We start from the raw sequence: 57,671 nt of genomic DNA on the forward strand, positions 1-57,671 counted from the left end.
GCGCTGCCCGGGGCTGCCGCAGTTGAGGCGGCGGCGGTTGGTGCAGCCGCGCGCGGCGGCCGCACCGCACCGCCAGGGGCTGCAACTGAGGCGGGAGCGGTTGGCGCCGCCCCGGGGCGGGCATGCAACTGCTCAATCAGCTGCCCCAGCTGTTGAATTTTGGCATCAAGTTCCTGGTTGCGGGCGGCCGACTCGGCGCGGGACTGGCGAATGGCTTCGTCCAGGGCTTCCTTCTCCCGGGTTTCCAGCGCCAACTGCTCGCGCAGCTGCTGCGCCTCGGAGGTCACGGCTGGGGCCTGGGCCAGTTGGGCCACCAGCTGGCTCATGCTGCGCTCGCGCTGGGCTTCGCGGGCTTCCAGGTCCTGCAGCTTTTGATGCAGCTGGGCCTGGCCATCCAGGCGGGCCTGTTCCAGACGCTCTTTTTCGGCGCTATTGGCTGCTACTTCCGCAGCGGGGTAGCCGCCATACGGCGCGTCGTCGGGGATGTCATCGGCCCCCAGCCAACGCCACATCTTGCGCCACGGGCTGGCCGGGGCGGCCGGATGGCTTGTTTCGGGACCGGTGGCGGCGGGCAGGCTGGCCGTAACGGGCTCCTCGGCCAGCTCCTGGGCCCATTCCGTAATTTCCTCCTCGCTCAGGTCTACTTCGGGCTTGGCCAGCTGCTTGAGGCGGCGCGGGAGCTGGGTGGCGTCGCCCAGGAGCTGGAAGTGGCCGCCGGGCTGCTGAGAGAGCTGCTCTTCGATTTCGGGGCCGAATTCGACCGGGGCTCCAAACACCACCACCCCGGAAACGAACTGCAGATTGGCTTGCTCCGGGCTGAGCTGCGGGGCCAGCCAGGCAGCCAGGGCTTCTTTTTGCTCGCGGAACTGCTCAAACGGATTGTCGGCCTCTCCCGCTCCGCCCAGGGCGTTGCCTTCCAGCTGCCAGGCCCCGTAGCCCAACGCGGGCACGTGCAGCCGGCCCCCGCCCGGCACCAGCACCAGCAGCGTGATGCTGTGGGGCCGCACCACCACGGCATCCAGCACCGAGGCGCCGGCTTCTACGGCAAAGTTGGCCAAAAGCAGCGTTTCCGGACCGTCCTTGTCAGCCTCCAGGGCGGCGCGCACTTGCTCGTAAAGCTGCTGGCGGAGCGGGTTGGCAAAGGGAGCGTAGAGGTGGGCATGCAACATGGAAAGGAAATCGAAAACGCAGGCGGACGCCAGGAATGGGGGTTTACGGGTTTTTTTATTGAAAAAGAGAAACGCTGGCACCAATGCGGTGGACCGGCACTTTTACCGGCCTGGAAGCGAGAGCAAAGCGCCACTGCCTCGGGGGCACTTTAGTCGTCGTATTTTTTGCCTTTTTTCCGTTTATCCTTCCATTTTTTTCCCCGGCCATGGCCGTACTCTCCGTACCGTTTTGCTTGTTCGCGCAGCCAGATTTCTTCCCGGCTTAGTTGTCCGCTTCCACCTCCGTCGTCATTGAGCGGACCGCCCAGGAATACTTCGAGCGCCGACCTGGCTGGTCCCGCCGCCGGGGTATCCCGCGCCCGGGCAGTGGGGCACCCAGCGTGAGCGCACCGTTGGCCCCGGGCCGCACGGCCACCACGCGGCCCCTCAAGTCGCAGGCCTGGCCTTCCAGCAGCTCGGTGCGGGTGCCGTTGGCAGCCACCAGGAAGCCGTCTTTGGTAATCACCGTGCCGGTGGGCAGGCGCGAATCGCGCGTCATGGGCCGCAGCTGGCCATTGCGTAGCACGTGCATCTGCCCGTTGCGCCGATGGAAGCCATCATTATCAGGCTGTTGGGCCACGGCCGGCATACTGAGACCCAGCAGCCCGGCAAAGGCAAGTAGAAAAGTAAAAGGTATTCGCATGGGGGACTGATACGGGAAAGGCAAGCACCGGGCCATTTCCCCAGGAAATGGGCAGCCATACAAAGGTCGGTGCTTTTGCACCCCTTCCATCCTAATGGTCCATTCTTTCACGCTACCACTTTGCAAGGCACTGATTTGCTGTCTTGACAATGGGGTACTGCATCACACCTATAATTGGTCTGCTGTTCGGCACTTTCACTCATTTTTTTGTGCGCTCATCTCTTTACCTATCTCCTTACCAGCGGTTGCCTCTACCCTGTTTAATGTGTCCGGCAAAACACCATTAGCGGAGCCCTAAATCAGGGCCACAATCTGCGTGCTGGCAGCCCGCCCAGGCCCTGCCCGAACAGCCGGCCCCGCCCCGCCGTAAGCCCAGCCTTACCAAGCGTGAACTTATGTCTCTGTTTCTGGCCGACCCCGTTATTCCCTTCGATTGGCAGCGCCTGGTGTGGCCCGGCGAACAAACGCCGTTTTACGCCCTGGAAGTGGTGGTGCGGTGCATTGCGACCTACCTGCTGCTGCTGGCGGCCCTGCGCATCACGGGGCGGCGCAGCGTGAAGCAGCTTTCGCTGTTTGAGCTGAGCATCGTTATCGGCCTGGGCTCCATTGCCGGCGACACCATGTTTTACCCCGAGGTGCCGCTGAGCCACGCCGTTATCGTGTTTGGAACGGTAATGGGCATGTACTGGCTGTTCAACTATTTCACCGAAGTATCGCCCAAATTCAGCGACTGGATGGAGGGCAAGGAAGTGCGGCTGCTGCACGATGGGCAACTGAAATGGGACAATTTCAGTCGGCAGAACCTCACCCACAAAGAGCTGTTTGGGGAGCTGCGGCAGCAGCAGGTAGAACACCTGGGCCAGCTGAAAGCCGTGTACAGCGAAGCCACCGGCGAGTTAAGCCTGTTTTTTTACGACGACGCCGACGTACGCCCCGGCCTGTCCATCATCCCCGAAGTGCTGGCCCGCGCCTCCGAAACCATTGCCACGGCCGGCCCCCACGCCTGCACTACCTGCGGCCAGGTGCAGGAGTTACAGGCCGCTGCCGCCTTCGCCTGCCCCACTTGCCGCCACCAGCGCTGGCTGCCGGCCAGCACGGCGCGGCGCGTTGCGTAGCCAGCCGCGCGCCTACCGCTTAGCCCCGCGCCAGCCAGTAGCCGGCGCTGGCCAGCAATACTCCCACCGCCACGCTGCCGCCTGCATACAGCGCCGCCAGCCCCACGTTGCCTTCGCGCAGCAGGCCCACGTTTTCCAGCGCAAACGCCGAGAACGTGGTAAAGCCGCCGCACACGCCCGTGATGAGCAGCAGCCGCCACGCCGCTCCCAGCTCGTGCCGCTCCAGCACCCCCAGCGCCAGGCCGGCCAGCAGGCAGCCCAGCGCATTCACGGCGCCCGTGCCCACGGGCCAGGCCAGCGGCCAGCGCCCCTGCACATACTGCTGCATGAAATAACGCGCGATAGCGCCCAGGCCGCCCCCCGCACCAATAAGTAGCCAGGAATAATTCATGCCGGCAAACTTACGCGCCGCTGCCCGCGCCCGCCACTGGCTGCAACCCCAGGGCCCGCCGCCGGGTTATACAACCCGCGCCACGCCGTAGTGGCCCGCACTTCCCTCCGCCTCTTCCGCACAACCCATGCAAACCCGTCCGCTCGGCCGCTCTGGCCTTTCTATTTCACCCCTCATGCTGGGCGGCAACGTCTTCGGCTGGACCATCGACGAAGTCACTTCCTTTGCCGTGCTCGATGCTTTTGTGGCCGGCGGCGGCAATGCCATTGATACCGCCGACGGCTACTCGGTGTGGGTGCCCGGCCACGTGGGCGGCGAATCTGAAACCATCATTGGCAAGTGGCTGCAGCGGCGCGGCCGGCGCGATGACGTGGTTATTGCCACCAAAGTGGGCTGGGAGGTGAACGCCGACAACAAAGGCCTGAAAAAAGATTACATCCTGCGTGCCGTGGAAGGCTCGCTCAAGCGCCTGCAAACCGACTACATCGACCTCTACCAATCGCACAAAGACGACCCCAGCACCCCCGTAGAGGAAACGCTGGAAGCCTACGCCCAACTGGTAAAGGCGGGCAAAGTGCGTGTCATTGGCGCCTCCAACTTCACGGCCGAGCGCCTCAGCGAATCCCTGGCCGCCAGCCAGCAGCATGGCTTCCCGCGCTACGAAACCCTGCAAAACCTCTACAATTTGTACGACCGGGAAGATTTCGAGAAGAACCTAGCCCCGCTCCTGCTTCGCGAAAACATTGGCGCCATTCCCTATTGTGGCCTGGCCGCTGGCTTCCTTACCGGCAAGTACCGCACCGAGGCCGACCTACAGAAAAGCCCCCGCGGTAGCGGCGTGGGCCAGAAATACCTCAACGACAAAGGCCTCGCCCTGCTCACCGCCATTGATGCCGTGGCCGACCGCCAGCAGGCCTCGCCCGCCCAGGTGGCCCTGGCCTGGCTCATGCAGGCTCCCGGCATCACGGCGCCCATAGCCAGCGCCACCAGCGTGGCCCAGGTCACGGAACTGCTCAAAGCCACGGAACTGCGGCTAACGCCCGAGGACCTGCAGACACTGGAGCAGGGGTAGCTCCGGTAGCAGGCGAAATGAGTGAGCGCATCAGTCACAAAGAGAGCGTGATGCTGAAAAGAGAACGTCTGAAAAGAACGTCATGCCGAGCGCAGCCGAGGCATCTCGCGTGGGGCAGTAACTCTATCGATTGGATTACTTGAACACGCGAAATGCCTCGGCTGCGCTCGGCAAGACCGTTCTTTCTTTAAAAAAAATTCCTGCGCCGCTACTGCACCGCTACGTCCGCAAACTCGTATTTGCGAGTCACTTCCAGGGGGCGGCCGTCGGCTTCGGCGTAGGGGTACACGAAGTAGTTGAGCGGCGGGCCGGCTTGTTTGGGGGCCAGTTCCACGTCGCGGCCCCGGGTGAATTCCACGCGGTTTTCGTCGTGCGCGCCGAAGAAGTAGTTGCGCTTGTCCGGGTTTTTGGCGGCTTCGGAGGCGTCTACCGGCACCCAGCCGGTTTCGGGCGTGTAAAACTCGGCCCAGCAGTGGTAGCCTTTTACTTCGCCCTTGCCGCGCTCGGGGGGCAGCGGCAGCCCGATGCTGAACCGCGCCGGAATGCCCAGGCTGCGGCAGTAGCCGATGACGATGGCGTGAAAATCGGTGCAGTTGCCGCGGCGGGCGTCGCAGGCGTAGTAAATGTCGCCGCGGCCCCAGCCCTGGCCGGCTTTGTCGTAGGTCACGGTGCTCACCACGTGCTCGTAGATGGCACGGGCCTTTTCCAGGTCGGTTCTGGCGTTGGCCTTGGCCACCACTTCCTGGGCCTGCTGCCGGATGGTGGCGTCGAGCGGCACGAGGCGGTCGGGGGCCAGCCAACGGGCCATGTTGGGGTCGGTTTTTCCTTTCTTGCTGGGGTTGGCGGCGGCCGGGCCGGTGGCGCTCAGGTTGAGGTGCTCGCGGCGCGTGACCTGCGCCGTGAGCTTGAGCACCAGCGGGGCCGTGGGCGCGGTGGCCAGCTGCAGGTGCAGCATCTGGTTGCCGTAGGCGCCCTTCTCGATTTTGTACGGAACGGGCGAGTCAATTTTCAGGTCGCGCACGTCCTGCGAGGCGTCGGAGTGCGGCACGGGCAGCCACACGTCGAGGGATTTGGTGCCGGCGGGTGGGGCGGGCACGGTGGCCGTGGTGATGAGCACGAAGGTGCGACTGCGGGCAGCCACGGGCCGGGGCGCCGGAGCACTAAAGCTGGCCAGCACCGCGCAGGCGCCCAGCAACCCGGCCCAAACGGCCGAGCGGTTCTTCAACAAACTATTCACAACAACAAGGCAACAAGTCGCTGCTGGCGGGCGTCGGCAAAGCTGGTTTGAAGTCCTCAAAACACTCCAAATCAACGACTACGGCAGTACGCCGTGTTCGTTGACGCAACGCCGCAAGGGCGCCCGCCAGTCAGGGCCAACCAGACCCCCAGCAGTACCCAAAGGTACGACCTGCCGCGCGGGGGCTACTTTCGCCGTTCATTCCTTTGGGCTGAAAGTGGCTGATTATCCAGGTTTGGTCTCAAAAACACCAACACAGCCTGCTAATACGCCTGTTTTACTATACGGCCAGCCATTTGCGCGTATAGGCTGTTACCCCCTCTCCTGTTCCCTTTCCCATGGATGCTCCCCTCGAATCTTCTTCTTTAGCCCTGCTGGCGTTGCGCTGCCCGCGCTGCCACGAAGGCAAGCTCTTCAGCCACTCCGCGCTCAACATCACCAAATTTGCCCAAATGCCGGCCCAGTGCCCCGTGTGCGGGCAGTCGTTTGAGCCCGAGCCGGGGTTTTATTTCGGCTCGATGTACATCACCTTCGGTTTCAACGTAGCCACCATGTTTGCCGTGGGCATACCCCTCTACTTCCTGTTTGGCGACCCCGATACGTGGGTTTATGTGGTAACTGTAACCATCGTGTCGCTGCTGCTCATGCCGCTGGTACTGCGCTATTCCCGCGCCATCATGCTCTACCTGTTCGGCGGCGCGCGCTACGATGCTGACTGGCAAAAACACCGCCGACCTATCACTGGCAGCACCGACTTTTAGGGTCGCCAAAAAAGATAAAGCCCCAACCGCTCAATTGAGCAGCCGGGGCTTTTTAACAGACAAGGCACTTATGCAAAACGAAACGGGCCGCAGCGTCCGTAAAGAATTGCAGAACACCAGAAAGCTTGCAGCTTGCAGCTAAATAAATTACCGCAGCGTCTGCGCCCGCCACACGTCGTTGCGCGGGTTGGCGTCGGGCAGCAGCTTGCTAGCGTTGAGGCGCACCAGGGTGAGCGGCGTGGTAGACGGGTAGCGGAAGGTCCAGGTGGCGCCGCGCTGCCAGATTTCTACCGGCAGCTTTACGCGGCTGGTTTTGCCGCTGGTTTCGGTCACCTGAGCCGTGACGGGCATGGCGGCCTGGCCCCGGTTTTCGATGGTGATGAGGGCGCCCTGGGCGGGGTCCTGGTTCACGTAGGCCACGGTGGTCACGGCCTGGTCCAGGGTCCAGTTGTTGTACACCCACTGGCGCCAGAACCAGGTGAGGTCTTCGCCGCTGGCCTCGTGCATGGTCCGGAAAAAGTCCTTGGGCTGCGGGTGCTTGAAGGCCCACCGCTTAATGTAGGTGCGGAACGCGTAGTCGAACCGTTCGGGGCCCAGCACTTCTTCGCGCAGCAAAAACAGGCCGTAGCCCATCTTGCCGTAGGCCGCGAAGCCCAGGTTGCGGGCCTGCGTCACGTCGGGCACGGTGTAGGGCGGGTCCACGGCGGGGTCGGCAATGGCGCGGGCCAGGCCCTGGGCCAGCCGCACGGTATCGTTCAGAAATTTGTACTCGCCGTTGTTGAAGTCGTTGGTCGTTAGAATGTTGATGAAGGTGTTGAAGCCTTCGTCCATCCACGGGTATTTCCGCTCGTTCGAGCCCACAATCATCGGAAACCAGTTGTGGCCGAATTCGTGGTCCGTCACGCCCCACAGGTCTTCCTTGCGGGCTTTGGCGCCACAGAATACGATGCCGGGATACTCCATGCCGCCCACCACGCCGGCCACGTTGGTAGCCACTGGGTAGGTGTATTCGTACCACTGCTTGGAGTTGAATTCGATGCTCTTCTTCACGTATTCCGTGCTGCGGTTCCAGGCCGTGTCCTGCGCCGACTCCGTGGGATACAGCGACATGGCCAGCGACTTGCGGCCGCTGGGCAGGTTCATTTTAGCCGCATCCCAGACGAAAGCTGCCGAGGCCGCCCAGGCCACGTCGCGGGCCTGCTGGCAGCGGAAGTGCCAAGTGAGGCGGCCGTTTTTGCCGGCCGGGCGGGAGCTGGCCTGCGTCACCTCGTCGGCGGAGCGCACCAGCACGGTTTTGTCGGAGCCCGCGGCCTGGGTCAGGCGGCGCTGTTGTGTGGCGGTGAGCACCTCGGCCGGGTTAACCAGCTCGCCCGAGCCGCCCACAATGAAGTTGGCGGGCACGTTGATGGTGTAGTCGTAGTTGCCGTATTCCAGGTAAAACTCGGCCGAGAGGTAGGGCAGCGTATTCCATCCTTCCACGTCGTCGTACACGGCCATGCGCGGGTACCACTGCGCAACTTCGAAGATTTCGCCGTTCTTGGTTTGCAGGCGGCCCAGGCGGTCGGCGCCGTACTCGGGAATGTTGAAGGCGTAGCTGATGCGGATGCCCAGCTTGTCGCCTTTGGGCCGCAGGTCTTCGGGCAGTAGGATTTGCATGCGCGTGTCGTACACGCGGTAGTTGGCTTTTAGCTTCTTGCCGTGGAAGTCGATGGTTACGGTTTGTAGCGAGTCGCCGCCCCGGAAGCCCCGCGCGGCATTGCCGAAGCGCCCGCCGGCCACCGGCGTGGCTGCGGCACCGCGCGAGTCGGCCCGGAACAGGTTCTGGTCGAGCTGCAGCCACACGAAGGGCAGGCGGTCGGGGCTGTTGTTGGTGTAGGTAATGTCGACGGTAGCCGTCACGCGGGCCGTTTTATCGTCCAGGCTGGCGTCTATTTTGTAGTCGGCCGCGTTTTGCCAGTAGGCGGCGCCGGGCTGGCCGCCGGCCGTGCGTGTGGGCGTGGCCAGCTGCTCAATAAACGTTGGGTTGAACAGCGTGCGGGCGTCGTAGGCCGGGCCGGTGCTGGCTGGCAGCTGCGCCAGGGCCGCGCCAGACGTGGCAAGCAGCGCCGCGCTCAGCAGCACACCGGAGAGGAAAGGTATTTTCATGCGAAACAGTGAGTGGGACAAAACCCGGAGGATTAAAAAAAGCCAACTTCTTCGGCCAAAGGTAATAGCCGCATCGGCTCGCTACCCCAGGCAGGTGCGCACCAATTTCATCAGCCCGGTCAGGGCGTCCCAATTCGTTTCCGCAACCTCATCCACTGGCTTGTAGACAGGCCACGGCGGCCACCACCGCGGCAGCGGTTCCGTAAACACTTCGGCCAGGGCGCCGCACAAGGTGCTGCCGGCCCCACCTTTACACCTATGTCTGCTCCCGTTGCTTCCCTCCCCTACCTCGTTTTCGATTTCGACAGCACCTTCACGCAAGTAGAGGGGCTCGATGAGCTGGCCGACATTGCCCTCCAAGGCCAGCCCAACCAGGCCGACGTGGTGGCCCAAATCCGGGCTCTCACCGACCGGGGCATGGCCGGCGAAATCGGCTTTCAGGAATCCCTGAGTAAGCGGCTGGCGCTGCTGGGGGCTAATAAAAAGCACTTGGCGCCGCTGGTGGCCCGCCTACAAACCAAAGTGAGCGAAAGCATCCGCCGCAACGGCGACTTCTTCCGGCGCTTCGCGGATAGGATTTACGTAGTGAGCAGCGGCTTCCGCGAGTTCATTGAGCCCGTGGTGGCCGAGTACGGCATCGCGCCCAGCCACGTGCTGGCCAATACCTTCACGTTCGACGCCGCGGGCAACATCACCGGCTGCGACCCGGCCAACGTGCTGAGCCGCGACGGCGGCAAAATCCGCCAGCTGGTGCTGCTCGATTTGGACGGGCCGGTATACGTGCTCGGCGATGGCTATACCGATTACCAAATTCGCGAGGCGGGGCTGGCCCACCGCTTCTACGCTTATACTGAAAATGTTAGCCGCCCCACTGTGGTGGCCCACGCCGACGAAGTGCTGCCCACCTTCGACGAGTTTTTGTACCAACTAAGACTTCCCATGACTCTTTCGTACCCCAAGAACCGCATTAAGGTGTTGCTGCTCGAAAACCCCGACGCCCGCGCCAAAGAGTTGTTCAGCGCCGAAGGCTACCAAGTAGAAACCGTGCCTGGCGGCCTCGACGAAGACGAGCTGATTCAGCGCATTGAGGGCGTGAGCATCCTCGGCATACGCAGCAAAACGCAGGTGACGGAACGGGTGCTGGAAGCAGCCAACCGGCTGATTTCCATTGGCGCGTTCTGCATCGGCACCAACCAGATTGACCTGGTCGGGGCTATGAAGCGCGGCGTGGCCGTGTTCAACGCGCCCTTCAGCAACACCCGCTCGGTGGTGGAGCTGGCACTGGGCGAAATCATCGTACTGGCCCGGCGCATTCCCGAGAAAAACCCCAAAATGCATGCCGGCGAGTGGGACAAATCGGCCAACGGCGCGTTTGAGATTCGCGGCAAAACCCTCGGCATTGTGGGCTACGGCAACATCGGCTCGCAGCTGAGCGTGGTGGCCGAGGCCGTGGGCATGAAGGTGGTGTACTTCGACATTGCCGAAAAGCTGCAGCTGGGCAACGCCGTGAAGTGCCGCACGCTACCCGAGCTGCTGGCCGTGGCCGACGTGGTGACGCTGCACATCGACGGCCGCGCCGACAACAAAGACTTCATCGGCGCCCAGGAATTTGCCCTCATGAAGCGTGGGGCCCTGTTCCTCAACAACGCCCGCGGCCACGTGGTAGACGTGCCGGCCCTGGCTGCCACGCTGCGTTCCGGCCACCTGGGCGGCGCGGCCATCGATGTGTTTCCCCACGAGCCCAAAACCAACCACGAAAGCTTCGAAAACGAGCTGCGCGGCCTGCCTAATGTACTGCTCACGCCCCACATCGGCGGCAGCACGGCCGAGGCCCAACGCAACATCGCGGAGTTTGTGCCCGAGCGCATCATGGCTTACATCAACACCGGCAACACCCAGCAGTCGGTCAATTTCCCCAACATCCAGCTGCCGGTGCAGCCCGGACATCGCCTCATCCACATCCACGCCAACGTGCCCGGCGTGCTGGCAAAAATCAACAACGTGCTGGCCACCCACCACGTCAACATCCTGGGCCAGTATCTGAAAACCAACGAGCAAATCGGTTACGTGATAACCGACATCGACAAGGAATACGACCAGGAAGTCATAAAAGCCCTGCGCGAGGTGGAGCACACCATCAAGTTCCGGGTGCTGTACTAAGCCCGCCAGACTGGGCCGCACTGGCGGCAGTCTACCGGCAACGCAGTTGCCCAAACTGCCAGCCGCGACCACGAATGCAGTCTCCAGACTGCCGCCACCCGCAAAGCCATTACTTCCCTCCAACCCATACCATGGGCTACCCCATTCGCGACCAGCAGGCCCTCTACTTTCTCACCTTCACCACGGTAGGCTGGGCCGACATCTTCACCCGCCCGCACTACAAAGACATCGTCATCGAAAGCCTGCGCTACTGCCAGGCCCACAAAGGTCTGGAGCTGTTCGCCTATTGCCTCATGACCAACCACCTGCACCTCATTGCCCGCGCCGCCGAAGGCCACGAGCTTTCTCACATCGTGCGGGACTTTAAGAAATTCACAGCTACCCGACTTTTCACCGAAATCACCGCCTCCCCCACCGAAAGCCGCCGCAACTGGCTGCGCTGGCTCCTCACCCAGGAGGGCGAACGCAACCCCAACAACACCAATTTCCAGCTGTGGCAGCAGCGCAGCCACGGCGTGGAGCTGCGCGACCAGGAAATGGTGCGGCAACGACTGGCCTACACGCACGCCAACCCGGTGCGGGCAGGCATCTGCTACCGCACTGAGGACTATGTGTATTCCTCAGCCTCGTTCTATGCCGGAATGGAAGCTGTTTTGCCAGTGTCGCTGCTGTTTTAGGCAGTTTCGTTACGGCAGTCTGGAGACTGCTCTTGTGGCCGTGGCTGGCAGTCTGGGCAACTGCGTTGCCGGTAGACTGCCGCCAGTGCGGCCCAGTGCGGCGGGCTTACAACCTGTCCCGCACCTGGCGCAGCAGGCGCTCTATCTCGTTGCGCACGGGTTGGTCGTCGGCCGGGAAACCGTTGTTGAAGAAGGTCACGGCTACCAAGCGGCCGGATTTGGTGCGCACGTAGCCGGCCAGGTTCACGGTGTTGGTCAGGGTGCCGGTTTTGCCCCAGAACCAGGTGCCGGCGGCGTCCTTGTAGCGCTTGCGCAGGGTGCCCTGGCCACCGCCGGCGGCCAGCACGCTCAGCAGGCGCGGCTCTTCCACTTCCTGGTGCAGCTTGAGCAGCAGGGCCGTGAAGCTGCGCGGCGTGACGAGGTTGAGGCGCGAGAGGCCCGAGCCGTCCACCCAAATGGGCTTGTCGGGCAGGGTGTTGAGGTGCTTGCGGAGCGTGACGCGGATGGCCCGGCTGGTGCTCAACGAATCGCGGCCGAGCGTGGTGCTGCTCATCAACAGCAGCTGCTCGGCCAGAAAATTGTCGCTCACGCGCAGCATGCGGCGGTAGAGCGAGTCGGCAGGCAGGCCGCGCAAGGTGCGCACCTCATCGGTTTTCCGGGGGCGCCACGGCACGCCCACGATGGCCCGGCGCAGGGTATCGCCCAGCATGCGCAGCAGCAGCGTGCGGCTGGTTCGAAACGGCACTTCGTCTATCCACTTCTTGGTGGAAGGCAGGGTGTAGAAGCGGTTCGTGAGCGGGTCGCGGCGCACGTGGGTGTCGGGGTCGATGTCAGGCGACAGAAAGTTGGGCGGGGCCATCTCCGTGAGCGGCGCAAACGAGCTGGGCAGCACCCGCACGCGCTGCGGCAAGAACAGCCCGCGGTTAGCAGAAGCGCCGCCGGCGCGCTGGGCCGGGCGCAGGGGCGCCGCCGCGTAGAAGCGCACCGTGTTGCCGTAAATAGGGAAAGCAGTGCGCTCGGGCTGGAAATAATAGGTGTAGTCGTCCCAACTCCAGCTGGGGCCGTAGATGGGCACGGTGGCAATGTCGCAGTAAGCCAGCATTTTTTCGGGCCGGGTGGCCAGAAACGCGTAGGCGCGGCGGCTGGGCACGTCGCCGTGCAGGAAAGTAGGGTCGCCGGTGCCCTGAAAAAACAGGGTGTCGCCGCGGGAAAAGTAGCGCAGGCTGGGCAGCGAGTCGGGCAGCAGCTTCAAGCCGGCGTAGAAGCTAAACAGCTTCATGGTGCTGGCCGGAGTGAAGTACCGGCCGTCGTTGTAGCCAAACAGGGTTTCGCCGGTGGCAGCGTCGGCCAGGCTGATGCCTACCTGGTGCTGGCGGAGCACCGCCGAGCTGTCCACCAGGTTTTGAAACCAAGGCAATTTTCCAGCAGGAATCTCCACGGCCGGTGGCGTATCCGTGGTTTGGGCACAGGCGGGCAACTGGGTGGTACCCAGCACCAGCAACAACAGAAAATAAACGGGACGTAACACGCGACGAAATTACGCAGCTTCTGAGTCCAACTAGGGAATATGCCTTGAAATTGTTCGAAAGGACGGTCTATCGAGCACTGCGTCTTCGCTTTTCCACTCAATGAATCTGGCTGATTTTCCAGATTTTTCCGCGTTCCAATTTCGGGTGCCGTACTTTTGACTCCCGTCATGCCCGAACGCTCCAATCCCCCCTCCGCGTCGGCAGCGAAATACATTTTCGTTACCGGCGGCGTCACTTCTTCACTCGGCAAAGGAATTATTTCCGCCTCGCTGGCCAAGCTTCTGCAGGCCCGCGGGTTCCGAGTCACCATCCAGAAGTTCGACCCCTACATCAACATCGACCCCGGTACGCTGAACCCGTACGAGCACGGCGAGTGCTACGTGACCGACGACGGGGCCGAAACCGACCTCGACCTCGGCCACTACGAGCGGTTTCTGAACACGCCCACCTCGCAGGCCAACAACGTGACCACGGGCCGCATCTACGACCACGTGATTCGCCGCGAGCGCGAAGGCGCCTTCCTCGGAAAAACGGTGCAGGTGGTGCCCCACATCACCGACGAAATAAAGCGGCGCATGCTGCTGCTGGGCCAGAACGGCCAGTTCGATGTGGTAATCACCGAAATTGGTGGCTGCATCGGCGACATTGAGAGCCTGCCCTTTGTGGAGGCCGTGCGCCAGCTCCGTTGGGAGCTGCCCGATGCCGACTCGCTGGTGATTCACCTCACACTGGTGCCTTATTTGAAGGCGGCCGGCGAACTCAAGACCAAGCCCACGCAGCACTCGGTGCGCGACCTGCGCGAGGCCGGGCTGCAGCCCGACATTCTGGTGTGCCGCACCGAGCACCCCATTCCGCTGGAGATGCGCCGCAAAATCGCGCTGTTCTGCAACGTCAAAATCAATTCCGTTATCGAAAGCCTCGATGCCGACAGCATTTACTCCGTGCCGCTGCTCATGCGCAAGGAGGGGCTCGATGAGCGGGTGATAAAGCGCCTGAAGCTGACTGGCGGCACCGTGCAGCCTGATTTGGAGGCCTGGAAAGACTTCCTGGGCAAGCTGAAAAACCCCACCGAGGAAGTGACCATTGCCCTAGTGGGCAAGTACGTGGAGCTGCCCGACGCCTACAAGTCCATCAACGAGGCCTTTGTGCACGCCGGCGCGCAAAACGAGTGCAAAGTCACGCTGCGCAGCGTGCAGTCCGACAACATCACGCCCGAAAACGTGGCCAGCCTGCTGCACGGCTGCGACGGCGTGCTGGTGGCGCCCGGTTTTGGCGAGCGCGGCTTCGAGGGCAAGATTGCCGCCGTGCGCTACGTGCGGGAAAACAACATCCCGTTCTTCGGCATTTGCCTGGGCATGCAGGTGGCCGTGGTGGAATACGCCCGCAACGTGCTGGGCCTGCTCGATGCCAACTCCACCGAGATGGACGCCCTCACGCCTAACCCCGTGGTGGCCATGATGGAAGAGCAGAAAAACATCACCCTGAAGGGCGGCACCATGCGCCTGGGCGCCTACGGCTGCGACCTGCGCCGCGGCTCGAAAGCCGCCAAAGCCTACGCCAAAAACCACATCAGCGAGCGCCACCGCCACCGCTACGAGTTCAACAACGACTACCTGGCCCGCTTCGAAGAAGGGGGCATGCAGATGACCGGCACCAACCCCGAAACCGGCCTGGTGGAAGTCATTGAGTTGCCCAACCACCCGTGGTTTGTGGCCGGCCAGTTCCACCCCGAGCTGAAAAGCACGGTGGAGCAGCCGCACCCGCTGTTCGTGCGCTTTGTGCGGGCCGCCATTCAACACCGCAAGGGCTAGCATTTGCGCTAAACAGCAAAAGTGCACGTCATGCTGAGCGCAGCCGAAGCATCTCTACCGCGCAAGTAACCTAATTACCATTGCGGTAGGGATGCTTCGGCTGCGCTCAGCATGACGCACACTCTTTGGATTTCAATACGCACAGCACCCCGTACCTTTGCCCTTTCGCAACCTTTACGTACTAATGGATAAAAATTCAGCAACCGGCCTTTTCCTGATTTCGGCCTTGCTTCTCATCTACCTCTTCTTTTTCAGCCCGAAAGCAGAAGACGTGAAAGCTACCGGCAAGACGCCAGCCCCCACCACTGCCGTTGCTCCAACGGGTACGCCCGCTGTCATACCGGCCCTCACCCCCGAAGCTGCCCTCGACACCGCCGTTACCAGCGGCGCGGTGGCTCAGGACGTAGCCCTCTCCAACGAGAACCTCAACATCACCTTTTCGACCCGGGGCGGCCGCGTGACGGCCGTACGCCTGAAGAAATACAAGACCTTCGGCGGCCAGCCGCTGGACTTGTTCGATGCGAAAAGTGCCCGCATGGACACCCAGTTCCGCACCATTGATGGCAAAGTCATCAAGTTTTCGGACCTGGTGTTTCAGTCTGCTACCTCGCAGGCGGCCGGTGGCGCGTCGGTGCTCACCTTCACGGCCCCGGTGGCCGGCGGTAGCGTGGTGCAGACGTATTCGCTGCCCGCCAACAGCTTTGAGCTGAAGTACGACCTGCGCCTGAACGGCCTGGAGCGCACGGTGGCCAAGGAGCCGCTCACCTTCACCTTCGTGGACCGCGTGCGCCAGACCGAGCAGGACCTGGCCCAGAACCGCAACCACACCACCATCAACCACTACCTGGCCGCCGGCGACCAGGGCTCGCTGGCCGAGGCCAGCGAAACCCCCGAGGAGTACAAGGCCACCGGCCCCGTGAAATGGGCCGCGCACAAGCACGACTTCTTTGTGGCCGGCCTCATCGCCGACCAGCAGCCCTTCACGGGCGGCGCGTTCAACTCGACCGTGAATCTGGCCGACTCGACCACCATCAAAACCCTGAGCACCACCCTCACCCTGCCCGTAGACGAGGTGGCGCAGGGCCGGGGCCAGTACCGCTTTTTCTTCGGTCCGAACGCCTTCAACCTGCTGAAGGAAGTAGCGCCCGAGTTCGACCGCAACGTGTACCTGGGCTGGGGCCTGTTCCGCTGGGTAAACCGCTTTGTAGTGCTGCCCGTGTTCCACTTCCTGGAGCAGTACATCAGTTCCTACGGCGTTATCATTCTGCTGCTGGTGGTGCTCATTAAGCTGGTAACGTGGCCCCTGACCTACAAAACCTACGAGAGCCAGGCCCGCATGAAAGTGCTGAAGCCGGAGATTGACGAGCTCAAGGAAAAGTACGGCGACGACGCCACCAAGGTGCAGCAGGAGACCATGAAGCTCTACTCCACCTTCGGGGTGAGCCCGCTGAGCGGCTGCGTACCCACGCTGCTCACGCTGCCCATCCTGTTTGCCATGTTCCAGTTTTTCCCCAACGCCATCGAGCTGCGGCAGCAGAGCTTCCTGTGGGCCAAGGACCTGAGCAGCTACGACGTGTTTGCCAAGCTGCCCTTCTACGTGAAATGGTACGGCGACCACATCAGCATGTTTACGCTGCTGATGACGGCCTCTACCCTGCTCATGACCTGGCAGAGCAACCAGACCAACACGGCCATGCAGGGCCCGATGAAGACGTATAGCTACCTGATGCCCATCATCTTCCTGTTCGTACTGAACAGCTTTGCGGCGGGCCTTACCTGGTACTACTTCGTGTCGAACGTGGTGACGTTTGCCCAGCAGGCCATCACCAAGTTCTTCGTGGACGACACCAAAATCCGCGCGCAGCTCGACGCCAACAAAATCAAAAACAAGGACAAGAAGCCCGGCGGCCTGCAGAACCGCATTGCCGAAGCCATGAAGGCCGCGCAGGAGCGCGAGGCCCAGGCCAAGAAAAAACAGTCGTAGCGTTGGCAGCGCCGCTGTTGTGCCCGGGCTTTGCCTGGCACGATGGTGTTGCAAACTACACGGCACCGGCAGAACGAAACCCTAGCACGGTTTTCGTTCTGCCGGTTTTTTGTTGCCCTACTTGTACGCTACTTTGCACCTCACTCCTGCTCCACTTTTCCGCTCATGCGCTTCTTCACCACCCTGCTCCTGCTGATTGCCTTTGGATTTACGCTGCCTACCTGCGCTCAGAAGGAAATGCCGGCCACGCAGCAAACCAAGGCCAAAGAGCCCAGCAAGAAAATCAGGGCCGCCGAGGCCCGCGCCAAAGAGCTTGAGGCCAGGAAAGTGTCTGGCCCGGTGCTCACCTTTGAGCGCACGGCCTGCTTCGGGAAGTGCCCCACCTATGTCATGCAGGTGTATGCCGACGGCCGCGTGGTGTACGAAGGCCGCCGCTACGTGCCCCTCATGGGCCTGCAGGAGCTGAAGCTGCCTGCCGCCACCGTTGCCGAGATGCTGCGCAAGGCCAGGGAGGCCAATTTTGAGCAATTTCAGGAGCGGTACGCCCAGAACACTTCCGATTTGCCCAGCACTGTGGTGGGCATTCGCCAGGCCAACGGCCAGCTCAAAATTGTGACCGTGGAAGAAGGCGCGCCCGCCAATGTCAACACCTTCTTCGCCTACCTCGGCACCCAGCTCGACCAGCTGCGCAACTGGGTGGATTAGAGAGGTAGGCGTGAAATAATAGAAATTTGCCTGCACAGGCCCTTATCGTGCGGCCGGGGCAGCGCGGGCAGCGGCTTAAACACCACCCGAAACGCCTGGAGAGCAGCCGGGTGGTAGATGGTTCGGTGGGTTTCCTGGGGCATGGGCTGGTGGTGCCAGGTAATGGTTTTCGGGGTATGGCGGGCCAGTGCCTGAGTAAATCGGCCAATCGGCGCCTCAATTCCCCCGTTGCTGCTGGTGGCCAGGTACAGCACCTTGGGCGCGCGGCCAGCGCCCTGAAGCAGGCTGCTGGCCTGGCTGGCCAGTAACTCATTGTTCCACCACAGGCTGGGGTCAAATGCCAGGTAGGTGTCGAACAAAGTGGGTTCCAGCAGCAGGGTTTCGACCACAAACAAGCCGGCCAAAGACTCCCCCACGATGGCTGTTTCGGCAGTGGTGCGGTAGCGTTGCTTTACCTCTGGCATCAGTTCCTCCCGGATGAAGCGCCGGTAAGCCGCAGAGCCGCCTACTCGGGGTGCAATCTTTTTGTCCTTTTCGTTAGTGGTCGGACCCGTCAGGTCACGCCGCCGCTCGGTGTTTTCGATACCGACCAGGATGAACGGCCGCATGGCACCGTTGCCCACCAGCACTTGCACTAAGCCGGCCACGTGCAGAAAATCTTCCTTTATCCCGCCGTCCGGCATATAAAGTACCGGCACGCGCATCGTTGCCGATTCGGCGTAGCCGTCAGGCAGGTACACGTTGAGCCGCCGGGTTTCGCCCAGGGCTTTGGATTGGATGGTAAAAGTCTGCCCAATAACCAATGTCTCGGCTACCGGGACTGGTGCAGGGGCTTGTTGGCCCTTCACTCCTCCCGCTACGAGCGAGGCAGCAAATAGCAACAGCATGAAAGGGCGCAGGCGGGACATGGGCGGGGCGGAATTTTGCGAGTGGCTCGTGTTACGCTATACGGCTGGCGCGCGTCTGTGACGCGTTGCCCACTGGGTTCGAGCCTCTGGCTCGGGTTGGATATCACAAGGGCCCCAGCACAAGTCGTTCACCAGCAAGCCGCAGGCTCGAGGCCAGGCGGCAGCGCGTCGCAGACGCGCGCCAGCGCAACAAATCATTCAGTCTTTGCGCACCCGCTCCAGCAGCAGCTGGTTCATAGGGTTGGGCGCCAGGCCACGCACGTTGTTCTGGGTCAGGCGCACCACTTCGTCATAATACAGGCTGATAACCGGGCTTTCCTCCACCACAATGCGGTCCATGGCCTGGTAAAGGGCCGTGCGTCGGGCCACGTCCTGCGTGCGGCGGGCTTCGTCGTAGAGCTTGTCGTAGGCCGCGCTTTTGAAGTGGGTTTTATCGGGGCCGGCGGGGCTAAAGTTGGGACTGTAGAACAGAGCCAGGTAGTTTTCGGCGTCGGGGTAGTCGCCCAGCCAGCTTTTGGCAAAAAACGCCACCCGGCCATTATCCACCAGGTCCTGCTGCGCGGCCGATTGGTTGATGTCAATCTGCACCCGCACGCCCACATCGGCCCACTGTTTCTGGAGGTACTCCCCTATTTCCTTGCGTTCGAGCACCGTGCTCAGGCGCAGCTTCAGCGGGCGCTGGGGGCTGTAGCCGGCTGCGCGCAGCAACTGACGGGCCTTCTGCGGCTGGTAGGTGTAGCCGGGCACCTCCTTTTCGGAGAACGACGGCAGCGCCGTGGGCACGAAGCCGGAAGTGCCGGGGTTGCCCACGCCGTTGAGCAGGTACTTCAGCATTTCGGGCTTGTTGAGCGCGTAGTTCAAGGCCTGGCGCACGCGCTTATCGCGCAGGGCCCGGCCCTGTTCGGCCTGCTCCCCAATCAGGTTGGCCGAATCGAGCTGGAAGCCCAGGTACTCCGTGTTCAGGTACGGCGCTTTCTGCACTGTGAACTTGCCCTTAAAGTCGTCCCGAATGGTGCCATCGGGGTGCATGATGAGGTCGCGCGAACCGGCCCGGATGCCGGACAGGAAATCGAGTTTGCCCTGCATAAAGGTCAGGAATTCGGTTTTGCGGTCGGGCAGGAAGCTCACAGCCACGGCATCCAGGTACGGCAGGGCGCGGCCCTTTTCGTCGCGCCGCCAGTAGTGGGGGTTGCGCTCAAAGAGCAACACGTTGCCATCGTCCCAGAGCTTGTATTGGAACGGCCCTGTGCCCACCGGGTGCTCGCGGAAGTCCTTGCCGTATTTCTCCACGGCCTCGTGCGGCACCACATAGGCATACGGCATGGTAAGAATGCCCAGAAACGGAATAAACGGCTCCTTGAGGTGAATGCGGAACGTGGAATCGTTGGCTGCCACGAAGGCCGTGTCGCTGATGCTGCCATCGGGTTTCTCTAGCACTTTGCCCCGGAAAATCCAGCCGCCGGAGCTGGCCGTAGCCGCGTCGAGGATGCGCTTGAAGCTGTACACGAAGTCGGCGGCGGTCACTTCGCGGCCCTGGCCGCTGGCAAACGCCTCGCTGTTATGGAACCGCACGCCGCGTCGCAGCACGAAGGTGTAGCCCCGCCCATCGGGCGAAATGCTGTAGCGCCGGGCCAGCGCGGGCACCGGCAGCAGGGCCGAATCCAGTTCCATCAAACCGTTGTAGAGCTGGCCTACGGCCCAGGAGTTGGCTTGGTTGCGGGCAAAAGCCGGGTCAAGCGAGGTGAGGGCTTCGGGCTGGTTGTAGCGGAACACGCGGCGCTCGTCGGCGGCTGGGCGCGCCGCGTCCTGGCAGCTCGCCAGCGTCAACAGGCCCAGCCAGAATCCAAACGGTTTAGCCAATAAGCTAGCCCAACGTGCCAAAAAAGGGGCCATGCGAACAGGGAAAGAATGTATCTTTGTGCAATGCTACGGCAAAAGTCGTTAGTTTTTGGTTGTCAGTTGTTCGTTGTCAGTTGTTAGTCCATCGAGCGTCAAACCTCGTTTACTGATAACTGGCAACGAACAACTGACAACCAAAGCCTGGCAACGAACAACTGACAACTAGAGACTCATGGGAAAAATCATCGCGGTAGCCAATCAAAAAGGCGGGGTGGGCAAAACCACTACCTCCATCAACCTCGCGGCTTCCCTGGCCGCGCTGGACTACCGGACCCTGCTCGTCGACGCCGACCCCCAGGCCAACGCCACTTCCGGCGTGGGCTACGACCCCAAGGACATCCAGAACAGCATTTACGAGTGCATGGTGGACGGCATCAACGCCCAGGACATCATCCTGCCCACCAACATCCTGCCCCACCTCGACCTCATGCCTTCCCACATCGACCTGGTGGGCGCCGAGGTGGAGATGATAAACCTGCCCAACCGCGAGGAAAAAATGAAGGAGGCCCTGCGCCCCCTCGCCGAGCAGTACGACTTCATCATCATCGACTGCTCGCCCTCGCTGGGCCTCATCACCGTGAATGCCCTCACGGCGGCGCACTCTGTCATCATCCCGGTGCAGTGCGAGTACTTCGCGTTGGAGGGTTTGGGCAAGCTCCTGAATACCATCAAAATCATTCAGAGCCGCCTCAACACCGAGCTTGAAATTGAAGGCATCCTGCTCACGATGTACGACGTGCGCCTGCGCCTGAGCAACCAGGTGGTGGAGGAAGTCCGCATGCACTTCCAGCAGCTGGCCTTCGACACCATCATCCCCCGGAACGTGAAGCTGAGCGAGTCGCCCAGCTTCGGCATCCCCGTCATCCTGCACGACGCCGAGAGCAAAGGCTCCATCAGCTACCTCAACCTGGCCCGCGAAATCGTGGAGAAAAACAGCGTGGAAGCAACTGAAGAAACGGCCGAGGACGAGCGGATTTAATAGCGGTTATCCGCTAGCTGCTCTTTCGGAGTTGTACTCCGAAAGCCCGCACGTTGGGGACTTCCAGTCCCCACGCCTTACCAATAAAGCGAGTAGCGCTGAGTGAAACTCAGCCACGGGGCCAATTCCCGGAGTACAACTCCGAAATAGCAACAGAAAAACGCCGGAGCCCCCTCCCCGCTTCATCAAACAGTAAAGCCCCGTTGGGGCGGCATTCGTTGAACGAGTGTCGCCCCAACGGGGCTTTATCGTTAATAGTCACCTGACTACTACCAACATGCCGCCCCGCTGGGGCTAGGTTGAACAGCTTGTTCATCAGGCTCCCCATCTCCCCAAGGAGAGGGAGCCGGGGGGTGAGGTGCCCCCCCCCCAAACTTTCCGGCTTGCCCTTCGGCCAACAATCCGTAATTTTGACATCCGTTGCCGCATGCCTTTTATGGGCCCGGCCGATGAACTATGGCTTTAGAGAGAAACGAAGAGAAACTGCAAGCCGCCTTAGCCGCCGCTGCGTCGGTGAAACGCAAGAGTGGCCTGGGCCGGGGCCTCAACGCCCTGATTGAAGGCAGCTACGATAAAAAAGGCGAGCGGCCCGGGTCCAGCGAGCGGCTCGTGTCGCACCCCGTCAACTCGGTGGGCTTTATTGCGGTCGAGCACATTGATGCCAACCCCTACCAGCCCCGCACCCACTTTGATAAGGAAGCCCTGCAGGAACTGGCCAACAGCATCAAGATTCAGGGCATCATTCAGCCCGTGACGCTGCGCCAGCTCGGCACCAATTCCTACCAGCTGATTTCGGGCGAGCGGCGTCTGCAGGCCTCCAAGCTGGCTGGCCTGGAAACCATTCCGGCCTACATCCGCAAGGCCGACGACCAGCAAATGCTGGAAATGGCCCTGATTGAGAACATTCAGCGCGAAAACCTGAATGCCATCGAAATTGCCCTCAGCTACCAGCGCCTGCTGAGCGAGTGCAACCTGCGCCAGGAAGAGCTGGGCGACCGGGTGGGCAAAAACCGCAGCACCGTCACCAACTACCTGCGCCTGCTCAAGCTGCCGCCCGATGTGCAGATTGGTCTGCGCGACGCCGAAATCAGCATGGGCCACGCCCGCGCCCTCATCGGCATCGACGACCCCAAGGCGCAGGTGGAGCTTTTCCGCAAGATTGTGGCCGAGGAACTGTCGGTGCGCCGGGTAGAGGAGCTGGTGCGCGGCGGCTACGGCCGGCCAACGGCCAACAGCGGCGCGGAAGATAACGGCACGCCCGCCGCCCCCGCCCAGCCCGTGGTGCCCGCCGCCGAGTTGCGCCGCACCGAGCGCCACCTCACCGACCGGTTTGGCTCGCGCGTGCAGGTGCGTCCCGGCCCCAAAGGCAGCGGCGAAATCAAAATTGCCTTCGACTCGGTGGAAGACATGCAGCGCATCCTGCACATCCTGCACCCCTCCTGATAATTGCCGCCAGGCGGCTCATACGGCGGAGTTTGCGGAAACTTTTGGTGCGCTATCAGGCGCTGACAATGCTTCCGCAAGCTCCGTACGGTATTCTTTCAAGATGCATCTGCTGGCTAACGCGCTAAATAGTGGCATTCTCCGTTAGCAGGTTTGACATGAAAAATTTGCATCCTCACATCGCGGCCCTTGTGGTTTTGCTTGGCTTGCTGTTCACGGGCTTGTCGGGGCGCGCCCAGGTTTTGGGGACGCCATTTCCCGGCACGCCAGCTCCCACCACCATCCAGCCCGACACCGCCGAAACCCGCGAAGCGGTGGTGACGCCCGAAGCCAAGCGGCTAAAAGCCGCCGCCGATTCGGCCAAGCGTACGGAGCGCATGTTCCGGGCTTTCGGCTACGAAGGCATTCGCCTGACGCGGCCGGGCAAAGCGGCCCTGCTCTCTGCCGTGCTGCCCGGCGCGGGCCAGATTTACAACCGCCGCTGGTGGAAGCTGCCACTGGTGTACGGAGCGTTGGGCGGGGTGATTTATGGCGAAGCCTTTTACCAAAGTCGCTACCGGCAGTACGCTGACGCCAGCAACCTGCTCAAACGCGAAGCATCCATACCCGGTGGCCTACGTCCGCAAGCATCCTCTCTGCCTTTGCCCGTGCAGCAGGAGCGCAGCATTGATGCAATCGACAACGGCGTGGTGTTTTACCGCGGCTACCGCGACATTTTTTACCTCTACATCGGCATTGCCTACAGCCTGCAAATAGTGGATGCGCTGGTGGATGCCCACCTGAAAAACTTTGACGTGAGCGAGGACCTGAGCCTGCATTGGGAGCCCACGCTGCTGGCGGTGCCCGGCCAGGCCTCGGCGCTGCCCACCGCGCCCGGTGTCATGTTTGCACTCCGGGTAAAATAGCTGGCTAGGACGTTCCGAGTCCGGAAAGCGCGGCAGCTGAATCCACGCCCTCACTTTTGCCGAATATCCACTGTTAGCAAACCGCATACTTACTTCTCTGCATGAAAATTCTACTCATTGGCTACGGAAAAATGGGCCAGACCATTGCAGCCCTGGCTGCCCAACACGGGCACGAAATCGCCGGCATTGTGGACCTGCACGCCACCCAGCTCAACATCACTGACTTTACGCCGACTACCGTAGACGTGGCCATCGAATTCACGCACCCCGACTCAGCCTTGGCCAATATCACGGCGTGCCTGCGGCAGGGCATTCCGGTGGTGTGCGGCTCCACCGGCTGGCTGCACCACTTCGACGAAGCCCAGGCCCTCGCCCAGGAGTTGGGCGGCGGCTTGTTTTATGCTTCCAACTACAGCGTGGGCGTGAACCTGTTCTTCCACTTCAACGAGTACATGGCGGCCAAAATGCACCAGTTTGGCGGCTACGACGTGGCCGTGCGCGAAATTCACCACACCCACAAAATCGACCAGCCCAGCGGCACCGCCCTTACCACGGCCGAAGGCATTATCCGCCACTTCCCCGGCAAAACCAGCTGGCGCAACGAGCCCGCCGAAGCCGCCTCGGAACTGGCCATCATCAGCGAGCGCAGCGGCGAAGTGGTGGGCACGCACATCGTGCGCTACACCTCGCCCGTGGATACGCTGGAGCTGAAGCACGAGGCCCACAGCCGCGAAGGCTTTGCGCTGGGCGCCCTACTGGCCGCCAAGTGGCTGCCGGGTCGGGTGGGCGTGTTTGGAATGAAAGAGCTGCTGGATTTGTAATTGCCCGACCCATTGCCGCAGCCGGTATGCCCGCTGGGTTTCTGCTGCGTTTCTTTGCCCGATATTTATTGCCAAGCCAAGCTTGCTTCCCCCATGTCCCTGCTGAAAACCAACCGCCCCGCCGCTCCCCAAGCGCCCAAAACAAAAACCCGCGAGTGGGCCGATTCGCTGATTTTTGCCATTGTGGCGGCCACGCTCATTCGCTGGGCCACTTTTGAGGCCTACACCATTCCCTCGCCCAGCATGGAAAACTCCCTGCTGGTGGGCGACTACCTGTTTGTGAGCAAGCTGCACTACGGCCCCATCACGCCTCAAACGCCGCTGCAAGTCCCGCTCACGCACCAAACGGTGTGGGGCACGGCCCTCAAAAGCTACTCCGAGCTCATTCAGCTGCCCACCTACCGCCTGCCGGGCTTCTCCGAAATCAAGCGCAACGACGTGGTGGTGTTTCACGTGCCGCACGAGTCTCAGTACCCCGCCGACCTGCGCACCAACTACATCAAGCGCTGCGTGGCCGTGGCCGGCGACACCCTCGAAATCCGCGAAGGCAAAGTGTACCTCAACGGCAAGCCCGGCGAAACCCCTCCCGGCCTCGAAACCACCTACTTCATGCAGGTAGACAACCCCAACGACGAGGTGGTGGCCGCCCTGCGCGCCCAGGGCGTGGTAGACTACGACCAGCCCGGCGGCAGCCCCCAGGCCGTGCCCGGCCCCGACGGCAAGCTCGGCTACGCCATCAGCGGCACAGTGGCCGCGGCCGACTACTTCCGCAAGCAGCCCTACGTGAAGAGTATGACGGTGCTTCAGCCGCCCGTGCTGCTGTTTCCCGACGTGGCCGACTTCCGCAACTCTGGTGCCATGAGCGCCACCCCGCGCGGGTGGTCGCTGGACAACTACGGCCCGCTGCCCATCCCGAAAAAAGGCCAGACCATTGCCCTCACACCGGGCAATGCCGCCATCTACTTCAAAATTGTGGCCCGCTACGAGCGTAACCAGGGCATAACCTGGAAGGATGGCATGATTTACCAGAACGGGAAGATGCTCACCAGCTACACCATCAAGCAGAACTACTACATGATGATGGGCGACAACCGCCACAACTCGGAAGACTCGCGCTTCTGGGGCTTCGTACCCGAAGACCACGTGGTGGGCAAGGCGGTGCTCATTTGGCTATCAGTTGACCCAAACGCCGGCTTCTGGAACAAAATCCGGTGGAGCCGCCTGTTCAACATCATTCACTAAATCGCTGATTGCCGTTGATTCAATTGATTTCGTTGATTTTTTCAGTCATTAAATTGAACTGTTTAAATCAACGAAATCAATTGAATCAACGGTAATCAGCGATTTACCAGACTATGGGGTCTATGCCTTTGCTCTCCAGCCAGGCATTGGTTTTGCTGAAGGGTTTGCTACCGAAAAAGCCTTTATCAGCGGCAAAGGGCGAAGGATGCACGGATTTGATGATTAAGTGCTTGCGCTCGTCAATCAACTCTGATTTTTTGCCGGCGTAGGCGCCCCACAGAATGAACACCACGTGCTCCCGGCTTTCGGAAACCTTCCGGATAACGGCGTCGGTAAATTCCTCCCACCCTTTTTTCTGGTGCGAGGCGGGCTCGGAGGCGCGCACCGTGAGCGTGGCGTTGAGCAGTAGCACGCCCTGCTGGACCCAGCGGTCGAGGTTGCCGTTGGGGGCGGGCGGCGTGCCGGGCATGTCGGCCTGCAGCTCTTTGAATATGTTTTGCAGCGAGGGCGGCGTGCGCTGCCCCTCCTGCACCGAAAACGAGAGGCCGTGGGCCTGGTTGCGCCCGTGGTAAGGGTCTTGGCCCAGAATGACAACTTTCACGTTGTCGAACGGTGTGGCGTCGAAGGCATGAAAAATATGGGCACCGGCGGGGTAAACGGTGGCCGTGGCGTATTCGCCTTTCACAAAAGCAATTAGCTTCTGGAAATAGGGCTTTTCAAATTCATTGGCCAGCACGGGCCGCCAGCTCTCGGCTATCTTTACCATCGAAAAAAAATAAGAAAATAAGCGGGCAATTTGCGGCATTAACCCGTAACTTTTGCGTAAAACCAATTCCGGCGGGCCACTGTTACGTCCGCAGCTACCTCTAAGCGACGATACTTATGCCTACCACCACTACGCAAGGCGTCACGGTTTCGGTTACGACCAACTACCTGCCCGACTACTCCAGCCCCGGCCAGGAGCATTTTGTGTTTGCCTATAAAATTGATATTCGCAACAACAGCGAGTTCACTGTGAAGCTGCTGCGCCGCCACTGGCACATTCACGACGCCAACGGCGTAGTGCGCGAAGTGGAGGGCGAAGGCGTGGTGGGCCGCCAACCCGTGCTGGAGCCCGGCGAGGCCCACCAGTACGTGAGCGGCTGTAACCTGAAATCGGGCGTGGGCAAAATGCGCGGCACTTACCTCATGGAGCGGCTGGCCAACGGCCAGAATTTCTCGGTAGAGATTCCCGAGTTCACCCTCATGGTGCCGTACCGCCTGAACTAAGAAGTAGTTGTCAGTTGCTCGTTGCCGGTTGTTAGTTTGTAGCGCAGTTGTCAGTTTGCCCAATTTCTGACAACCGACAACCAGCAACTTCCAACTGATTTGTTTCAACTTCTCGCCTACCTCCGCTTCTGGTTTCGCTCGGGCAATGCCCACGGGCTGCACTCGCCCTTCGTTTTTGGTCTCTACACGTCCGTGGTTCGGCACACAGGCCGGTACGGCGCCTACGAGGCCCTGGAGGCCCGGCGGCAGGAGCTACTGGCCAGCCCCGCCAGTATCAGCGTAACGGACTTCGGCGCGGGCTCTCACACAGGCGCGGGTGCTCAGCGGGGCGTCTCCGCCATTGCCCGCACCGCCGCCAAGCCGCCGCACTTGGCGCAACTGCTTTTTCGACTGGTCAATTATTTCCGGCCGGCCACCATCCTGGAGCTGGGCACCTCGCTGGGCCTGACTACCGCGTACCTGGCGGCAGCCGACTCGCGCAGCCGTGTGGTCACACTCGAAGGCTGCCCCAACGTGGCGGCCGTGGCCCACGAAACGTTTTCCGCGTTGCACTTGGGCAACGTGGAGGTGGTTGAGGGCAACATCGATGATACGCTGGCCCCTACCCTCTCGGCCCTGGCAGCGCCACTGGACTTCGCGTTCTTCGATGGCAACCACCGCTACGAGCCCACGCTACGCTACTTCGAGTTGTGCCTAGCGCATCGCACCGACGCCTCTGTATTCGTCTTCGACGACATCCATTGGTCTGCTGACATGGAGCGGGCCTGGGAAGTCATCAAATCCCACCCCGACGTCACGATTACCGTGGACCTCTTTTACGTTGGCTTGGTTTTCTTCCGCACGGGCCAACCCAAGCAGCACTTTTTGCTGCGGGTATGAGTGTAGCATCTGCTACAGCCCTCAGGCAGCTGGTTTAGCTCCACATCGCCCCGTTACTGAATGGCCTGGCGCACCCGTGTCAGCTTCACGAGCAGCGCTTCGAGTTGCTCGAGGGGCAGCATGTTGGCGCCGTCTGATAGGGCCGTGGCGGGCGTGGGGTGGGTTTCGATGAACAAGCCGTCGGCTCCCACGGCGATGGCCGCCTTGGCAATGGTTTCGATGAGGGCCGGCTGGCCGCCGGTCACGCCGCTGCTTTGGTTGGGGCGTTGCAGGGAGTGCGTCACGTCCATCACCACGGGCACCTGGAACTCGCGCATGGTGGGCAGGTTGCGGAAGTCCACCACCAAATCGGAATAGCCGAAGGAGTTGCCTCGCTCGGTGAGGATGACGTGCTGGTTGCCCGACTGCCGAATCTTGTCCACAGCCCATTGCATGGCTTCCCCGTTCAGGAACTGGCCTTTTTTCACGTTTACCACCTTGCCGGTTTGGGCAGCGGCGATAAGCAGGTCGGTCTGGCGGCACAGGAAAGCCGGGATTTGCAGCACGTCCACGTACTCCGCGGCCAGCGCGGCCTCGCTTGATTCGTGGATGTCCGTGACAGTGGGCACGCCAATTTCCCGCCCTACTTTTTGCAGGATGCGCAGCGCCGTTTCGTCGCCGATGCCCGTGAAGGAATCGAGCCGCGACCGGTTGGCTTTGCGGTAAGACCCTTTGAAGATGAAGGGAATCTGCAGTTTATCCGTCATGTGCTTGATGCGTTCGGCAATGCGCATAGCCATGTCTTCGCCTTCGATGACGCAGGGCCCGGCCATGAGGAAAAACTGGCCGGAAGTGGTGTGGCGGAAATGCGGAAGGGTGTTGGCGAGAGCTTGAAGCATGGGCAAATTATTTCTTTTTCAAACAGATAAACAGCTCCCGCCCCTGCCGGGGCTTAAGCGAATTAGTCGCGGTTTCGAAGTGCCGGAAGTTGAAATACGGCGCGAAGTAGGCGCGGTATTCCGCTTTGCTTCCCCCAAAGGGTGGCTCCTGCACCGGGCCAAAATCGGTATCGAAGAGCAGCCCCATGAGGGTGCCGCCGGGCCGCAGCAGCGCCGCGCACTGCTTGGCGTAGGCGGGACGCAAGACGGGGTTGAGTGCACAAAAAAACGTCTGCTCCACAATCAAATCGTAGGGCTGTTCGTTAGGCAGGGCAAAGAAATCGGCCAGCAAAAGATGCTCCTTGGGAAACGTTGGCGCGCGCGCGGCCAGGTCGGCCAGGGGTTCCGGGGCCAGGTCGGCCACAAAAACATGTTCAAACCCCATCTGATGCAAGTACTCGGCCTCGTAGGCCCGGCCGGCCCCCGGAATAAGGATGCGGGGCTGCTGGCTAACATCCAATTGGTCGAAATAGGCACGCAGCGGCGGGGTAATGCCGTGGGCGTCCCAACCGTCGCGCCCCGCCACATAACGCTCTCGCCAGTAGGCTGCATCGAAGTCTGAAAAAAACGATTTCATTTCCTATCAGTAGACATAAAACTTGCCAGGGCGCGGAAGTCACCTATTTTTACGCCCAAAGGTAAGCGCCGTAATGCGGCAGGCACCCTACATTCTTTACGCTTTTTCTTGTTTAACAATCCCCGCATGGACCCAAACGAAAATCCCGAACCCCGCTCCAACAACAGCAAAGTCCTTCTGTGGGTAGCCCTCGTCGCCGTATTGCTTGGCATCAACGGCGTCCTGTTTTACCTCAACCAGCAGAAAGGCCAGAAGAACGAGGAACTGACCACCGAAGTAAAAGCCAAGGACAGCAAGCTACAAGAGCAAATCAAGCAATACGAAGCATTGAAGGCTGATTTTGAGCGCCAAAGCCAGGAATTGCAAGGCCTGGGCCTGAGCAACGACTCGCTGGTAGCCAAGATTGCGACCGTCAATGCCGACCTGCTCAAGCTACGCTCGTTTAAGGCGGGCAGCTTCTCCATTGCCCAGCAAAACCTCTTTAAGCAGCGCGCCGTGAACTTAGAGGGCCAGCTTCGTAAAAAGGACAACGACATTGCCCAGCTTAAGAAGGACAACGAGACGCTTTACACCGAAACCACCACCCTTAAGGAGCGCCAAAACAAGCTGACCGATACCATCAGCACCATTGCCCGCACCAACCAGGAGCTTTCCGAAAAGGTAACCGTGGCCTCGCGTCTGCAGTCCGAGAATATCAAGGTGGCCGTTATCAATTCCAACAACAAGGAGAAAGACGACGACAAAGACGAGTTTAAGGCCCGGCGCGTGGAGAAAGTACGCGTGAGCTTCAACCTGGCCCGCAACGACGTGTCGCCAAAGGAAACCAAAGCCATTTACATGCGCATCCTGGAGCCCGACGGCGCCGCGCTCTACAACCTGAGCACGGGCGGCGGCACCTTCACCGTGGACGGCCAGGAGGCTTTCTACACCCAGAAGCAGGACGTGGTGTACGACAACTCCAAGCAGAATCTGGACTTCGTGTACGCCAAAGGCGCCGAATACAAGAAAGGCCTGCACACCGTGGAACTGTACGAAAGCGGCCAGCTGATGGGCAAAACCACTTTCACCCTGAAGTAACAAAGGGTTTGCAACGGTTCGCAGCACACTGCGCCGTTGCGGATTTCAGCCCCCCAGAAAAAGAGCCCGCTTCATCACGAAGCGGGCTCTTTTTGCTGGGGGCTGCTGCGTATTGTGGCTATTCGGTAGCCACGCTGGTCTCGTACTTGTCGAGCTTGGCCAGCACCGCTGCAATATTCTCGGTAAAAAGCGTGATGACGGCACCTTCCGGGGCGGTTTCCAGGGCGTAGTCGATGGCGTCCATTTCCTTTTCGATGTAGGTAATGGGCAAGTCTGGTTTGTCGAGGCGCAGGCCGCGCACCATCAGTGCCTTGATTTCCTCGGCGGTTTTGCCGCGCAGGTCGCTGTCCTGCCGTAGCACCACTTCATCAAATATTCGCCCGGCAATGCGGGAGAAGCCCAACGTATCCTCGTCGCGGCGGTCGCCCAGGCCCGATACCACCCCAATTTTACGGGTAGCCGGCGTGGCGTCCATAAACGCCCCAAATTTCAAAATACCGGCCGTGTTGTGGGCATAGTCCACGATGACTTCGTATTTCGGAAACCTGTACACATTCATACGGCCCGGGGTTTTCGCCCCCGACGGCACAAACGTGCGCAGCGCTGTCTTGATATCGTCGCGGTCGAAACCGGCCAGATAGCCAGCCAGCGCGGCTGCCAGGCTGTTCTCAATGTTGAAGCCGGCCCGGCCGCCAAACGTAATCGGAAATTCGGCGGCCCGGTCGATGCGCAGCTTGTAGCTGTTTTTGTAGATGGTGATGTAGCCCTCCTCGTACACGGCGGCCACGCCGCCGCCCTCCACGTGCTCAATGATGCGCGGGTTGTTCTCGTCCATGCTGAAGAGCGCCACGCGGCAGTCCACGGTGCGGGCCATGGCGTACACCAGGTCGTCGTCGGCGTTGAGCACGGCCCAGCCGTTTTTGCGCACCGTGCGGGGCAGCACGCCTTTCACGGCCGCCATTTCTTCTACGGTGTTGATGTCGCGCATGCCCAGGTGGTCGGCCGCCACGTTGGTCACCACCGCAATGTCGCAGTTGTGGAAGCCCAAGCCAGAGCGCAGCATGCCGCCCCGGGCGGTTTCGAGCACGGCGAAGTTCACGGTGGGGTCCTTGAGTACAAACTCGGCACTTTGGCCGCCGGTGCAGTCACCGGTTTGCAGCTGCACGCCCTGAATGTAGATACCGTCGGTGGTGGTGAAGCCTACTTTGTAGCCTTTGCTGGCCACCAGGTGCGCAATGAGGCGCGTGGTGGTGGTTTTGCCGTTGGTGCCGGTGATGGCAATGATGGGAATGCGGGCGGGCTTGCCGGGAGGAAACAGCATGTCGACCACCGGCGCGGCCACGTTGCGCGGCAGGCCCTCGGCGGGCGCAATGTGCATGCGGAAGCCCGGCGCGGCGTTCACCTCAATCACGGCGCCGCGGCTCTCGTTGAGCGGCACGGCAATGTCCGTAGCCATCAGGTCGATTCCGCAGATATCGAGGCCCACAATGCCGGCTACCCGCTCGGCCAGCAGCACGTTGTAGGGGTGCATCAGGTCGGTTACGTCGGCAGCCGTGCCGCCGGTGCTGATGTTGGCCGTGCTTTTCAGGTACAGCGTTTCGTCGGCGGGCAGCACCGATTCCAGCGTGAGGTCTTTGTTGGCGAGGATGTCCAGCGTGTGCTTGTCGGCTTTGATGGCGGTCAGCACTTTTTCGTGGCCCACGCCACGACGCGGGTCTTTGTTTACTGCATCAATCAGCTGCTGGATGGTGCGGCTGCCGTCGCCGGTCACGGCGGCCGGCGTGCGCTTGGCGGCGGCAATGAGCTTGCCGTTCACCACCAGCAGCCGGAAGTCAAATCCTTCAATAAACTGCTCCACAATCACGGCCCGTGAGTAAACCTGCGCGGCTTTCAGGCCCTCGGCCGCATCATTCCAGTTCATGATGCGGATGGTGGCGCCCTTGCCGTGGTTGCCGTTGAGCGGCTTGGTCACGATGGGAAAACCCAGCTCGTCGATGGCGTCGCGCAGGGCATCTTCCGAGTACACGGTAGTGCCGCGCGGCACGGGCACGCCCGCGTCTTTAAGCATGTCTTTGGTGCGGTTTTTATTGCCGGCCACTTCCACGCCGGCGTGCGACGTGTTACTGGTAGTGGTGGCCCAGATGCGCTTCTGGTTCACGCCATAACCCAGCTGAATAATGTTACTGTGCTTGAGCGCGATGTAGGGAATGTTGCGCGAAGCCGCTTCGGCCACAATGCTGTAGGTGCTGGGGCCGATAAATTCATCCTCACGGATTTCGTGCAGCTCATCAATGATGGGCTTGAGGTCAACCTTCTCCCCTTTGCAGCAGGTTTCTACAACTTCCAAGGCCGTTTCAAGGGCCCGGCGCCCGGCCCGCTCCTCCTGGTACGTAAACACCACATACTCCACGCCTTCTTCCTGCGCAGGGTACGACTTGCCCCAGTACACGGGCATGCCGGCCAGGCGCTGCAGCTCCAGGGCAATGTGGTAGATGACGTGGCCCAGCGGCTCGCCGTCGTTCAACTGGTCCAAATCCAGCGGGGGGCGCTTGGCTGCCTGCTTGCCGCCGCTCATGCCGCCGGGCTGCGGCTGCCCGATGTTGGGAAACAGCTGCATCAGCCGCCCGCCCAACTCCGGTACCGTATTTGACCATTTCCCCGCGAACTCCTCCAAATCAACTTTAGCAACAATGAGCTTGGTATGCTTTACAGACCAATAGCTGGGGCCGCGCATGGTGCGCAGGTCAATAATCTTCATATATGGAAGGAAAAAGAACGTTTAGAATCCCCTACGTAAGAGGATATGGCTTGGCTGCTAAATTTAGGCACAAGCCAGCTAAAACCCGCGAATCATTGCTTGAGCTTAAAAAAAAAGCCCCGTTTGCCAATCGGCAAACGGGGCTTTTTCAAAACTAATCAGAGGTGACGGGCGGATTCGAACCGCCGTAGGAGGTTTTGCAGACCTCTACCTAGCCACTCGGTCACGTCACCAGTAGTGGTCTTTTGGGAGCGCAAAGGTAAGCAGCCGGTTTGGGGTAGGCAAGGCAACAGCACAAAAAAAGCCCCGGCGTTGCGGCCGGGGCTCTTCTCTACTCACAACCAGGCACTAGGCTTTGGTTTCCTCGTCCTTTTTGTCGGCGTCGTCGCCGGCAACCAGGCCTTTGGCTTTCTCAACCAGGTCGCCGGCTACTTCCGAAGCTTTGGTGAAAGCTTCCGAGTGGGTCACGGCATCCACAGCGTCGGAGGCAGCGTGCTTCACTTTGTCGAAGGTCTCGTTGTGCGAAACGGCTTCGGCAGCGTCAGCGGCCACTTCTTTCACTTTGTCGAGAGCGGCAGCAGCGGCACCGGTGATGCCAGCGAGCAAACCACCTTCTGCCTCAGCAGGGGGAGCGGCTTTCTTGGCAGCAGGAGCCTCAGCAGCAGGAGCAGTACCCTCGATGGTGGCAGCAGCCTGAGCGGCAGCCTCTGGGGTAGCCGCGCCGTCGGCCAGGGCCTGAGCGTTGTCGGGACCAGCAGCGGGAACCTTGGCAGCTTTCTTAGCAGCTACCGACGTTTGGTCGGCTACAGCGGGCTCGGTGGCGGGCTTGGTAGCGGCAGCAGCTTTCAGCTTCTGCTCACCAGCCTTGCGCTCGTTGCCCATCATCTGGTCGCGCAGGGCGCTCAGCGCGTCAAGGTCGCCCAAAGTCGACTTCTCTTCGGTCTTCTTCAGGTCGCTGATTTTGCCTTCACCCTGCGTTTCACCGCTCTTGGTGTTGGTCTTCTTCTTGAACTTGGCATTGCGGCTGTCGTCCTCAGCAGCGGCTTCTTTGTTGAAGATGGCCGTGTGCGAGAGTACAATGCGACGGTCGTCCTTCGAGAATTCCGTTACGCGGAAGTCCAGCGCTTCGCCGTTCTCGGCGTTGCTGCCGTCCTCTTTCACCAGAGACTTGGGGTATGCGAAGCCCTCGATGCCGTAAGGCAATTCGAGTACTGCGCCACGCTCCGACTTCTCGGTAATGGTAGCACGGTGTACCGAGCCGGGGGTGAACACCGACTGGAACGTATCCCAGGGGTTTTCTTCCAGCTGCTTGTGGCCCAGGGCCAGGCGACGGGCGCCCAGGTCCAGCTCCAACACTACCACGTCCAGCTTGTCGCCCACCTTCACCATTTCCGATGGGTGCTTGATTTTCTTGGTCCACGACAGGTCCGAAACGTGCACGAGGCCGTCCACACCTTCTTCCAGCTCAACGAACAGGCCGAAGTTGGTCAGGTTGCGCACGAGGCCGCTGTGCTTGCTGCCCACGGCGTACTTGTCGCCGAAGTCGCCACGCGTCCAGGGGTCTTCGGTCAGTTGCTTGATGCCGAGGCTCATCTTGCGGTCTTCGCGGTCGAGCGTCAGAATCTGCGCTTCTACCGTGTCGCCCTGCTTGATGAAGTCCTGCGGGTTGCGCAGGTGCTGGCTCCAGCTCATTTCCGACACGTGGATGAGGCCTTCCACACCGGGTACCACTTCCATGAAAGCGCCGTAGTCGGCCACGTTCACGATGCGGCCCGATACTTTGGAGCCGGGCTGCAGGTCGGCGGGCAGCGAATCCCATGGGTGGGGAGTGAGCTGCTTCAGGCCGAGGCTGATACGCTTCTTGGCTTCGTCGAAGTCCAGTACCACGATGTTCAGCTTCTGGTCCAACTGGAGTACTTCGCTCGGGTGAGCGATGCGGCCCCACGAGATGTCCGTGATGTGCAGCAGACCGTCGACACCGCCGAGGTCGATAAACACACCAAAGTTGGTCATGTTCTTGATGTTGCCTTCCAGAATCTGGCCTTTCTCAAGGTTGTTCAGGATAGCCTCACGCTGCTTCTCGAGGTCTTTCTCGATGAGTACTTTGTGCGAAACCACGACGTTGTCGAAAGCGGAGTTGATTTTCACAACTTTCACTTCCATGCGACGGCCAACATAAATGTCGAAGTCGCGGATAGGCTTCACGTCGATTTGCGAGCCGGGCAGGAAGGCTTCTACGCCGTCGAGCTCCATGATGAGGCCGCCTTTGGTGCGACGCTTCACTACGCCTTCGAGGATGGTGTCCAACTCGAGGGCATCGTAAATAGCCTTCCAAGCCTGCTTGATTTTAGCTTTCTTACGGCTCAGGATGAGCTGGCCGTTGGCATCTTCCTGGTCTTCGATGAATACCTCTACCGTGTCGCCGATTTTCAAATCGGGCAGGTCGCGGAATTCAGTAATCGACACCAGACCATCGGATTTGAAGCCGATGTTCAGGATTACGTCGCGGTCGGTGATGCCAACTACGGTACCCGTCACTACTTCTTCCTCCTGAACAGTGGTCAGCGTGTCGCCGTACATCTGCTCCATTTCGGCGCGCTGGTCGGCCGAATAGTTACCGCCGAAGCCGGTGGCTCCTACGTTGTCCCAATCAAAATCGTCAATCAAATCTGCCATAAATAGCTGTTGGGCACCTCTTGGATAAACGTAGCGGCCGATGCCCGGGCCCTTACGCGGTTCTTATTGAACACCTTGCCGTTGTGCAGCAAAGCCCGCCACCCTGGCAGGGCCGCAAAGGTACGGGATTTGGGGCGGTTTTGCTAACGCCGTAATGTTATACTATCGACGGTTGAGCTTTGAGAATTATGAGGTCCTGTCCTTTCTAGAACCAGGAGCTTGGTTGGAATTGAAGCACTGTCTTCTAACCAAATAGCTTGACTTGCGCCTCCAAAACTTCCACCCTCACCACCAGTTACCGCAAATTCCCACTGGACGAAATGATTTTCGATACTGCTATCGCCCTCAAATGTGATGACCAGCGCTTGGCCAGGTAGAAGCGTGGTTGGATGCACATCCATCAGTCGGTCTAACAATCCATGTGGTTGGTAACCCCAGTTTCTTTCAATCCAGACCTGCTTCAATTTTCCTGTAGTTCTCGCAACGCTGAAACCACGTTTACTAGGCGTTAACTCAGCAATCAGCGTCTCACGCCTTTGCGCCTCTGCAATTGAGGTGGAGGACTGAGGCGAACCTGGGTCATAGCTGACATCCATTGCGAGCGAGAGTAATACAAAGCCCATTGCTCCCAGTAGCAGGACCATTGCAATAATCTTTTTCAATGTGGGTACGGTTTATCGACCTTGGTTATTGCTGCAATCTATGTCTGGAAGCCATAATCTTAACACTACGGTGCGCAACTTGATGCAACAGCAGAGAGTAAGCCAATGAGTTAATTCACGAAAAACTCCTCTACTCATGGCCTATATCAAAGCGGGCAACGACACGGCCGGGCATCCGGTGCAAATTTTCTACGAAGACTGGGGCCAGGGCAACCCGGTGGTGCTCATCCACGGCTGGCCGCTGGACCACACCATGTGGGAGCATCAGGCCATAGCACTGGCCAAGGGCGGCTTGCGCGTTATTGCCTACGACCGCCGCGGTTTCGGCCGCTCCTCGCGCCCCTGGACGGGCTACGACTACGACACCATGGCCGCCGACCTCAACGCTTTGCTCGAAGAGCTGGACCTAAATAATGTGACGCTGGTAGGCTTCTCGATGGGCGGCGGCGAAATAGCCCGCTACCTGGGCACCTACGGCGACGCCCGCATTGCCCGCGTGGCGTTTGTAAGTGCCGTGACGCCGTTTATGCTGAAAACAGACAACAACCCCGAAGGTGTGCCCCAGTCGGTATTCGACGGCATGCAGGACGGCCTGAAGAAGGACCGGTTCGACTTTCTGCAGACCTTCGCCAAGAGCTTCTACGGCGTGGGCATGATAAGCCACCCCGTGAGCCAGGCCGTGCTGGACTGGAACTTCACCGTAACGTCATTGGCGGCACCGAATGCCACCAGTGACTGTGTAAAGGCCTTTAGCGCCACCGATTTCCGGGCCGACCTGCAGGGCATTCAGGTGCCCACGCTGGTAATTCACGGCGACGCCGACGCGACAGTGCCATTTGAGGCCAGCGGCGAGCGCACGGCTAAGATGATTCCGCAGGCCGAGCTGAAGGTGTACAAAGGCGCACCCCACGGCCTGTTCTTCACCGACAAAGACCAACTGACGACCGACTTGCTGGCTTTCGCCGGGAGGTAGCTGCGGCAGTTGTAACAAAGCGCCCCGATGAGAAGCAATTCCCGTCGGGGCGCTTCTTTGTGGGGCCGTGTGCGAGCTGCCATGCTGCCGACACCCGAAATCCGGCGTTAGCTTTGGCGTCTTGCCTATTGGCGTCGACCCATCAGCTACTCCATGAGCCTTGCTTCCACCCTGGCCAAGCTCTCCTTTTGCCGCCAGATTGCTCGTACGCCGGGCACTTTCCTGCAATTGGTGCTGCAAACCAAAGCGGCCGGCCAGCGTGGCCCCGCCCCCACTTCCGCGCAGAAAGCAGCGGCTACCCAGTACCGGCTGGCTTTGCCCAATGCGCCGCTTGCTACTGCGCTGCGAACCCACGCCGGCGACCTGAGCATTCTCTACGAGGTATTCTGGCAGCGGTCCTACGATTTGCCGGCGCTGCGCAACGGCCAGTTTCGCACGGTGGTGGACGTGGGCGCAAACGTGGGCTTGGCGGCCTTGTTTTTTCTGCAGCGGTTTCCGGTTACCCGGCTTATTTGCGTGGAGCCCGAAGCGGCCAATTTCCAGCTGCTGCAAGCCAACCTGCGCGGCACCCCGGCCGTGACGGTACAGGCAGCCCTCTCCCCCACCGATGGCACCCTGCGCATTGACGCGAGCCCGCAGGGGTACAACGCCAACATCAGCACCGGGGCGGGCACCACGGAAGTAGCGGCCATTTCGATGCGTACGCTACTGCAAACGCAGCAATTGACGTGGGTTGACTTGTTGAAAATCGACATCGAGGACTACGAGCAACAGGTGTTTGCGGGCCCCACCGACTGGTTGGCGCAGGTGGGGACGCTGCTGATTGAAATCCATTCCAAAGCCAGCCAGGTGGCGGTGCGGCGGGCGGTGCTGGCGCAGGGTTTTACGTGGGAGCAAGCCGCAGGCCGACACCCCGACACTGGGTTGTTTGTTGCGCGCAACCCGCGGCTTTCGCCGGCTTAGCACGACTGCTTTTGATGTATACCCGCAGGTCTTTTACGACAAAGACCTCAGCCGAACCCGTAATGGCTCGACTGAGGTCTTCGTTACTCCGATTGGAGACTGACTCGGCTAGGCCGCGCGGCCCATCTGGCGGAGGAAGCCTACGTGCGAGGCGATGGCCGAGCGGGTGCGGGCGTAGTTGTTGTACTTCACGTCGAACTCATCGCACACTTGCTGCACGATTTTGCTGATGGCGGGGTAATGCACGTGCGAGATTTTGGGGAACAGGTGGTGCTCAATCTGAAAATTGAGCCCGCCTACCAACCAGCTGATTACCTTGTTGTCGGTGGCGAAGTTAGCCGTGGTACGTACCTGGTGGATGGCCCACTCGTCTTCCAGCTTGCCGGTGGTTTCGTGGGGAACGGGGAAGGCGGCGTCTTCCACGGTGTGGGCCAGCTGGAACACCATGCTCAGCACAAATCCGGCTACGGCCATGCTCAGAAAGAAGCCCACCAGCCAGGGCAGGAAGCCGACCATGTAGATGGGTAGCGCTACGAAAAGCAACAGATTCAGAACTTTAAAACCCCAGAAGCTGACGTGCTCGCCCGCGTTCATGGGCTTGAGGCCAATGGCCCCGATTTGACGCGTGAAGTACTTCTGGTAGTCCATGGCGAACACCCAGGAGATGTAGAGCAGGCAGTAGAGCGCCCAGAAGTAGAAGTGCTGGTAGCGGTGCAGCGCGTGCTTGGGCTGGTCGGGGGTCATGCGCATCCAGGGCTTCACGTCGATATCGTCGTCGTGGCCCTCAATGTTGGTGTAGGTGTGGTGGATGAGGTTGTGCTTGGAGTTCCACATGTAGGGACTGCCGCCCATCACGCCCAAGGTGTAAGCGGCCACTTTGTTCATCCAAGGAAAGCGGGAGAAACTGCCGTGGGAGCCGTCGTGCATCACGTTGAAGCCCGTAGCGGCAATTACGCAGCCAAGCAAGGTGCATTCGAGCAGGGCCCAGCCCACAGCGGGCGTAAAGAACACAAGGTGCACGTACAGCGCCACCAGCGTACTCACCAGCAACACGCCCTTAAACAGAAGGCTGCCATCGCCCGTCATCGGCCGGCCGGTCTCCTCGAAGTACTGATTAATACGTGTTCTAAGCTCGGTATGAAAGGAACGCGTTGCTGCGAATTTGGGCAAGGCCATGAGTGGGATTTTTGAAACGGGCTGCAAAGTTACCCCGCCCCAACCCCCCATGGTTCAACTTAGTTTAAATAAGCGTGCCAGTTGTGGTCGATGGTACCGGCCGAGAGCTTCAGGAAGCCGGCCAGCGTGGGTTTCTTCGGCGGCTGCCGGATGGTGAGGCCGGCCTCGTTGGGCGTGTGGTGGCCCTTGGCGTGGTTGCAGCGAGCGCAGGCCGTGAGCAGGTTAGTCCAGCTCGACTCGCCGCCGCGGGAGCGCGGCACCACGTGGTCGAGGGTCAGGTTTTTGGTTGAGCCGCAGTACTGGCACTCGAAATGGTCGCGCTTGAAAATATTGTGGCGGCTGAGGGCAATGCCCTTGTAGGGCACGCGCACGTAGCGCTGCAGCCGGATGATGCTCGGCTTGGGGTAGGCGTGGGAAATGGTGCGCAGCACGCCCTGCTCCGACTTGGCTACCATTTCCGCTTTGTCGAGAAAAAGGAGCACAAACGCCTTCTGCACGCTACACAGGGTGATGGCGGTATAGTCGCCATTCAGCACTAATACTTTTTGGTCCATACACGCTTGGGGCTCGGATAACCCGCCGAAAGCTAGCGGTTTCCAAGCGTATAAACAAGCGCTCTGGGGTTAAGTTCACACGGTACGGGCACGGTAAAGAACGGTCATAATCCTGATTTCACTGCCCTCCTACTCAGGCAGCAGACGCTTGAGCAGGCGCAGCTTGTGCGAGTAGCGCTGCCGGTCGCGGTTGTAGATGCCGTTGTGGTCGAGCGGGTCGAGGCGCACTTCGCCGTGGGCATGTAGGATTTGGCCCTCGCCCATCACCATGCCCACGTGCACGATGCGGCCTTCGGCGTTGTCGAAGAAGGCGAGGTCGCCGGGTTGGGCCTGCGTCACGAAATGCACGGGGCGGCCGTGGTCAATCTGCTGGCGGGCATCGCGCGGGAGCTGGATGCCCACCAGGCCGTAAAGCTGCTGGCACAGGCCGGAGCAGTCGAGGCCGAACACGCTTTTGCCGCCCCACACGTAGGGCGCTTTCAGGTACATGAGGGCCATTTTGCGCAGCAGGGCGGCCTGGCGCGCCACGTCGGGGGCGGCGGCGGGGTTGGTGGCCGTGCCGTTGAAAAAGTAGCTGCGCTCGCCCACGCGCACGTTCATGCCGTCGAAAAACGGCAGGCGGCAGCCCAGTGTGAGGGGAATTTTGGTGGTGGCGTCGCTCACGGCCTGCACCACATCGAGGGCGCGGGGGTGGTCTTGGGCGCACCAGGCGGCATAGTACTCGGTTGTGACGGGCGTGTGCTGCTTTGTATCAATCCAGCCCACGTAGTCGTCGGCAGCCAGCTGCACCTGGAGCCAGCTTTCCTGGGTCACCAGAATCTGGTAGCACTCGCCAAACAGGAGTTGGGTAACGAGCTCGGCCCGGTCGTTAGGCTCGGCGCGGACGGGGACAGCGCTCAGGGCGCAAATACCGGGATTCAAAATAATGTGGAAATGTAAGGGATATGGGAATGTGGAAGATGTGAGAATTCTGCCTAACTCAAACTTCCACAGAGTACAAAGATGCTACTGTTGCTTTGAATGAGGCTTCCTTAAAGTACGAATGCAGAAGTAAGCGTATGCTCTGGTCTGACTGCCCCAGGCGTCTGACCGGTTGTCGTCAGACCGAAATTGCTGGTGCTTCAACCGGTCGGACCGCCTGGGGCGGTCAGACCAGTAGGCCCGAATCGAATACGGTTACTGCTGGGCCAGTACGAAAGAGCCTTATTCCACTTTTCCCACATTCTCACATCTATCGCATCCTCACATTTAAATTACATCCGTTCCATGTCGCGCTTTTGGGCTTTCTCTTTGAGGTCGTTGCGTTTATCGAATAGCTTTTTGCCCTGGGCGAGGGCAATTTCGATTTTGGCGAAGCCGCGGTCCGTCACGAACAGGCGCAGCGGGATGATGGTGAGGCCCTGGTCCACGGCTTTGCCGGCCAGCTGCTTCAGCTCGCGCTTGTTGAGCAGGAGCTTGCGCTCGCGCATGGCGTCGTGGTTGTTGTATGTACCTAAGGAATAGGGGGCAATGCGGATGGAGTGAATCCAAAGGCTGCCGTCGGTGTGGAACAGGCAGTAGCCATCGGTCAGGTTCACGTTGCCTTCGCGGATGCTTTTAATTTCGGTGCCTTGCAGCATCACGCCCGCGTCGTACTTGGCCAGGAAGGTGTATTCGTGGCTGGCGCGGCGGTTTTTGATGTTGATGATGACAGGTTTATCGTCTTTGGCCATGCTTACTTGGTTGTCGGTGGCTCGCTACCCGTAGTGGGGCCAGCGGCAGGAGGTTGTGGTAGGGCAGCTTCGGCTTGCAGCGCGGCAAAGCGGGCCGCCAGCCGGGCCCGCGACACGATGCGCTGCCCGGTGTGGCCGGTGGCCACGAGGCGCGGCCCCACCCGGGCTTCTACGGCGCAACGCAAATTTGCGCCATCGAGGGCGTCAAAGGTAGCCGTCAGGACGAGGGTTTCACCGGCAAAGGCAGGCGCGTGGTGCCGAATGGCCAGCGCCGTGCCGATGCCCTCTTCCTCGGCCTCTTTCATTTCCAACACAAAGAGGCGGGCGGCCCATTCCATCTCGCGGCCCAGGGCAAAGGTGCTGAGCACGGCGTGCACAAGCCCGCCGGCTTCGGGCCCAAATCCGGCAAAGTCCTTGGGCTGCACCGTGTAGCGGTGTGTTTTGGTGGCGCCGGGCAGGAAAGGGTTGGTCATTTTTTTTGCAGCAAGCTGTCAGCTAGGTCAGTTTCAGGCGCGGGTCGGGGCTGGTGAGCTGGGTGGCAAAGTCGCCGGCTTCGAACTGGAAATGCGCGGTCATGGCCACCATGGCGGCGTTATCGGTGCAAAAAGCAAAATCCGGAATGAACACCTCCCAGCCCTGGGCTACGGCCTCGGCCTGCAGGGCGGTGCGCAGGCCGGAGTTGGCGGCCACGCCGCCGGCCAGGGCCACTTGCGTGAGGCCCGTGTCGGCGGCAGCGCGGCGGAGCTGGCGCAGCAGCGTGGCCACGATGGTGTGCTGAATGCTGGCGCAGAGGTCGGCCAGGTTTTCGGCCACGAAATCGGGGTTGGCCGCGGTTTCCTTTTTCAGGAAATAGAGCACCGACGTTTTGAGGCCGCTGAAGGAGAAATCGTAGCCCGGCATGGCACCCACGGGGAAGGCAAAGCGGGCGGGGTTGCCGGCGCGGGCCAGCTTGTCGAGGTGGGGGCCGCCGGGGTACGGCAGGCCCAGCAGCTTGGCGGTTTTGTCGAAGGCCTCGCCGGCCGCGTCGTCGATGGTCTGGCCCAGAATTTCCATTTCCAGCGCCGACTTTACCACCACCAGCTGGGTGTGGCCGCCGCTCACCGTGAGGCAGAGAAAGGGGAAACCGGGCTTGGGGTCGCGCAGAAAATGCGCCAAAATGTGGGCGCGCATGTGGTTCACGGCCAGCAGCGGCTTGCCGAGCGCCAGCGCTAGGGTCTTGGCAAACATGCCGCCTACTAATAAGGAGCCGAGCAGGCCGGGGCCCTGGGTCACGGCCACGGCGTCGAGGTCGGCGGTGGTGAGGCCGGCTTCCCGGAGCGCGGCCGTGACCACGGGCAGCAGGTGCTGCTGGTGGGCGCGGGAGGCCAGTTCGGGCACCACGCCGCCGTATTGCTCGTGTACTTTTTGGGTGGCCACCACGTTGCTCAGCAGCTGGCCGCCGGCCAGCACGGCCGCGCCGGTGTCGTCGCAGGAAGATTCGATGGCCAGAATAATGGGGTGAGCGGGCATTGGGTGTGATGCTTTATCTTAATAAGGAGCGCAAAAAAAGATTTCGGCGGGCCGATTTTTGCTGATGCAAAGGTAAACCCGGGCGTCGGGAGCTGGTCGAAGGAGTTGAACCCGCGCTGCCCGGCAGCCGTTGCCTTGGCTTGATGGTTGGGTGCAGGGCCATGCGCGTGCTGCAAACGGCTAAAAAACCGCAACTTTGCGGATTGCCTTGCGTTTTCCGCCTAATTCTCCCCTACCCCGGTGCGTCGTTTCTTCTCCGTTCTGCTAAAAGTGCTCCTCGGTCTCGGGCTGGTGGTGGTGTTGGCGGTGGTGGGGGCCTTGGTGGCCTTGCGGGTGCCCAGCGTGCAAACCAAGCTGGCCCGGCAGGCGGCCGAAGTGCTGACACGGAAGCTGGGCCAGACCGTCACGATTGGGCGGGTGAACATCAGGCCCTTTTCCAGCGTGCTGCTGGAGGGCGTGCGCGTGCTGGACCGCCGCGGCGGCGAGCTGTTCAGCATTGGCCGGGCCGACGCGGATATTTCGCTGTTTTCGATTTTTGACCCGCGGCACCTGCACATTGCCACCCTCACGCTGAACGAGCCGCGGTTTGTGCTCAAAAACCTGCCCGGCCAGCCCGACACCACCACGTTTAACCAGTTTACGGCGGCGGTGAAGCGGCTGATGGGGCCTTCGGACACGACCAAATCGGCTCCTTTTGACTTCAAAATCGCCAATGTGGCCCTGCGCAACGGGCACTTTGCCATTGAGAAAGCCGACCAGCCCCGTGCCAAAACCTACGGCCAAAGCATTGACTACGCCCACATGGTGGTGGACAGCATTTACGCCGATGTCTCCAATATTCGGCTGGGCGATACGCTGGCTCTGCGCATCCAGGACTTGCACGCGGTGGAAACGCCCTCGCAAACGCGGCTGCGGGAAATCACGGCCGACATGAAGTACGGGCCGCATTTCTGGGAATTTAAGGACCTGAGCTTGCGCGTGGGCCGCAGCCAAATCAAAGACTACCTGCGTTTTGAGTTCCGCGTGTTCAGCAACTTCACGGACTACAACGACTCGATGAAGACCATCACGCGGCTGCGTGGCTCCCGGGTTTTTACTGATGACATTGCCAAATTTGCCCCGCAGCTGGCCACCCTGCACGAGTCGATAGTGATTTCGGGCGAGGCCTCGGGCTACGTGCGCGACTTCAAGGTAAACAACCTGGACCTGCGCTACGGCAAGGGCACCCACCTGGTGGCCCGGCGCGCCCACGCCGACAACCTGCCCAACTACAAGGAGAGCTTTATTGACCTGCGCCTGCTGCCTTCGGTGGTGCTGGCCAGCGACCTGAAAAAGTGGCTGCCCGCGTCGGCCAACAAGATTGTGCAGCGCCTGGGCCGGGTGAAGCTGGAAGGCCAGGTGCTGGGCTTCTACAACGACTTTGTGGCCAACGCCTCCTTCAATACCGCCCTGGGTTACGTGGCTACCGACGTGAACCTCAAGACCAAAACCGACCTCTTGCACGCCGTGTATGCGGGCACGGTGCGTACCAGGGCCTTTGAGCTGGGCAAGTTTCTGGGAGATGAAAGCGTGGTGCGCGACATTACGATGAACGGCCGCGTGGCGGGCGTGGGCTTCGTGCCGCCCTATGCCCGGGGGGCGGCCACGGTGCTGGTGCCCAGCGTGTGGCTGAAGGGCTACCGCTACCGCAACGTGGCGTTCAACGGCGAGTTCTACAAGCAGGTGTTTGAAGGGCGGATAAGCATCAACGACCCAGCCGTGCAGCTGGTGGCCAATGGCCGCGTGGACCTAGACCGGGCGCATCAGGACATCAACATCAAGACCCGGATAGCGCGGGCCGACCTGCGCACGCTGGGCCTGCTGGACCAGCGGCTCACTGTGGCCACCACCGCCGAAGTTCAGTTTAAAGGCGTGCAGCTCGACTCGCTTATCGGCCACGCTTACCTGCGCAACTCCACTTTTACACTGGATGGCCGCAAGCTGCGGCTCGACACGCTGGACGTGGTGAGCACCCGCAACAGCCGCAACCAGCGCACCGTGACCGTGCGCTCCGAAGCCGTGGATGCCCGCGTGGCTGGCGCCTTCAACACCTCGGACGTGGTGCGCGACGTGCAGACGCTGCTCACCGAGTACCGCCTCAACTTCGAAAGCAACGACGCCGCTACGGCCAACTACTACCTCCGCAAGCGACAGCGCGCCCTGCCCGTTTACCAGATAGAGTTTGCGGTGAACCTGAAACGGCCCAACCCGGCGCTGGCGCTCTTTGTGCCGGAGCTGCGCGTGGCCAACGGCAGCCGCTTCGATGGCTCGTTCCGCAACGGCGAAACCTCCATTTTCCAGATGGGCGGGCACCTCGATAGCCTGCGCTACGGCCCGGTGCAAACGGTGAACACCGACTTTGACTTTCTGACGTCGAAGCTGCCCTATAAGCCCGACATTCTGGCCCAGGCCAGCGTGACGAGCGCAAGCCAGGTGCTGCCCACGCTGGGCCGCACCGAAAAGTTCTTTATGGAGGGCGTGTGGGACCAGGAGCGCATCAACTTCTCCACGTCGCTGGCCCAGACGGGCACCACCAACAAGGCCACCATCAACGGGTCGCTGGCCTTTTTGCCGCGGGCGGTGGAGGTGGTGTTCCGCCAGTCGGGCCTGCACCTGCTGGATAAGGACTGGACCATTGCCGCCGATAACTCCATTCGGATTTCCGACTACGGCCGCGAGTTTGACATTCAAAACCTGACCTTCAGCAACGGGGTGCAGTTTGTGGGGGCCCAGGGCTTTATTTCGCCCAATGCCAACAAGCCGCCGCTGCAGCTGCAGGTGAAAGACTTTGAGCTGGCCACGCTCAACGCCCTCACCGGGCAGCGCCTCAGTGGCCGCGTGAATGCCCTGGGCACGGTGACCGGCGTGTACGGCCCGCTGGCTATCAACAGCACGCTGGGCGTTGACTCGCTCACCTACGACGGCACGCTCATTGGGCAGGTGGCCGGTAGCGGCAACTGGGACAACGCCGCCGGCAAACTGCGCCTGAACATGGACGTGGCCCGCGCCGGCCAGTCGGTGCTCACGGTGCTCGGCGACATCGCCCCGAATGACCCCACCAACCAGTTCAACCTCACGGGCACGCTCAACGATGCGCCCGTGGTGCTGGCCCAGCCTTTTCTGGGGTCGCTGTTTAAGAACCTGGGCGGCACGGGCCGGGGCGAGCTGCGCCTCACGGGCAGGTTTGACGCGCCCAACCTGCTGGGGCGCGTGGATGTGAGCAATGGACGGCTCACCTTCGGATATCTGGGCACTACCTACACTTTTTCGGACCGCATCACCTTCACCAACAAGTCCATAGAGTTCCGCAACATTCAGCTGCGCGACGTGCTGGGCAACGTCGGCACCGTGGACGGCATTGTGCGGCACCGCGGCTTCAAGGACATGAGCCTGGACATTGCGGCCAGCTTCCGTAAGATGCAGGTGCTCAATACCACGCGTAAGGACAACGAGCTGTACTTCGGCACGGCCTATGCCACGGGCACGGCCAGCGTTTCGGGCCCCACCAACGACCTGGATATCACGGTGCGGGCCACCAGCGAGTCGGGCACGCGCATATCGCTGCCCCTCGACAACGCGGCACGGGCCCAGAAAGCGGGCTACATCAAGTTTGTGAACAACAACCCGCTGGGCGACACGGTCATCACCAAAAAGGCCAATACGGTGGCCGTGCAGGAAAAAATCGACCTGTCGGGCCTGCGGCTCAACATGAACCTGACCATTACGCCGGACGCCTACCTGGAAATATTGCTGGACGAAAGCACCGGCGACGTGATTCGGGGAGCCGGCGCCGGTCAGTTGCGCATGGCCATCGACACGCGGGGCGAATTCAACATGTTCGGGCAGGTGGAGATTGTGCGCGGGGCGTACAACTTCACGCTGCAGGGTCTGATTAACAAGGAGTTTGTGGTACGGCCGGGCGGCGTTATTTCCTGGAACGGCGACCCGCTGGCCGGCGAAATGAACGTGACGGCTACCTACACCCAGCGCACGTCGCTGGCGCCGGTGCTGGGCGTGGGCCTGGCGAGCAGTGCGGCGGTGGTGCCCGTGACGGCGGTGATGAACCTGACCGGCCCCCTGTTGCTGCCAGCCATTCGGCTGGGACTGGAGTTCAACGACGCGCCGGGCACCCTGCAGGCGTTGCTCGCCAACTTCATTTCCTCGATTCGCAACGACGAGCAGGAGCTGAACCGCCAGGTATTCAGCCTGCTGGTGTTCAAGCAGCTTTCGCCGCTGGGGTCGTTCGGCAACACCATTTCCATTCAGGGCCAGAACAACACGGTACAGAACAGCCTGGGCCAGATTCTGAGCACGCAGCTGGGCCTGCTCACCTCGCAGATTGACCAGAACCTGGAAATCGACTTCAACATCAACGGTCTGTCCGCCGAGCAGCTCCAGGCCCTGCAGGTGCGGCTGAGCTACTCCTTCCTGAACGGACGCCTGCGCGTGACCCGCGAGGGCGGTTTCACCAGCAACCCCAACGTGGTAAACAGCCCCGGGCTGCCCGGCACCGGCAACCAGGCCGGCCAGGCCTCTCTGCTCGGCGACCTGAGCCTGGAATACTACCTGCGCCCCGACGGCAAGTTCCGCACCAAGCTGCGCTACGAAACCACGCCCCGCGACCTGGAAACCGTGAACCAGCCCCGCGCGGGCCTCTCGCTGCTGCACACCGAACAGTTCGACTCCTTCAGCGAATTATTCTCCCGCAAGAATCCCAAGAAAAAGGAGCGCAACACGCAAAAGGCCCGCGAAGGCCGGGAAGTGCTGACCGTGGACGAGGACCCGCGCACGAATCTGTAAGGCTGTGAAAGGTGATGGCCAATGCCCCTCCTTGGCAAAGGAAGGGTGTATTTTCGCAGTAAAAACGGGGACGGGTGGGTGCGTTATAAAACGGACCCACAACTGGTGGTGAACGGCGGCATATTCCGTATTCGGCCATCGTGCAACGATTGCAACCACCCCAGCCAACCCTGCGGTTTGGCATCTCCTCCCCAGCTAAGGCAGGGCATTGTCGTTCTACTAGCCTCGTTTGCTACCTTTGCCCGATATGGCTACCCCCACTACCCCTGGTTCCCGCAAGAAAAAGCTCGGCTCTTACCCCACGTTGCTGGTGGTATTCAGCATCACGCTGTCGCTGGTGGTCATTGGGCTATTTGGCTTGCTCCTGATTCATGCCCAGAAGCTGTCGGAGGTGGTGCGCGAGAACCTGGAGGTGCAGGTGTACCTCGACCGGGAGCTGCCCGAAACGGAATTGCTGCGCCTGCAGCAGGACCTGGGCCAGCAGCCGTTTGTGGCCGAACGCAACGGCAAGCCCCAAATTCGGTTTGTGAGCAAGGAGGAAGGCGCCCGCCAGCTGCTGCAAAGCACCGGCGAAGACTTCCGCCAGTTCCTGGGCGACAACCCCCTGCGCGACGCCTACGTGCTCAAAATCAAGCCCGAATACACCGACACCCTGCACCTGCGCCAGCTGGAGCAAAGCATTGGCAGCCAGCGCGGCGTGTTCGAGGTGCAGTACCCGCAAGACCTGTTCACGAGCATCAACAACAACCTCACGCGGGTGAGCCTGGTGCTGCTGGGCTTTGCAGCGGTACTGGTATTGGTGGTGGTCATTCTGATAAACAATACCATCAAGCTGGCGCTGTTTTCGCAGCGTTTCCTTATCCGGTCCATGCAACTGGTGGGCGCCACGCGGTTCTTTATTCAGCAGCCGTTTTTGCGGCGGGCCACGTGGCAGGGGCTGGCCAGCGGCTTGCTGGCGGCCCTGCTGCTGGTGGCGCTGCTGCAATACGCTTACCTGGAAGTGGAACCCCTGCGGCTCCTGCGCGACGATTTCCGCCTGGCTCTGCTCCTTCTTGGGGTGGTGGGCCTGGGCGTGGTCATCGGCTTTTTCAGCTCGGCCCGCGCCGTGCAAAAGTACCTCAAGATGTCGCTCGACGACCTGTATTAAATAGTGGTGAATGATTAGCGGTTAGTGGTTAATCCACTTTCCACCCAACAATCGACAGCCACTAACCACTGACCATTAATCACTAATCATTACTATGACTCCTGCCCCGCGCTTCGCTTTTGGTCCTCGCAACTACCGCCTGATGTGGATTGGCCTGGCCCTGCTGGCCGCTGGCTTCATCACGATGATGTTTGGCGACAAGGAAAACTACGGCGAAGACTTTGTGGGCATCACGCTGGGGCCGTTGCTGCTGGTGGCGGGTTTCTGCGTGGAGTTTGCCGCTATTATGGTGCGCGACAAGAGCCTAGTGGTAGCTCCCGCTGCGCCAGTGGCTCCCCTGAGCACCCCGGTTGCGACTACTGCACCCGTTGCAGCTCCGGTAGCCGCTCCGGCCTACAAGCGCCTTTAACCAGTGGTTGGCAGTTGGTGATGAGTGGCATAGCCCCACCACCAACCATTAAACCACTACCCACTTACCGTTACGAATGACTTATTGGGACGCGTTTCTCCTCGCCGTTGTTGAGGGTATTACTGAGTTTTTGCCCGTTTCCAGCACCGGGCACATGATTATTGCCTCGGCCATGTTGGGCATTCCAGCCACGCCGTTTACCAAGCTGTATTTAGTGGTCATTCAGCTCGGGGCTATCCTGTCGGTGTTTGCGGTGTACTGGCGCCGCTTTTTTCAAAGCATCGATTTCTACCTTAAACTGCTGGTGGCCTTTCTGCCGGTGGTGGTGGTGGGCCTGCTGCTGAAAAAGCATATTGATGCGCTGCTCGAATCGGTGGCAGTGGTGGCGTTCATGCTGCTGTTTGGCGGGGTGGTGCTGGTATTTATCGACCGGTGGTTTCCGCAGGAAGACCCCAACGAAGGCGGCCGCCCCGTGACGAATCCGGGCTGGCGGCAGGCGTTTGTTATCGGCGTGTTTCAGTGCCTGGCCGTGGTGCCGGGCGTGAGCCGCTCGGCCGCCACCATCATTGGCGGCCTCACCCAGAAGCTCACACGCCGCGCTGCGGCCGAGTTTGCCTTTTTTCTGGCCATGCCCACCATGGCCGCCGCTGCGGCCAAAGACCTGTACGATTTCTACAAGGAGAGCAGCACCGGCCTATCCATGGAAGAAGTGAAGCAGCTGCTGTTTGGCAATGCGGTGGCCTTTGTGGTGGCGTTGCTGGCCATTCGGCTGTTCGTGGGGTTCGTCACGAAATACGGCTTCCGGGCCTTTGGCATCTACCGCATTGTAGTGGGTGGCCTGTTGCTGCTTATGTTGGGGTTGGGAATTAATTTACAGTTGGTATGAGCGAGAAAACCCTAGCCGATTACGACTTTGAAGCTGGCGAAGTCCTGTTGCTGGACAAGCCCCTCACCTGGACGTCGTTCGACGTGGTGCGCAAGGTGAAGAATGCGCTGCGCATCAAGAAAATAGGCCACGCCGGCACCCTCGACCCCCTGGCCACCGGCCTGCTTATTCTCTGCACGGGCAAGAAAACCAAGGAAATTGACCTGATTCAGGCCCAGGAAAAAGAGTACACCGGCACCTTCCGCCTGGGCGAAACCACGCCCAGCTTCGACCTGGAAACCGCCGTGGACATGGCCCGCCCCTACGCCCACCTCACCAACGACGAGATTCTGGCCGCCACGCTGCCCTTCGTGGGCGTTATTCAGCAAACGCCGCCTCTGTTTTCGGCCGTGAAAATTGACGGCAAGCGCGCCTACGAGCTGGCCCGCACCGGTCAGGAGGCCGAAATCAAGGCCAAGACCGTGGAGATAAAAACGTTTGAGCTGACGCGCATCGCGCTGCCCGAAATCGACTTCCGGGTGGTGTGCTCCAAGGGCACGTACATCCGCAGCCTGGCGCGCGACCTGGGCCTGGCCCTGGGCTGCGGCGCCCATCTTACGCGCCTGGTGCGCACCCGCATTGGCGCGTATCGGGTGGAAGACGCATTTTCGCTGGAAGCCATTGAGGCCATGCGCCCGCCACGGGCCGAAGGCGAAGCCCGCTCCCGCATCGAGCGGCCCCGCACGGCGCCCAACCGGGCCGGCCTGCAGTACTACGCCGCCCTGCAAGCCGATGCCCTGGCCGCCCAGCACAACCAGGAAGCCAACGCGGGCGAGGCCCCTGCACCGCCCGCCACCTCCCCCGACTAGCGCGGCCAGCGCACCGTTCACCGCTACCTTCGCGGCGTTTCCACTTATTTCATCCGCAATTTCCGGCGCCCCATGCACGTCATCCGCGACCCGGCCCAGTTTCCGTTTCTTGGCAATGCCGTGGTCACCAGCGGCACGTTTGATGGCGTGCACGTGGGGCACCAGCGTATTTTGGGCCGGTTGCGCGAGGTGGCCCGGGCCAGCGGCGGGCCGTCGGTGGTCATCACCTACTGGCCGCACCCGCGGCTGGTGCTGGGGCCGCCCCCTTCGCACCCGGAACTGCTGGAGCTGCAGCTGCTCAACACCCTGGACGAGCGGATTGAGCGCCTCGCCGGCTTCGGGGTCGACTACCTGCTGATAGTGCCCTTCACCCGGGAGTTTGCGCAGTGGACCTCGGAGGAGTACATCCAGAACCTGCTGCTGAAAACGGTGGGCGCCAAGCAATTGGTTATCGGCTACGACCACCGCTTTGGCAAAAACCGCGAAGGCGGCTTCGACTACCTCACCCAGCACGCTGCGCGCTATGGCCTGGCGGTGGAAGAAATTAAGCGCGAAGACGTAGATGCCGTGGGCGTGAGCAGCACCCGCATCCGGCAGGCGCTGCGCCAGGGCGACATTGCCACCGCCAACCGCTACCTCGGCTACCACTACCCACTCACGGGCCTGGTGGTGCACGGCCAGAAACTGGGGCGCACCATAGGCTACCCCACCGCCAACCTGGCCACCACCGAGCCGCTGAAGCTGGTGCCCGCCCAGGGCATTTACGCGGTGTGGGCCACTACGGCGGCGGGCACCCGGCACCCGGCCATGCTCAGCATCGGCGTGCGGCCCACCATTGGCCAGGACCTGGCCCAGACCGTGGAGGTGAACCTGCTGGATTTCGACGGGGATTTGTATGACCAGCTGCTCACGCTGGAATTTGTGGCGTGGCTGCGGAGCGAAGAAAAATACAACGGCCTGGACGCGCTAACGGCACAATTATCGTTAGACGCACAGGCCACGCGGCTGGCATTGGCCTAGCCTTGCGTCTTACTTTTCACTATTTTGTTTGATATGAGATACTTACGCTTATTGTTGGTAGGCTGCGGCTGGATGCTGACCATGGGTACTGCGCAGGCGCAGGGCAAGATCAGCGGCGTGGTGCAGGACTCGGCCACGCACGAGCCGCTGGCTTTTGCCAGCGTTTTTCTGGCCAATACCACCCTGGGCGTGACCACCACCGAGCAGGGCAGGTTTGAGTTTGCCAAGGTGCCAGCCGGCACCTACGACGTGGTAGGCTCCTACGTGGGCTACAGCCTGTCCAAAAAGTCGGTGACCATGACCGCTGCACCCCAGCAGGTAACGCTGGAGCTGGCCTCGACGGGCAACCAGCTGGGCGAGGTGGTGGTGAAACCTGAGCCCAACAAGCCAGATGAGCTGCGGCAGTTCACCACCCTGTTTTTGGGCGGCACCAGCTTTTCGGAGCAATGCTACATCAGCAACCCCGACCAGGTGCGCATCTTTCTTGACGAGGAAACCGGGGAGCTAACGGCGCGCGCCAAGGAGTTTCTGCAAATTGACAACGAGGCCCTGGGCTACCGCCTGAAATATTACGGCCTGGAATTCGGCTACGACAAAGCGGACGGCACGATGTCGTATTACGGCGAGCCGGTGTTTGAGGAAATGACCCCGCGCGACGAGCGCCAGCAGCAGCAGTGGGCCGCCAACCGCGCCACGGCCTACCGGGGCTCCTTTATGCACTTCCTGCGCAGCGTGTACAACGACCGCCTCGAGGCCGAGGGCTTTCTGGCCCAGCAGATTCGGATGGCGCCCAACCCCCACTTTCGGCGCATAGAAAACAAACGCCGCGCCCTGCAGCGACGCCCCGCCGGCAACCTAACCCGCGCCGAAAAAGACTCCCTGGCCCGGTGGCAGAGCGTGACGCCCACGCTGGCCACGCTCTACCCCGCGCCCCGGCCCATCGACAGCCTGCGGCGGGTGTCCCTCAACGGGGAGCACACCTTTCTGCGCTTCACCGGCGAGCTGCAGGTGGCCTATTTTGGCGAGGCACCGGATGCGCGCTACACCCGCCGCATGCTCCCGCTGGGGGCCACCCGCAAGCCCTACCCCGCCAAGCGGCAGGTGTCGCGCCTGCGCCTGGAAGACGGCGAAGCCGAAATCCAGGCCAACGGTTCGCTTATGAACCCGCTGGAAGTAGTAAATGGCGAATACTGGGGCTTTGAACGAATTGGCGAGTTTTTGCCGGTGGATTACGTCCTGCCGGCGGCTTCTGCAAAACCATAAGTCTCCAGCGCCCAATAGCCAGCCAGCGGGGCTCGCGCACAGGTTTTACGGCCTGCGTGCGAGCCCCGTTGGCTGACTACCGGATGGCTTTGATGCCTCTTAATCGCCAGTCAATAGGTTCATTTGCGGGCTATGTTCCGAACCGGCTACCGCAGGTTCGAAAAAATGGGTGAATTTTTACCCGTGAATTACCTGCCGCCGCCTCCGGTGCCCGGCCCCACCCCATCCCACCCATGATAAACAAAACCGTATCCAACGTGCAGGAAGCCCTTCAGGGCATGGCCGATGGCATGACTTTGATGCTCGGCGGCTTCGGCCTGTGCGGCATTCCCGAAAACTCGATTCAGGAGCTGCTTCGCCTGGGCAGCAAAAACCTCACCTGCATCTCGAACAACGCCGGCGTCGATGATTTTGGCATCGGCCTGCTGCTGCAAACCAAGCAGGTGAAGAAGATGATTTCGAGCTACGTGGGCGAAAACGCCGAGTTTGAGCGCCAGCTGCTGAGTGGCGAGCTGGAAGTGGAGCTGATTCCGCAGGGCACGCTGGCGGAGCGCTGCCGGGCAGGGGGCGCGGGCATTCCGGCCTTCTTCACCCCCGCCGGCTACGGCACCGAAGTGGGCGAAGGCAAGGAAAGCCGCGAGTTCAACGGCAAAATGTACTTGCTCGAAACCGGCCTCGTAGCCGATTTTGCTTTCGTGAAAGCCTGGAAAGGCGACACCGCCGGCAACTTGATTTACAAGGGCACGGCGCGCAACTTCAACCCTATGATGGCCACGGCCGGCAAAATCACAGTGGCCGAAGTGGAAGAGCTGGTGCCAGCCGGCGAGCTCGACCCCAACGAAATCCACACGCCGGGCATCTTCGTGCAGCGCATCTACCAGGGCCAGCACTACGAGAAGCGCATCGAGCAGCGCACCGTGCGGCAAGGGTAAAGCAGCTTGCCGCATAAGACCTTCATAGTAAGCTATTAAAGCAACAGGTGGCAACAAAGCACGTTTTATAGCATTCCGTCTATGCTGTTCTCGTAGCTTAACGAAATTTGTTGGGAATTTGGACGAGCTTTGCCAAAGCTGCAGGCGCTCAAACTCCTACCCAACTTTGGGAAGCAGTCCTTGCCGTTCACGCTTGCATTTGGCACTCACCTTTTCTTCGCCGTCATGAATAAAAGACTATCTACCAATTCGTTATCCATTACCATCGGCGCCGTTTTACTGTGCAGCTCCTGCTCAAAGAAAGCACAGGACGCGCCCGCTCCCACCGTCGAAACACCGGTTGGGCCATCCATCACCGGCCTTGTTCAGCCAGCTGATGCTTTGATGAGCGTTTCACTAACTGATGACAAGAGCCATCAGGATATTGCCAGTGCTACGCTCGACAGCAAAGGAGCTTATAGCTTCAATACCGTACCAGCCGGTACATATAGTTTGTACTATGTTCAAAAGCGAGGATATGTGCGGCCACGGCAGCAGAGCGTGACCGTGACAGCTGGCAAAACTACCGTAGTTCCTACCGTTACAGCAGTACGGTCCACGGCTTCGTTCACCGCCAACGGCATTGCGTTTAGCCCCACGCTAGTGGACCTCATGATTGGCCCTGACAAATTCTCCATTGTTCTAACGGATGAAACCACTTATGGCCTTTCACTAACCATGCCTTACAGCGTGAGAGTAGGTACTTATCCGTTAAATACCGCATCAACCTATGCTGTTTTTAATGAACTGGGCTTAGGCGCTTTCGATTCCCGCCTTACCCCATCCACTGCTCCAGCGGGTGGCACGCTTACCATTACCGCGGTAGAGAATACGGCGCCCTTCCCAAGCTCTGTTTCCGGCACGTTCAGCTTTACTGGCACAAACGCAACTTCTGGGGCGCAAAAAATCATCAGTGGCACCTTCGCAAATGCGTACTTTTAGCAGGCTAGTCTCCGCAGGTCGCCTGGCCCGCACGAGGAGGGTAGCAGGAGCCTGGCCCACGCTTTACCTGCGGTAGAAGCCCTTTTTACTTGAGCCGCCATTCTGAACAGCTTCAATTGAAAAGGCTGCGCTTCTAAAACCCAGCGATGAAAAAAACGTCTCCCGCGCTTCTGCTGCTGCTGCTGCTAAGCGGCTACAGCGCGGCAGCCCAGGTGGCGGCCCCGTCCCGGCGGGTGCCCGCCGCCCGAGCCGCCGCGCCCACCAAGGCCCCGGCTGCCGCTCCCGCCACCGTAGACCCAGTCAGCGCCCAGCGCATTGATGAGTTGCTGACCCGGTACACGGCCGATGTGGGCGCACGCGGCGCATACGGCCCATTGTCGAAGCCGACAGCCGCTGGCTCAATCCGGCGCTACGACAAGCACGTGCCCGGCGCTATTGCACTGGTGCTGCGCGATGGCAAGGTGGTGTACCGCAAATCCTTCGGCGTTGATGACATGTTTGCCCAAACGCCGCTCCGCACCGATGCCATTTTTCGCATTGCCTCCCAGACCAAGGCCATCACCAGCATTGGGCTGATGCTGCTTTACGACGAGGGCAAATTCCAGCTCGATGAACCGATTTCAAAGTATTTGCCGGCCTTTAGCAACCCCAAAGTGCTGGCTACTTTCAACGAAAAAGACTCAACTTACACCACGGTGCCGGCCAGGGGGGAAGTCACTATCCGGCAGCTATTCACCCACACCTCGGGCATCAGCTACCCGGTGATTGGCAGCAAGGAGGCGCGGGCCATTTATGCCAAAGCGGGCATTCCGAGCGGCATTGGCACGCCCGCGGGCTCGCTGGCAAAGTCCATGGACGCGCTGGGGGCGCTGCCGCTCATGCACCAGCCGGGCGAGCGGTTCAGCTACGGGCTGAGCGTGGACGTGCTGGGCCGGCTGATTGAGGTGCTCTCGGGCCAGCCGCTGGACCAGTACCTGCGCACCCGCCTGTTTGCGCCGCTGGGCATGGAAGACACCTGGTTTTACCTGCCCGCCGACAAGCATGCGCGGCTGGCAGAGCTCTGGACCGAGGACGCCAATAAGCAAACGGTGCCCATGGCGCCCCAGGGCCGCATGTTTCCGAACTACCCCAAGGCGTTGGGCGGCACCTACTTTTCGGGCGGCGCGGGCCTGTCGTCCACCATCGACGACTACGCCCACTTCCTGCAAATGCTGCTCGACAATGGCCGCTACAACGGCCGCCAGCTGCTGAAACCCGCCACTGTGGCCCTGATAACGCAAAACCAGATGGGTGAGGTGAGCCAGGGCGGCAACAAGTTCGGCCTGGGCTTCAGCATCGTAAGCGCCCAAAACGCGACCCGGCAGCCCACCGGCCCCTCCGAAGGCTCCTATGAATGGGGCGGCATTTTCGGCACCACGTACTGGGTAGACCCCAAAACCAAGTTAGTGGCGTTGATTTACACCCAGAAATACCCCAACAGCACGAGCAGTGACCTGGCCAGCAAATTCAAAACGGCCGTTTACCAGACGTTTGTATCAGAACGGAACAAATAGCCTGCTCTTCCATATGCCGTCATGCTGAGCGGAGCCGAAGCATCTCGCTTGCAATCACTAATCAATTTTATTCTCTCGATTGATTTACTATTGCACGCGAGATGCTTCGGTTCCGCTCAGCATGACTTTCCTGTATTTTTTAAATTAATCGAAAAATCAAATCATGCTCGACAAACACGGCATCGCCAAACGCATAGCCCAGGAAGTAAAAGATGGTTCCTACGTCAACCTCGGCATCGGCATTCCCACGCTGGTGGCCAACTACATCCCGGCCGGCATCAACGTGGAGCTGCAGTCCGAGAACGGCCTGCTGGGCATGGGCCCCTTCCCCACCGAAGACCAGGTAGACCCCGACCTCATCAACGCCGGCAAACAAACCGTGACCACGCTGCCCGGCTCCAGCCTCTTCAGCTCCGCCGATTCGTTTGGCATGATACGCGGCGAACACGTGGACCT

Annotated in this window: 48 protein-coding genes, 1 tRNA gene and 1 pseudogene (1 of these 50 running past the window's edge); 29 read left to right on the forward strand and 21 right to left on the reverse strand. The window is 60.8% G+C overall.

Annotated elements, in window-relative coordinates; translation table 11 throughout:
- A partial coding sequence (locus tag BEN48_RS14830) for a hypothetical protein (protein WP_206599871.1) occupies window positions 1-1,169 on the reverse strand: 1,169 nt, incomplete at its 3' end.
- 262 nt (window positions 1,170-1,431) lie between these two features.
- Window positions 1,432-1,851 carry a DUF6799 domain-containing protein gene (locus tag BEN48_RS14840; protein WP_125932673.1) on the reverse strand — a complete coding sequence of 140 codons (420 nt, stop codon included), beginning with the start codon at window positions 1,849-1,851 and terminating at the stop codon, window positions 1,432-1,434.
- A gap of 395 nt (window positions 1,852-2,246) precedes the next feature.
- On the opposite strand from BEN48_RS14840, the gene BEN48_RS14845 reads away from it, so the two are divergent.
- Complete coding sequence (locus BEN48_RS14845; RefSeq protein ID WP_070735683.1) at window positions 2,247-2,966, forward strand: DUF421 domain-containing protein; 720 nt, start codon at window positions 2,247-2,249, stop codon at window positions 2,964-2,966.
- A gap of 19 nt (window positions 2,967-2,985) precedes the next feature.
- Here BEN48_RS14845 and crcB read toward each other — a convergent pair whose 3' ends face one another.
- Window positions 2,986-3,357, reverse strand: a complete 372-nt coding sequence (gene crcB, locus BEN48_RS14850; RefSeq protein ID WP_070735684.1) for a fluoride efflux transporter CrcB — start codon at window positions 3,355-3,357, stop codon at window positions 2,986-2,988.
- Between the two features lie 127 nt (window positions 3,358-3,484).
- On the opposite strand from crcB, the gene BEN48_RS14855 reads away from it, so the two are divergent.
- The gene (locus tag BEN48_RS14855) at window positions 3,485-4,429 is read left to right on the forward strand and encodes an aldo/keto reductase (RefSeq protein ID WP_070735685.1); all 945 of its coding nucleotides are present in this window, start codon (window positions 3,485-3,487) and stop codon (window positions 4,427-4,429) included.
- A 208-nt stretch (window positions 4,430-4,637) separates the two neighbouring features.
- Here BEN48_RS14855 and BEN48_RS14860 read toward each other — a convergent pair whose 3' ends face one another.
- Window positions 4,638-5,666 (reverse strand): transglutaminase-like domain-containing protein, encoded by a 1,029-nt coding sequence (locus tag BEN48_RS14860; protein WP_241502287.1) that lies wholly within the window; start codon window positions 5,664-5,666, stop codon window positions 4,638-4,640.
- Between the two features lie 338 nt (window positions 5,667-6,004).
- On the opposite strand from BEN48_RS14860, the gene BEN48_RS14865 reads away from it, so the two are divergent.
- Window positions 6,005-6,427: a DUF983 domain-containing protein gene (locus BEN48_RS14865; protein WP_083321095.1), complete on the forward strand. Its 423-nt coding sequence runs from the start codon at window positions 6,005-6,007 to the stop codon at window positions 6,425-6,427.
- Between the two features lie 147 nt (window positions 6,428-6,574).
- On the opposite strand, the gene BEN48_RS14870 is transcribed toward BEN48_RS14865, so the two are convergent.
- Window positions 6,575-8,572 (reverse strand): M1 family metallopeptidase, encoded by a 1,998-nt coding sequence (locus BEN48_RS14870; RefSeq protein ID WP_070735686.1) that lies wholly within the window; start codon window positions 8,570-8,572, stop codon window positions 6,575-6,577.
- Window positions 8,573-8,830: 258 nt separating this feature from the next.
- Between BEN48_RS14870 and serA the strand changes: the two genes are divergently transcribed.
- Both serA and BEN48_RS14880 read left to right on the forward strand, forming a co-directional pair.
- Window positions 8,831-10,732 (forward strand): phosphoglycerate dehydrogenase, encoded by a 1,902-nt coding sequence (gene serA, locus BEN48_RS14875; protein WP_070735687.1) that lies wholly within the window; start codon window positions 8,831-8,833, stop codon window positions 10,730-10,732.
- Between the two features lie 131 nt (window positions 10,733-10,863).
- Window positions 10,864-11,409: an REP-associated tyrosine transposase gene (locus tag BEN48_RS14880; RefSeq protein ID WP_070735688.1), complete on the forward strand. Its 546-nt coding sequence runs from the start codon at window positions 10,864-10,866 to the stop codon at window positions 11,407-11,409.
- A 106-nt stretch (window positions 11,410-11,515) separates the two neighbouring features.
- On the opposite strand, the gene BEN48_RS14885 is transcribed toward BEN48_RS14880, so the two are convergent.
- On the reverse strand, window positions 11,516-12,937 hold the full coding sequence (locus BEN48_RS14885) for a D-alanyl-D-alanine carboxypeptidase/D-alanyl-D-alanine-endopeptidase (RefSeq protein ID WP_083321096.1): 1,422 nt from the start codon (window positions 12,935-12,937) through the stop codon (window positions 11,516-11,518).
- A 168-nt stretch (window positions 12,938-13,105) separates the two neighbouring features.
- On the opposite strand from BEN48_RS14885, the gene BEN48_RS14890 reads away from it, so the two are divergent.
- The 3 genes from BEN48_RS14890 to BEN48_RS14900 all read left to right on the forward strand — a co-directional run bounded on the left by BEN48_RS14890 (window position 13,106) and on the right by BEN48_RS14900 (window position 17,438).
- The gene (locus BEN48_RS14890; protein WP_070735690.1) at window positions 13,106-14,749 is read left to right on the forward strand and encodes a CTP synthase; all 1,644 of its coding nucleotides are present in this window, start codon (window positions 13,106-13,108) and stop codon (window positions 14,747-14,749) included.
- Window positions 14,750-14,933: 184 nt separating this feature from the next.
- A complete protein-coding gene (gene yidC / locus BEN48_RS14895) occupies window positions 14,934-16,733 on the forward strand; it encodes a membrane protein insertase YidC (protein WP_070735691.1) in 1,800 nt (599 codons plus the stop codon).
- Window positions 16,734-16,898: 165 nt separating this feature from the next.
- Entirely contained in the window at window positions 16,899-17,438 is a 540-nt protein-coding gene (locus BEN48_RS14900) for a DUF6438 domain-containing protein (protein WP_070735692.1), read from the forward strand.
- Here the strand turns inward: BEN48_RS14900 and BEN48_RS14905 are convergent.
- Together BEN48_RS14905 and BEN48_RS14910 are read right to left on the reverse strand one after the other, a co-directional pair.
- Window positions 17,435-18,346, reverse strand: a complete 912-nt coding sequence (locus tag BEN48_RS14905; protein WP_083321097.1) for an alpha/beta hydrolase — start codon at window positions 18,344-18,346, stop codon at window positions 17,435-17,437. The two genes, BEN48_RS14900 and BEN48_RS14905, sit on opposite strands and share 4 nt — an antisense overlap.
- Before the next feature lie 198 nt (window positions 18,347-18,544).
- The gene (locus BEN48_RS14910) at window positions 18,545-20,206 is read right to left on the reverse strand and encodes an ABC transporter substrate-binding protein (protein WP_241502288.1); all 1,662 of its coding nucleotides are present in this window, start codon (window positions 20,204-20,206) and stop codon (window positions 18,545-18,547) included.
- Window positions 20,207-20,417: 211 nt separating this feature from the next.
- Between BEN48_RS14910 and BEN48_RS14915 the strand changes: the two genes are divergently transcribed.
- The 5 genes from BEN48_RS14915 to lepB all read left to right on the forward strand — a co-directional run bounded on the left by BEN48_RS14915 (window position 20,418) and on the right by lepB (window position 25,635).
- Window positions 20,418-21,224: a ParA family protein gene (locus BEN48_RS14915; RefSeq protein ID WP_070735693.1), complete on the forward strand. Its 807-nt coding sequence runs from the start codon at window positions 20,418-20,420 to the stop codon at window positions 21,222-21,224.
- 456 nt (window positions 21,225-21,680) lie between these two features.
- Window positions 21,681-22,667: a ParB/RepB/Spo0J family partition protein gene (locus BEN48_RS14920; RefSeq protein ID WP_083321099.1), complete on the forward strand. Its 987-nt coding sequence runs from the start codon at window positions 21,681-21,683 to the stop codon at window positions 22,665-22,667.
- Window positions 22,668-22,825: 158 nt separating this feature from the next.
- Entirely contained in the window at window positions 22,826-23,572 is a 747-nt protein-coding gene (locus BEN48_RS14925) for a DUF5683 domain-containing protein (protein ID WP_125932674.1), read from the forward strand.
- 101 nt (window positions 23,573-23,673) lie between these two features.
- Entirely contained in the window at window positions 23,674-24,393 is a 720-nt protein-coding gene (gene dapB, locus BEN48_RS14930) for a 4-hydroxy-tetrahydrodipicolinate reductase (protein ID WP_070735695.1), read from the forward strand.
- 93 nt (window positions 24,394-24,486) lie between these two features.
- Window positions 24,487-25,635: a signal peptidase I gene (gene lepB, locus BEN48_RS14935; RefSeq protein WP_070735696.1), complete on the forward strand. Its 1,149-nt coding sequence runs from the start codon at window positions 24,487-24,489 to the stop codon at window positions 25,633-25,635.
- 103 nt (window positions 25,636-25,738) lie between these two features.
- Here the strand turns inward: lepB and BEN48_RS14940 are convergent, their stop codons facing one another.
- Window positions 25,739-26,401, reverse strand: coding sequence for a uracil-DNA glycosylase (locus tag BEN48_RS14940; RefSeq protein ID WP_070735880.1), 663 nt, complete (start codon window positions 26,399-26,401; stop codon window positions 25,739-25,741).
- Between the two features lie 116 nt (window positions 26,402-26,517).
- Between BEN48_RS14940 and apaG the strand changes: the two genes are divergently transcribed.
- Both apaG and BEN48_RS14950 read left to right on the forward strand, forming a co-directional pair.
- Entirely contained in the window at window positions 26,518-26,904 is a 387-nt protein-coding gene (apaG, locus tag BEN48_RS14945) for a Co2+/Mg2+ efflux protein ApaG (protein ID WP_070735697.1), read from the forward strand.
- 99 nt (window positions 26,905-27,003) lie between these two features.
- Window positions 27,004-27,783 (forward strand): O-methyltransferase, encoded by a 780-nt coding sequence (locus tag BEN48_RS14950; RefSeq protein ID WP_070735699.1) that lies wholly within the window; start codon window positions 27,004-27,006, stop codon window positions 27,781-27,783.
- 53 nt (window positions 27,784-27,836) lie between these two features.
- On the opposite strand, the gene kdsA is transcribed toward BEN48_RS14950, so the two are convergent.
- Window positions 27,837-28,661, reverse strand: coding sequence for a 3-deoxy-8-phosphooctulonate synthase (kdsA, locus tag BEN48_RS14955; protein ID WP_070735701.1), 825 nt, complete (start codon window positions 28,659-28,661; stop codon window positions 27,837-27,839).
- 7 nt (window positions 28,662-28,668) lie between these two features.
- Window positions 28,669-29,277 (reverse strand): methyltransferase domain-containing protein, encoded by a 609-nt coding sequence (locus tag BEN48_RS14960; RefSeq protein WP_070735702.1) that lies wholly within the window; start codon window positions 29,275-29,277, stop codon window positions 28,669-28,671.
- 126 nt (window positions 29,278-29,403) lie between these two features.
- Here BEN48_RS14960 and BEN48_RS14965 point away from each other — a divergent pair, with 126 nt between their 5' ends.
- Window positions 29,404-30,354, forward strand: coding sequence for a hypothetical protein (locus BEN48_RS14965; protein WP_070735704.1), 951 nt, complete (start codon window positions 29,404-29,406; stop codon window positions 30,352-30,354).
- A 118-nt stretch (window positions 30,355-30,472) separates the two neighbouring features.
- On the opposite strand, the gene cphA is transcribed toward BEN48_RS14965, so the two are convergent.
- From cphA to BEN48_RS18860, 4 genes and pseudogenes are all read right to left on the reverse strand, one after another.
- Complete coding sequence (cphA, locus tag BEN48_RS14970) at window positions 30,473-33,112, reverse strand: cyanophycin synthetase (RefSeq protein ID WP_070735706.1); 2,640 nt, start codon at window positions 33,110-33,112, stop codon at window positions 30,473-30,475.
- A gap of 162 nt (window positions 33,113-33,274) precedes the next feature.
- Window positions 33,275-33,345: transfer RNA gene (locus BEN48_RS14975), tRNA-Cys, on the reverse strand.
- 649 nt (window positions 33,346-33,994) lie between these two features.
- Window positions 33,995-35,788, reverse strand: a pseudogene (gene rpsA, locus BEN48_RS14980) (30S ribosomal protein S1); the annotation flags it as partial.
- Between the two features lie 143 nt (window positions 35,789-35,931).
- Window positions 35,932-36,450, reverse strand: coding sequence for a hypothetical protein (locus BEN48_RS18860; protein WP_125932675.1), 519 nt, complete (start codon window positions 36,448-36,450; stop codon window positions 35,932-35,934).
- A gap of 136 nt (window positions 36,451-36,586) precedes the next feature.
- On the opposite strand from BEN48_RS18860, the gene BEN48_RS14985 reads away from it, so the two are divergent.
- Both BEN48_RS14985 and BEN48_RS14990 read left to right on the forward strand, forming a co-directional pair.
- Complete coding sequence (locus BEN48_RS14985; protein ID WP_070735708.1) at window positions 36,587-37,423, forward strand: alpha/beta fold hydrolase; 837 nt, start codon at window positions 36,587-36,589, stop codon at window positions 37,421-37,423.
- Window positions 37,424-37,576: 153 nt separating this feature from the next.
- Window positions 37,577-38,386, forward strand: a complete 810-nt coding sequence (locus BEN48_RS14990; protein ID WP_070735710.1) for an FkbM family methyltransferase — start codon at window positions 37,577-37,579, stop codon at window positions 38,384-38,386.
- A gap of 108 nt (window positions 38,387-38,494) precedes the next feature.
- On the opposite strand, the gene BEN48_RS14995 is transcribed toward BEN48_RS14990, so the two are convergent.
- From BEN48_RS14995 to tsaD, 6 genes are all read right to left on the reverse strand, one after another.
- Entirely contained in the window at window positions 38,495-39,562 is a 1,068-nt protein-coding gene (locus BEN48_RS14995; RefSeq protein WP_070735712.1) for a fatty acid desaturase family protein, read from the reverse strand.
- 59 nt (window positions 39,563-39,621) lie between these two features.
- Window positions 39,622-40,116 carry an HNH endonuclease gene (locus BEN48_RS15000; protein ID WP_070735714.1) on the reverse strand — a complete coding sequence of 165 codons (495 nt, stop codon included), beginning with the start codon at window positions 40,114-40,116 and terminating at the stop codon, window positions 39,622-39,624.
- Window positions 40,117-40,245: 129 nt separating this feature from the next.
- Window positions 40,246-41,037 (reverse strand): C40 family peptidase, encoded by a 792-nt coding sequence (locus BEN48_RS15005; RefSeq protein ID WP_070735716.1) that lies wholly within the window; start codon window positions 41,035-41,037, stop codon window positions 40,246-40,248.
- A 332-nt stretch (window positions 41,038-41,369) separates the two neighbouring features.
- Entirely contained in the window at window positions 41,370-41,828 is a 459-nt protein-coding gene (gene smpB, locus BEN48_RS15010; RefSeq protein WP_070735718.1) for an SsrA-binding protein SmpB, read from the reverse strand.
- A gap of 2 nt (window positions 41,829-41,830) precedes the next feature.
- Window positions 41,831-42,301: a thioesterase family protein gene (locus tag BEN48_RS15015; RefSeq protein ID WP_070735720.1), complete on the reverse strand. Its 471-nt coding sequence runs from the start codon at window positions 42,299-42,301 to the stop codon at window positions 41,831-41,833.
- A gap of 22 nt (window positions 42,302-42,323) precedes the next feature.
- Window positions 42,324-43,337, reverse strand: a complete 1,014-nt coding sequence (gene tsaD / locus BEN48_RS15020) for a tRNA (adenosine(37)-N6)-threonylcarbamoyltransferase complex transferase subunit TsaD (RefSeq protein ID WP_070735722.1) — start codon at window positions 43,335-43,337, stop codon at window positions 42,324-42,326.
- A gap of 270 nt (window positions 43,338-43,607) precedes the next feature.
- On the opposite strand from tsaD, the gene BEN48_RS15025 reads away from it, so the two are divergent.
- From BEN48_RS15025 to BEN48_RS15070, 11 genes are all read left to right on the forward strand, one after another.
- A complete protein-coding gene (locus BEN48_RS15025) occupies window positions 43,608-48,176 on the forward strand; it encodes a translocation/assembly module TamB domain-containing protein (RefSeq protein ID WP_070735724.1) in 4,569 nt (1,522 codons plus the stop codon).
- Between the two features lie 247 nt (window positions 48,177-48,423).
- Window positions 48,424-49,323, forward strand: a complete 900-nt coding sequence (locus BEN48_RS15030; protein ID WP_070735727.1) for a cell division protein FtsX — start codon at window positions 48,424-48,426, stop codon at window positions 49,321-49,323.
- Window positions 49,324-49,417: 94 nt separating this feature from the next.
- Complete coding sequence (locus tag BEN48_RS15035) at window positions 49,418-49,732, forward strand: DUF3098 domain-containing protein (protein WP_083321100.1); 315 nt, start codon at window positions 49,418-49,420, stop codon at window positions 49,730-49,732.
- Between the two features lie 76 nt (window positions 49,733-49,808).
- The gene (locus BEN48_RS15040) at window positions 49,809-50,618 is read left to right on the forward strand and encodes an undecaprenyl-diphosphate phosphatase (protein WP_070735731.1); all 810 of its coding nucleotides are present in this window, start codon (window positions 49,809-49,811) and stop codon (window positions 50,616-50,618) included.
- Window positions 50,615-51,466 (forward strand): tRNA pseudouridine(55) synthase TruB, encoded by an 852-nt coding sequence (gene truB, locus BEN48_RS15045; protein WP_083321101.1) that lies wholly within the window; start codon window positions 50,615-50,617, stop codon window positions 51,464-51,466. Before BEN48_RS15040 ends, truB begins: the two co-directional genes overlap by 4 nt.
- Window positions 51,467-51,538: 72 nt before the next feature.
- Window positions 51,539-52,486, forward strand: a complete 948-nt coding sequence (locus BEN48_RS15050; RefSeq protein ID WP_070735733.1) for a bifunctional riboflavin kinase/FAD synthetase — start codon at window positions 51,539-51,541, stop codon at window positions 52,484-52,486.
- Between the two features lie 33 nt (window positions 52,487-52,519).
- Window positions 52,520-53,749 (forward strand): carboxypeptidase-like regulatory domain-containing protein, encoded by a 1,230-nt coding sequence (locus BEN48_RS15055; protein WP_083321102.1) that lies wholly within the window; start codon window positions 52,520-52,522, stop codon window positions 53,747-53,749.
- Window positions 53,750-53,982: 233 nt separating this feature from the next.
- Window positions 53,983-54,681: a CoA transferase subunit A gene (locus BEN48_RS15060; RefSeq protein WP_070735737.1), complete on the forward strand. Its 699-nt coding sequence runs from the start codon at window positions 53,983-53,985 to the stop codon at window positions 54,679-54,681.
- Between the two features lie 225 nt (window positions 54,682-54,906).
- Window positions 54,907-55,662 carry a carboxypeptidase regulatory-like domain-containing protein gene (locus BEN48_RS18290; RefSeq protein ID WP_125932677.1) on the forward strand — a complete coding sequence of 252 codons (756 nt, stop codon included), beginning with the start codon at window positions 54,907-54,909 and terminating at the stop codon, window positions 55,660-55,662.
- A gap of 146 nt (window positions 55,663-55,808) precedes the next feature.
- Complete coding sequence (locus BEN48_RS15065) at window positions 55,809-57,215, forward strand: serine hydrolase domain-containing protein (protein WP_070735739.1); 1,407 nt, start codon at window positions 55,809-55,811, stop codon at window positions 57,213-57,215.
- A gap of 163 nt (window positions 57,216-57,378) precedes the next feature.
- On the forward strand, window positions 57,379-57,671 hold the start of the coding sequence (locus BEN48_RS15070; protein WP_070735740.1) for a 3-oxoacid CoA-transferase subunit B. 367 nt of this gene lie beyond the right edge of the window; the window shows 293 of its 660 coding nt (coding positions 1-293); its start codon is at window positions 57,379-57,381; its stop codon lies off the right edge, out of view.

The sequence above is a fragment of the Hymenobacter glacialis genome (assembly GCF_001816165.1).
In the GTDB taxonomy this organism is placed as follows: Bacteria; Bacteroidota; Bacteroidia; order Cytophagales; family Hymenobacteraceae; genus Hymenobacter; species Hymenobacter glacialis.

Bases quoted from the DNA above. Each gene is read 5' to 3' on its own strand.
- BEN48_RS14990 (WP_070735710.1), top strand. From the start codon at position 37,577: ATGAGCCTTGCTTCCACCCTGGCCAAGCTCTCCTTTTGCCGCCAGATT.
- yidC (WP_070735691.1), top strand. From the start codon at position 14,934: ATGGATAAAAATTCAGCAACCGGCCTTTTCCTGATTTCGGCCTTGCTT.
- BEN48_RS15060 (WP_070735737.1), top strand. From the start codon at position 53,983: ATGATAAACAAAACCGTATCCAACGTGCAGGAAGCCCTTCAGGGCATG.
- BEN48_RS15030 (WP_070735727.1), top strand. From the start codon at position 48,424: ATGGCTACCCCCACTACCCCTGGTTCCCGCAAGAAAAAGCTCGGCTCT.
- BEN48_RS15055 (WP_083321102.1), top strand. From the start codon at position 52,520: ATGAGATACTTACGCTTATTGTTGGTAGGCTGCGGCTGGATGCTGACC.
- apaG (WP_070735697.1), top strand. From the start codon at position 26,518: ATGCCTACCACCACTACGCAAGGCGTCACGGTTTCGGTTACGACCAAC.
- BEN48_RS14985 (WP_070735708.1), top strand. From the start codon at position 36,587: ATGGCCTATATCAAAGCGGGCAACGACACGGCCGGGCATCCGGTGCAA.
- BEN48_RS14920 (WP_083321099.1), top strand. From the start codon at position 21,681: ATGGCTTTAGAGAGAAACGAAGAGAAACTGCAAGCCGCCTTAGCCGCC.
- BEN48_RS14995 (WP_070735712.1), bottom strand. From the start codon at position 39,562: ATGGCCTTGCCCAAATTCGCAGCAACGCGTTCCTTTCATACCGAGCTT.
- smpB (WP_070735718.1), bottom strand. From the start codon at position 41,828: ATGGCCAAAGACGATAAACCTGTCATCATCAACATCAAAAACCGCCGC.
- BEN48_RS15000 (WP_070735714.1), bottom strand. From the start codon at position 40,116: ATGGACCAAAAAGTATTAGTGCTGAATGGCGACTATACCGCCATCACC.
- cphA (WP_070735706.1), bottom strand. From the start codon at position 33,112: ATGAAGATTATTGACCTGCGCACCATGCGCGGCCCCAGCTATTGGTCT.
- lepB (WP_070735696.1), top strand. From the start codon at position 24,487: ATGTCCCTGCTGAAAACCAACCGCCCCGCCGCTCCCCAAGCGCCCAAA.
- BEN48_RS14900 (WP_070735692.1), top strand. From the start codon at position 16,899: ATGCGCTTCTTCACCACCCTGCTCCTGCTGATTGCCTTTGGATTTACG.
- truB (WP_083321101.1), top strand. From the start codon at position 50,615: ATGAGCGAGAAAACCCTAGCCGATTACGACTTTGAAGCTGGCGAAGTC.
- BEN48_RS14840 (WP_125932673.1), bottom strand. From the start codon at position 1,851: ATGCGAATACCTTTTACTTTTCTACTTGCCTTTGCCGGGCTGCTGGGT.
- kdsA (WP_070735701.1), bottom strand. From the start codon at position 28,661: ATGCTTCAAGCTCTCGCCAACACCCTTCCGCATTTCCGCCACACCACT.
- BEN48_RS15015 (WP_070735720.1), bottom strand. From the start codon at position 42,301: ATGACCAACCCTTTCCTGCCCGGCGCCACCAAAACACACCGCTACACG.
- BEN48_RS15040 (WP_070735731.1), top strand. From the start codon at position 49,809: ATGACTTATTGGGACGCGTTTCTCCTCGCCGTTGTTGAGGGTATTACT.
- BEN48_RS14890 (WP_070735690.1), top strand. From the start codon at position 13,106: ATGCCCGAACGCTCCAATCCCCCCTCCGCGTCGGCAGCGAAATACATT.
- BEN48_RS14965 (WP_070735704.1), top strand. From the start codon at position 29,404: ATGGACCCAAACGAAAATCCCGAACCCCGCTCCAACAACAGCAAAGTC.
- BEN48_RS18290 (WP_125932677.1), top strand. From the start codon at position 54,907: ATGAATAAAAGACTATCTACCAATTCGTTATCCATTACCATCGGCGCC.
- BEN48_RS14880 (WP_070735688.1), top strand. From the start codon at position 10,864: ATGGGCTACCCCATTCGCGACCAGCAGGCCCTCTACTTTCTCACCTTC.
- BEN48_RS14960 (WP_070735702.1), bottom strand. From the start codon at position 29,277: ATGAAATCGTTTTTTTCAGACTTCGATGCAGCCTACTGGCGAGAGCGT.
- BEN48_RS14855 (WP_070735685.1), top strand. From the start codon at position 3,485: ATGCAAACCCGTCCGCTCGGCCGCTCTGGCCTTTCTATTTCACCCCTC.
- BEN48_RS14870 (WP_070735686.1), bottom strand. From the start codon at position 8,572: ATGAAAATACCTTTCCTCTCCGGTGTGCTGCTGAGCGCGGCGCTGCTT.
- BEN48_RS14845 (WP_070735683.1), top strand. From the start codon at position 2,247: ATGTCTCTGTTTCTGGCCGACCCCGTTATTCCCTTCGATTGGCAGCGC.
- crcB (WP_070735684.1), bottom strand. From the start codon at position 3,357: ATGAATTATTCCTGGCTACTTATTGGTGCGGGGGGCGGCCTGGGCGCT.
- dapB (WP_070735695.1), top strand. From the start codon at position 23,674: ATGAAAATTCTACTCATTGGCTACGGAAAAATGGGCCAGACCATTGCA.
- serA (WP_070735687.1), top strand. From the start codon at position 8,831: ATGTCTGCTCCCGTTGCTTCCCTCCCCTACCTCGTTTTCGATTTCGAC.
- BEN48_RS14940 (WP_070735880.1), bottom strand. From the start codon at position 26,401: ATGGTAAAGATAGCCGAGAGCTGGCGGCCCGTGCTGGCCAATGAATTT.
- BEN48_RS15065 (WP_070735739.1), top strand. From the start codon at position 55,809: ATGAAAAAAACGTCTCCCGCGCTTCTGCTGCTGCTGCTGCTAAGCGGC.
- BEN48_RS14925 (WP_125932674.1), top strand. From the start codon at position 22,826: ATGAAAAATTTGCATCCTCACATCGCGGCCCTTGTGGTTTTGCTTGGC.
- BEN48_RS14905 (WP_083321097.1), bottom strand. From the start codon at position 18,346: ATGTCCCGCCTGCGCCCTTTCATGCTGTTGCTATTTGCTGCCTCGCTC.
- tsaD (WP_070735722.1), bottom strand. From the start codon at position 43,337: ATGCCCGCTCACCCCATTATTCTGGCCATCGAATCTTCCTGCGACGAC.
- BEN48_RS14865 (WP_083321095.1), top strand. From the start codon at position 6,005: ATGGATGCTCCCCTCGAATCTTCTTCTTTAGCCCTGCTGGCGTTGCGC.
- BEN48_RS15050 (WP_070735733.1), top strand. From the start codon at position 51,539: ATGCACGTCATCCGCGACCCGGCCCAGTTTCCGTTTCTTGGCAATGCC.
- BEN48_RS14915 (WP_070735693.1), top strand. From the start codon at position 20,418: ATGGGAAAAATCATCGCGGTAGCCAATCAAAAAGGCGGGGTGGGCAAA.
- BEN48_RS15035 (WP_083321100.1), top strand. From the start codon at position 49,418: ATGACTCCTGCCCCGCGCTTCGCTTTTGGTCCTCGCAACTACCGCCTG.